This window comes from Priestia sp. JV24, assembly GCF_025910025.1.
Lineage (GTDB): Bacteria > Bacillota > Bacilli > Bacillales > Bacillaceae_H > Priestia > Priestia megaterium.
Genome location: NZ_JAPCIN010000022.1, coordinates 227,160 through 284,830, shown reverse-complemented (window position 1 = coordinate 284,830; position 57,671 = coordinate 227,160). Strand labels below are relative to the sequence as shown.

57 protein-coding genes, 1 tRNA gene, 1 riboswitch and 1 other annotated feature are annotated in these 57,671 nt (G+C 39.3%); of the genes, 40 read left to right on the top strand and 18 right to left on the bottom strand.

Features of this window, described 5'->3' with window-relative positions:
* Positions 1-83: 83 nt before the first annotated feature.
* The 3 genes from OK414_RS20710 (at position 84) to OK414_RS20700 (ending at position 2,336) form a co-directional block, all read left to right on the top strand.
* Positions 84-746, top strand: a complete 663-nt coding sequence (locus OK414_RS20710; RefSeq protein ID WP_034649473.1) for an MgtC/SapB family protein — start codon at positions 84-86, stop codon at positions 744-746.
* A 386-nt stretch (positions 747-1,132) separates the two neighbouring features.
* Complete coding sequence (locus OK414_RS20705) at positions 1,133-1,774, top strand: NAD(P)-dependent oxidoreductase (protein ID WP_034649475.1); 642 nt, start codon at positions 1,133-1,135, stop codon at positions 1,772-1,774.
* Between the two features lie 67 nt (positions 1,775-1,841).
* Positions 1,842-2,336: a GNAT family N-acetyltransferase gene (locus tag OK414_RS20700; protein ID WP_263045008.1), complete on the top strand. Its 495-nt coding sequence runs from the start codon at positions 1,842-1,844 to the stop codon at positions 2,334-2,336.
* Positions 2,337-2,357: 21 nt separating this feature from the next.
* Here the strand turns inward: OK414_RS20700 and OK414_RS20695 are convergent, their stop codons facing one another.
* A complete protein-coding gene (locus OK414_RS20695) occupies positions 2,358-3,107 on the bottom strand; it encodes a sulfite exporter TauE/SafE family protein (protein ID WP_025750141.1) in 750 nt (249 codons plus the stop codon).
* 161 nt (positions 3,108-3,268) lie between these two features.
* On the opposite strand from OK414_RS20695, the gene OK414_RS20690 reads away from it, so the two are divergent.
* The 3 genes from OK414_RS20690 (at position 3,269) to OK414_RS20680 (ending at position 5,489) form a co-directional block, all read left to right on the top strand.
* A complete protein-coding gene (locus OK414_RS20690) occupies positions 3,269-4,168 on the top strand; it encodes a LysR family transcriptional regulator (protein WP_013084614.1) in 900 nt (299 codons plus the stop codon).
* Positions 4,165-4,803, top strand: coding sequence for a hypothetical protein (locus OK414_RS20685; RefSeq protein ID WP_263045007.1), 639 nt, complete (start codon positions 4,165-4,167; stop codon positions 4,801-4,803). Before OK414_RS20690 ends, OK414_RS20685 begins: the two co-directional genes overlap by 4 nt.
* A 119-nt stretch (positions 4,804-4,922) precedes the next feature.
* The gene (locus tag OK414_RS20680; protein WP_034649481.1) at positions 4,923-5,489 is read left to right on the top strand and encodes a TetR/AcrR family transcriptional regulator; all 567 of its coding nucleotides are present in this window, start codon (positions 4,923-4,925) and stop codon (positions 5,487-5,489) included.
* A gap of 42 nt (positions 5,490-5,531) precedes the next feature.
* Here OK414_RS20680 and OK414_RS20675 read toward each other — a convergent pair whose 3' ends face one another.
* Complete coding sequence (locus OK414_RS20675) at positions 5,532-5,699, bottom strand: hypothetical protein (protein ID WP_162837667.1); 168 nt, start codon at positions 5,697-5,699, stop codon at positions 5,532-5,534.
* A gap of 223 nt (positions 5,700-5,922) precedes the next feature.
* Between OK414_RS20675 and OK414_RS20670 the strand changes: the two genes are divergently transcribed.
* The gene (locus tag OK414_RS20670; protein WP_034649482.1) at positions 5,923-7,149 is read left to right on the top strand and encodes a DUF819 domain-containing protein; all 1,227 of its coding nucleotides are present in this window, start codon (positions 5,923-5,925) and stop codon (positions 7,147-7,149) included.
* A 42-nt stretch (positions 7,150-7,191) separates the two neighbouring features.
* Here the strand turns inward: OK414_RS20670 and OK414_RS20665 are convergent, their stop codons facing one another.
* A complete protein-coding gene (locus OK414_RS20665) occupies positions 7,192-8,562 on the bottom strand; it encodes an amino acid permease (protein WP_013084610.1) in 1,371 nt (456 codons plus the stop codon).
* Positions 8,563-8,629: 67 nt separating this feature from the next.
* Positions 8,630-8,861, bottom strand: a binding site (T-box leader).
* A gap of 228 nt (positions 8,862-9,089) precedes the next feature.
* Between OK414_RS20665 and OK414_RS20660 the strand changes: the two genes are divergently transcribed.
* The 7 genes from OK414_RS20660 (at position 9,090) to OK414_RS20630 (ending at position 16,440) form a co-directional block, all read left to right on the top strand.
* On the top strand, positions 9,090-9,983 hold the full coding sequence (locus OK414_RS20660) for a DUF4405 domain-containing protein (RefSeq protein WP_263045006.1): 894 nt from the start codon (positions 9,090-9,092) through the stop codon (positions 9,981-9,983).
* 108 nt (positions 9,984-10,091) lie between these two features.
* Positions 10,092-10,277, top strand: a complete 186-nt coding sequence (locus tag OK414_RS20655) for a Fur-regulated basic protein FbpA (RefSeq protein WP_034649488.1) — start codon at positions 10,092-10,094, stop codon at positions 10,275-10,277.
* 195 nt (positions 10,278-10,472) lie between these two features.
* Positions 10,473-11,600: an NADH-dependent flavin oxidoreductase gene (locus OK414_RS20650; RefSeq protein ID WP_034649493.1), complete on the top strand. Its 1,128-nt coding sequence runs from the start codon at positions 10,473-10,475 to the stop codon at positions 11,598-11,600.
* Positions 11,601-11,751: 151 nt separating this feature from the next.
* Positions 11,752-12,624 carry a DMT family transporter gene (locus OK414_RS20645; RefSeq protein ID WP_034649495.1) on the top strand — a complete coding sequence of 291 codons (873 nt, stop codon included), beginning with the start codon at positions 11,752-11,754 and terminating at the stop codon, positions 12,622-12,624.
* 77 nt (positions 12,625-12,701) lie between these two features.
* Positions 12,702-13,055, top strand: coding sequence for a cupin domain-containing protein (locus tag OK414_RS20640; protein ID WP_034649497.1), 354 nt, complete (start codon positions 12,702-12,704; stop codon positions 13,053-13,055).
* 406 nt (positions 13,056-13,461) lie between these two features.
* Positions 13,462-15,384 (top strand): LTA synthase family protein, encoded by a 1,923-nt coding sequence (locus OK414_RS20635; RefSeq protein WP_128819916.1) that lies wholly within the window; start codon positions 13,462-13,464, stop codon positions 15,382-15,384.
* 75 nt (positions 15,385-15,459) lie between these two features.
* Positions 15,460-16,440 (top strand): LCP family protein, encoded by a 981-nt coding sequence (locus OK414_RS20630; protein WP_404932048.1) that lies wholly within the window; start codon positions 15,460-15,462, stop codon positions 16,438-16,440.
* Positions 16,441-16,477: 37 nt separating this feature from the next.
* Here the strand turns inward: OK414_RS20630 and OK414_RS20625 are convergent, their stop codons facing one another.
* On the bottom strand, positions 16,478-17,059 hold the full coding sequence (locus OK414_RS20625) for a YitT family protein (RefSeq protein WP_013058630.1): 582 nt from the start codon (positions 17,057-17,059) through the stop codon (positions 16,478-16,480).
* Positions 17,060-17,259: 200 nt separating this feature from the next.
* Between OK414_RS20625 and OK414_RS20620 the strand changes: the two genes are divergently transcribed.
* A complete protein-coding gene (locus OK414_RS20620) occupies positions 17,260-17,757 on the top strand; it encodes a GNAT family N-acetyltransferase (RefSeq protein ID WP_047930689.1) in 498 nt (165 codons plus the stop codon).
* A 27-nt stretch (positions 17,758-17,784) separates the two neighbouring features.
* On the opposite strand, the gene OK414_RS20615 is transcribed toward OK414_RS20620, so the two are convergent.
* Together OK414_RS20615 and OK414_RS20610 are read right to left on the bottom strand one after the other, a co-directional pair.
* Complete coding sequence (locus tag OK414_RS20615; RefSeq protein ID WP_013058628.1) at positions 17,785-18,498, bottom strand: YoaK family protein; 714 nt, start codon at positions 18,496-18,498, stop codon at positions 17,785-17,787.
* A gap of 123 nt (positions 18,499-18,621) precedes the next feature.
* Complete coding sequence (locus OK414_RS20610; RefSeq protein ID WP_047930687.1) at positions 18,622-20,664, bottom strand: catalase; 2,043 nt, start codon at positions 20,662-20,664, stop codon at positions 18,622-18,624.
* Positions 20,665-20,836: 172 nt separating this feature from the next.
* On the opposite strand from OK414_RS20610, the gene OK414_RS20605 reads away from it, so the two are divergent.
* Both OK414_RS20605 and OK414_RS20600 read left to right on the top strand, forming a co-directional pair.
* Complete coding sequence (locus tag OK414_RS20605; protein WP_263045004.1) at positions 20,837-21,808, top strand: NAD(P)H-dependent flavin oxidoreductase; 972 nt, start codon at positions 20,837-20,839, stop codon at positions 21,806-21,808.
* Positions 21,809-21,878: 70 nt separating this feature from the next.
* Positions 21,879-22,274: a hypothetical protein gene (locus OK414_RS20600; RefSeq protein WP_263045003.1), complete on the top strand. Its 396-nt coding sequence runs from the start codon at positions 21,879-21,881 to the stop codon at positions 22,272-22,274.
* Between the two features lie 27 nt (positions 22,275-22,301).
* On the opposite strand, the gene OK414_RS20595 is transcribed toward OK414_RS20600, so the two are convergent.
* Both OK414_RS20595 and OK414_RS20590 read right to left on the bottom strand, forming a co-directional pair.
* Positions 22,302-23,654 (bottom strand): cation:dicarboxylate symporter family transporter, encoded by a 1,353-nt coding sequence (locus OK414_RS20595; RefSeq protein ID WP_263045002.1) that lies wholly within the window; start codon positions 23,652-23,654, stop codon positions 22,302-22,304.
* 232 nt (positions 23,655-23,886) lie between these two features.
* Positions 23,887-24,651 carry a sulfite exporter TauE/SafE family protein gene (locus tag OK414_RS20590; protein ID WP_025750122.1) on the bottom strand — a complete coding sequence of 255 codons (765 nt, stop codon included), beginning with the start codon at positions 24,649-24,651 and terminating at the stop codon, positions 23,887-23,889.
* Between the two features lie 271 nt (positions 24,652-24,922).
* Between OK414_RS20590 and OK414_RS20585 the strand changes: the two genes are divergently transcribed.
* The 7 genes from OK414_RS20585 to OK414_RS20555 all read left to right on the top strand — a co-directional run bounded on the left by OK414_RS20585 (position 24,923) and on the right by OK414_RS20555 (position 32,901).
* Positions 24,923-26,197 carry an ATP-binding protein gene (locus OK414_RS20585; protein ID WP_263045001.1) on the top strand — a complete coding sequence of 425 codons (1,275 nt, stop codon included), beginning with the start codon at positions 24,923-24,925 and terminating at the stop codon, positions 26,195-26,197.
* A gap of 147 nt (positions 26,198-26,344) precedes the next feature.
* Complete coding sequence (locus OK414_RS20580) at positions 26,345-27,361, top strand: LacI family DNA-binding transcriptional regulator (protein ID WP_034649513.1); 1,017 nt, start codon at positions 26,345-26,347, stop codon at positions 27,359-27,361.
* An 87-nt stretch (positions 27,362-27,448) separates the two neighbouring features.
* Entirely contained in the window at positions 27,449-29,569 is a 2,121-nt protein-coding gene (locus OK414_RS20575) for an amylo-alpha-1,6-glucosidase (RefSeq protein ID WP_263045000.1), read from the top strand.
* Positions 29,570-29,635: 66 nt separating this feature from the next.
* Positions 29,636-30,877 (top strand): ABC transporter substrate-binding protein, encoded by a 1,242-nt coding sequence (locus OK414_RS20570; protein WP_263044999.1) that lies wholly within the window; start codon positions 29,636-29,638, stop codon positions 30,875-30,877.
* A 23-nt stretch (positions 30,878-30,900) separates the two neighbouring features.
* Entirely contained in the window at positions 30,901-31,803 is a 903-nt protein-coding gene (locus tag OK414_RS20565) for a carbohydrate ABC transporter permease (protein ID WP_034649519.1), read from the top strand.
* A 15-nt stretch (positions 31,804-31,818) separates the two neighbouring features.
* On the top strand, positions 31,819-32,640 hold the full coding sequence (locus OK414_RS20560) for a carbohydrate ABC transporter permease (protein WP_013058617.1): 822 nt from the start codon (positions 31,819-31,821) through the stop codon (positions 32,638-32,640).
* Between the two features lie 126 nt (positions 32,641-32,766).
* Complete coding sequence (locus tag OK414_RS20555) at positions 32,767-32,901, top strand: hypothetical protein (RefSeq protein ID WP_263045157.1); 135 nt, start codon at positions 32,767-32,769, stop codon at positions 32,899-32,901.
* A 79-nt stretch (positions 32,902-32,980) separates the two neighbouring features.
* On the opposite strand, the gene OK414_RS20550 is transcribed toward OK414_RS20555, so the two are convergent.
* Positions 32,981-33,883, bottom strand: coding sequence for a TetR/AcrR family transcriptional regulator (locus OK414_RS20550; protein ID WP_034649522.1), 903 nt, complete (start codon positions 33,881-33,883; stop codon positions 32,981-32,983).
* A 263-nt stretch (positions 33,884-34,146) separates the two neighbouring features.
* Here OK414_RS20550 and OK414_RS20545 point away from each other — a divergent pair, with 263 nt between their 5' ends.
* Positions 34,147-35,670, top strand: a complete 1,524-nt coding sequence (locus OK414_RS20545) for a DHA2 family efflux MFS transporter permease subunit (RefSeq protein ID WP_263044998.1) — start codon at positions 34,147-34,149, stop codon at positions 35,668-35,670.
* 34 nt (positions 35,671-35,704) lie between these two features.
* Here OK414_RS20545 and OK414_RS20540 read toward each other — a convergent pair whose 3' ends face one another.
* Positions 35,705-36,757, bottom strand: a complete 1,053-nt coding sequence (locus tag OK414_RS20540; RefSeq protein WP_034649526.1) for an aromatic ring-hydroxylating oxygenase subunit alpha — start codon at positions 36,755-36,757, stop codon at positions 35,705-35,707.
* Between the two features lie 210 nt (positions 36,758-36,967).
* On the opposite strand from OK414_RS20540, the gene OK414_RS20535 reads away from it, so the two are divergent.
* The 6 genes from OK414_RS20535 (at position 36,968) to OK414_RS20510 (ending at position 41,503) form a co-directional block, all read left to right on the top strand.
* A tRNA-Thr gene (locus OK414_RS20535) sits at positions 36,968-37,040 on the top strand.
* 253 nt (positions 37,041-37,293) lie between these two features.
* On the top strand, positions 37,294-38,244 hold the full coding sequence (locus tag OK414_RS20530; protein WP_013084593.1) for an ABC transporter ATP-binding protein: 951 nt from the start codon (positions 37,294-37,296) through the stop codon (positions 38,242-38,244).
* On the top strand, positions 38,244-39,767 hold the full coding sequence (locus tag OK414_RS20525; protein ID WP_016765218.1) for an ABC transporter permease/substrate-binding protein: 1,524 nt from the start codon (positions 38,244-38,246) through the stop codon (positions 39,765-39,767). Before OK414_RS20530 ends, OK414_RS20525 begins: the two co-directional genes overlap by 1 nt.
* 142 nt (positions 39,768-39,909) lie before the next feature.
* Positions 39,910-40,080, top strand: a complete 171-nt coding sequence (locus OK414_RS20520) for a hypothetical protein (protein ID WP_263044997.1) — start codon at positions 39,910-39,912, stop codon at positions 40,078-40,080.
* Between the two features lie 18 nt (positions 40,081-40,098).
* Positions 40,099-40,845 (top strand): TIGR02206 family membrane protein, encoded by a 747-nt coding sequence (locus tag OK414_RS20515; RefSeq protein WP_263044996.1) that lies wholly within the window; start codon positions 40,099-40,101, stop codon positions 40,843-40,845.
* Positions 40,846-40,984: 139 nt separating this feature from the next.
* Positions 40,985-41,503, top strand: a complete 519-nt coding sequence (locus OK414_RS20510) for an NAD(P)H-dependent oxidoreductase (RefSeq protein WP_013084589.1) — start codon at positions 40,985-40,987, stop codon at positions 41,501-41,503.
* 28 nt (positions 41,504-41,531) lie between these two features.
* Here OK414_RS20510 and OK414_RS20505 read toward each other — a convergent pair whose 3' ends face one another.
* Positions 41,532-41,897 (bottom strand): hypothetical protein, encoded by a 366-nt coding sequence (locus OK414_RS20505; protein ID WP_014458652.1) that lies wholly within the window; start codon positions 41,895-41,897, stop codon positions 41,532-41,534.
* A gap of 214 nt (positions 41,898-42,111) precedes the next feature.
* On the bottom strand, positions 42,112-42,843 hold the full coding sequence (locus OK414_RS20500) for an LCP family protein (RefSeq protein ID WP_404932053.1): 732 nt from the start codon (positions 42,841-42,843) through the stop codon (positions 42,112-42,114).
* A gap of 537 nt (positions 42,844-43,380) precedes the next feature.
* Between OK414_RS20500 and OK414_RS20495 the strand changes: the two genes are divergently transcribed.
* From OK414_RS20495 to OK414_RS20485, 3 genes are all read left to right on the top strand, one after another.
* Complete coding sequence (locus OK414_RS20495) at positions 43,381-44,055, top strand: hypothetical protein (RefSeq protein ID WP_263044994.1); 675 nt, start codon at positions 43,381-43,383, stop codon at positions 44,053-44,055.
* A 75-nt stretch (positions 44,056-44,130) separates the two neighbouring features.
* Complete coding sequence (locus OK414_RS20490; RefSeq protein ID WP_263044993.1) at positions 44,131-45,231, top strand: M24 family metallopeptidase; 1,101 nt, start codon at positions 44,131-44,133, stop codon at positions 45,229-45,231.
* A 223-nt stretch (positions 45,232-45,454) separates the two neighbouring features.
* The gene (locus OK414_RS20485) at positions 45,455-46,033 is read left to right on the top strand and encodes a suppressor of fused domain protein (protein WP_013084584.1); all 579 of its coding nucleotides are present in this window, start codon (positions 45,455-45,457) and stop codon (positions 46,031-46,033) included.
* 41 nt (positions 46,034-46,074) lie between these two features.
* Here the strand turns inward: OK414_RS20485 and OK414_RS20480 are convergent, their stop codons facing one another.
* The 3 genes from OK414_RS20480 to OK414_RS20470 all read right to left on the bottom strand — a co-directional run bounded on the left by OK414_RS20480 (position 46,075) and on the right by OK414_RS20470 (position 48,287).
* A complete protein-coding gene (locus tag OK414_RS20480) occupies positions 46,075-47,016 on the bottom strand; it encodes a multidrug resistance efflux transporter family protein (protein WP_013084583.1) in 942 nt (313 codons plus the stop codon).
* On the bottom strand, positions 47,013-47,693 hold the full coding sequence (locus OK414_RS20475; RefSeq protein WP_034649538.1) for a GntR family transcriptional regulator: 681 nt from the start codon (positions 47,691-47,693) through the stop codon (positions 47,013-47,015). The genes OK414_RS20480 and OK414_RS20475 overlap by 4 nt, the downstream gene beginning before the upstream one ends.
* Before the next feature lie 75 nt (positions 47,694-47,768).
* On the bottom strand, positions 47,769-48,287 hold the full coding sequence (locus tag OK414_RS20470; RefSeq protein WP_034649541.1) for an acyl-CoA thioesterase: 519 nt from the start codon (positions 48,285-48,287) through the stop codon (positions 47,769-47,771).
* A 150-nt stretch (positions 48,288-48,437) separates the two neighbouring features.
* On the opposite strand from OK414_RS20470, the gene OK414_RS20465 reads away from it, so the two are divergent.
* Positions 48,438-49,430: a D-cysteine desulfhydrase gene (locus OK414_RS20465; RefSeq protein ID WP_013084580.1), complete on the top strand. Its 993-nt coding sequence runs from the start codon at positions 48,438-48,440 to the stop codon at positions 49,428-49,430.
* 35 nt (positions 49,431-49,465) lie between these two features.
* On the opposite strand, the gene OK414_RS20460 is transcribed toward OK414_RS20465, so the two are convergent.
* Both OK414_RS20460 and OK414_RS20455 read right to left on the bottom strand, forming a co-directional pair.
* A complete protein-coding gene (locus OK414_RS20460) occupies positions 49,466-50,815 on the bottom strand; it encodes a sensor histidine kinase (protein ID WP_263044992.1) in 1,350 nt (449 codons plus the stop codon).
* Positions 50,812-51,483: a response regulator transcription factor gene (locus tag OK414_RS20455; protein ID WP_013084578.1), complete on the bottom strand. Its 672-nt coding sequence runs from the start codon at positions 51,481-51,483 to the stop codon at positions 50,812-50,814. The genes OK414_RS20460 and OK414_RS20455 overlap by 4 nt, the downstream gene beginning before the upstream one ends.
* 221 nt (positions 51,484-51,704) lie before the next feature.
* On the opposite strand from OK414_RS20455, the gene OK414_RS20450 reads away from it, so the two are divergent.
* Positions 51,705-52,979 (top strand): S1C family serine protease, encoded by a 1,275-nt coding sequence (locus OK414_RS20450; RefSeq protein WP_263044991.1) that lies wholly within the window; start codon positions 51,705-51,707, stop codon positions 52,977-52,979.
* Positions 52,976-53,878 (top strand): peptidyl-prolyl cis-trans isomerase, encoded by a 903-nt coding sequence (locus OK414_RS20445; protein WP_095378645.1) that lies wholly within the window; start codon positions 52,976-52,978, stop codon positions 53,876-53,878. The genes OK414_RS20450 and OK414_RS20445 overlap by 4 nt, the downstream gene beginning before the upstream one ends.
* 279 nt (positions 53,879-54,157) lie before the next feature.
* Here the strand turns inward: OK414_RS20445 and OK414_RS20440 are convergent, their stop codons facing one another.
* Positions 54,158-54,613: an Lrp/AsnC family transcriptional regulator gene (locus OK414_RS20440; RefSeq protein WP_013058593.1), complete on the bottom strand. Its 456-nt coding sequence runs from the start codon at positions 54,611-54,613 to the stop codon at positions 54,158-54,160.
* 120 nt (positions 54,614-54,733) lie between these two features.
* Here OK414_RS20440 and OK414_RS20435 point away from each other — a divergent pair, with 120 nt between their 5' ends.
* From OK414_RS20435 to OK414_RS20425, 3 genes are all read left to right on the top strand, one after another.
* Positions 54,734-55,192, top strand: a complete 459-nt coding sequence (locus tag OK414_RS20435) for a carboxymuconolactone decarboxylase family protein (protein ID WP_205661830.1) — start codon at positions 54,734-54,736, stop codon at positions 55,190-55,192.
* A 115-nt stretch (positions 55,193-55,307) separates the two neighbouring features.
* Positions 55,308-55,452: riboswitch (cyclic di-AMP (ydaO/yuaA leader) on the top strand.
* A 124-nt stretch (positions 55,453-55,576) separates the two neighbouring features.
* Complete coding sequence (locus tag OK414_RS20430; RefSeq protein ID WP_013058591.1) at positions 55,577-56,236, top strand: potassium channel family protein; 660 nt, start codon at positions 55,577-55,579, stop codon at positions 56,234-56,236.
* 3 nt (positions 56,237-56,239) lie between these two features.
* On the top strand, positions 56,240-57,559 hold the full coding sequence (locus OK414_RS20425; RefSeq protein ID WP_034649551.1) for a TrkH family potassium uptake protein: 1,320 nt from the start codon (positions 56,240-56,242) through the stop codon (positions 57,557-57,559).
* Positions 57,560-57,671 lie beyond the last annotated feature (112 nt).

Sequence of the window (57,671 nt, the reverse complement as noted above, 5' to 3'; positions counted from 1 at the left end):
TTATAGTAAATTATAACAAAAATAGAAATAGTTAATAGGTGCGTTTATGAAAAAATGAAGAGGAAGGGAAAGGAGGAGGAAAAATGACCGCAGCTTTTATTAGTCGTCTAGCTCTATCAGGTCTGTTAGGAGCTTTGGTTGGATTAGAAAGAGAATTTAGAGCAAAAGAAGCGGGCTTTCGCACTCATTTTTTAGTTGCTGTCGGTAGCACGCTAATTATGCTAATTTCGAAATATGGCTTTTCAGATGTGCTTCATCAAGATCATATGGCCCTTGATCCGAGCCGGGTTGCAGCACAAGTAGTAAGCGGTATTGGTTTTTTAGGAGCAGGTATGATTATTATCCAAAAGCAGCATATTAGAGGGCTCACAACAGCCGCAGGCGTATGGGCAACGTCGGGAATTGGTTTAACCATTGGGGCGGGTATGTATACAGTCGGCATTAGTGCAACTATATTGGTGCTGATTGGCTTAGAAATATTGAACGTGATGTTTACATCACTTTCTACTCATTCCATTTTAATTAAGTTTCGTGCAGCGAATCAAGAGGCTATTTATGAGCTCCTTGATAAGATTGAAAGGGAAAATATTATGATTTCATCCTATGAAATTCACCAGGATCATCATCAAGGTGAACTGCTCTATTTTGTTGAAATAAAAGGAAAAGCAAAAAAGAAAGGGAATAAAGTAGAATTGATTAAATCAATTCATTCTATGGCTCACGTGTTATTTATTGAAATTGAATAAGCACTTATTTATTTTTTGTCAAAGAGATTAAGGCATAACTAAATTAATCTAAAGTCGAACAAATGGATAAAGAGGCCAGTATGGATCGTTTAGTACACCCTAGTTGATTTCCGTGCAAGACTTCGCTTTCCGCGGACGGCAGGTGAGCCTCCTTGTGGGGTCTCACCTGTTCCGCTTTTCCCGCAGGAGTCTTCGCCTTACCCTCCAATCAACCGCTGGAAGTACCTACATATATAAAACCTACGTTCGGATCTTTCTTCAACTAAAAAACTTTCGCTTCAGCCTCTTTATTCGTTCTCTATCTTGCTTAAACCGTTTCGCAGTGTTTTAGCATAGCAAAAAAAGGCTATTACCTAAATATAGAGAATTTTACTGGAGGTTATAAAATGAAAATTGGAGTCGTAGGTGCTACAGGAAAAGCAGGAAGTTTTATCGTGAAAGAAGCTTTAAATCGCGGGCATGATGTAACGGCAATCGTACGTAATGCGAGCAAAGTAGAAGAAAAGGATGTTCGTACAATGGAAAAAGACATCTTTGATATTACGGCAAACGATATTGAAGGTTTCGATGCGGTAGTGAATGCGTTTGGAGCTCCCGAAGGAAAAGAACATCTGCATGTAGAAGCGGGACAATCATTAATCCATGTATTTAAACAAGCTCCGGACGTTCGTCTTCTTGTTGTAGGAGGAGCAGGCAGTTTGTTTGTCGATGAAGAGAAAACGACGCGTCTAGCAGATACGCCTGATTTTCCAAAAGAGTATAAGGCGACAGCTGACAACCAAGCTCAAAATTTAAAAGACTTAGAAAGTACAAGTGATATTAATTGGACGTTTATTAGCCCAGCAGCATTTTTTAATCCTTCAGGAAAACGAACGGATGCTTATAAAACAGGGAAAGATCATGTTATTTTAAATTCAGAAGGGAACAGCCATGTCAGCTATGCTGATTACGCCATTGCAGTTATTGATGAAATTGAGCGAGGAGAGCATATAAACGAACGCTTTACCGTTGTATCCGACGCTAGATAAAAGAAAAGCCGCTTTATGCGGCTTTTTTTGTGCATGTTATACTATGGAAAAAGGAGTAAGGTATAGAATGGATAATACAGTAAATGTAGCGCTAACGTTTTATAGTGAAGCCTACGAGTCATCTATACATAGCTATACGCTGCCTGAAGAGCAGCTCATTTATACGGCACTTCCAACTGAAGCTATAGCTAAGTGCAAGCAGGAAAGAGATAGAACGCCCGTTTTGATTTTGGCAGTAAACAAACTAGCCGGCTTTTTCGTGCTCGACACAGGGGAAGCCGTTAAAGAATATACCGAGAGCTCCGGCGCGCTTTTAATAAGGTCTTATTCCATTCATCCTGATTATCAAGGAAAGGGAGTTGGTAAAAAGTCATTGAAACTTCTTCCTTTTTTTATCAACCGTCACTTTCCGACTATAAATAAAGTGGTGCTAGGCGTGAACTATAAAAACACGGCTGCACAGCATCTGTATAAACGAAGCGGCTTTGTTGATACAAACCGGCATATTTTTGGAAGCCAAGGAAAGCAGTTTGTTTATCAGATGGACATAAAAAAAGCTTGAACAAGAGTTCAAGCTTTTTTCTTATATGACAAGTAGGAAGCTAGAGAAAATAGGCAGCGCTACAAGGGACGTTTTTAATACAGGAGCAGGTACACGATTTGTAAACTTTGCTCCAATATAGGAACCGACCATTGTGCCGACGACAACTTGAATCAACAGCGGAATATCTAAAAAGCCCTGCTGATAATAGCCCATTCCCCCGCCAATGGCAATCGGAATAATAACGAGCATTGTCGTTCCGGCCGACTGGCGAATCGACAAGCCTAACACCATCATAAGGCCAAGCTGGATAAATGGAGTTGATCCAATTCCAAACATTCCGGACAGAGCACCGGTAATTAAGCCAATGAGTAAAGAGTAGACGACAAATTTAGCTCCTGTTGGAACAGTACGTTCTTTTTGCTGACGGGAAAATAAAAACATTCGCAGCCAAAGTAAAACACCAGATAATAAAAGCATACCGGCTGTTAGCCACTTTAGCTCGCCTTCTGGGATAAAGGATGAAAGGTTAGACCCAATCCAAGCGCCTAATGCACCGAGGATACCAACAGAGATACCGGATTTTAAAGAGACATTACCTTCACGGTAATGACTGACAGCGCCAGATAAGGAAGAAAAAATCATTGCGGTAAGAGCCGTTGCAAGAGCAACATGTACAGATACGCCGTACAGCAGCGTTAAAATTGAAATAATAAAACCTGATCCGCCCGCCCCGACAAATCCTAAGATCAGTCCGACGGCTAGCATCGTTAAAACTATTGAAACATCCATAAACTAATTCCTTCTTTCAACACTTATTCTATGCAGACACATAACATTTTTATTTTTAGCAAGTGCTACGTTCTTCATTTAAACATGAATTTTTTATGACGTCCAATGTATAATTTATATGAAATTAATAGTATTATGTAATAAGTAAAGGATGTGAAAAAATGGAATGGCAGCAGCTCGAATATTTTAATGTTGTAGCTCAAACGGAACATTTCACAAAGGCCGCAGAAAAATTATCAATTGCACAGCCTACGCTCAGCCGCTCAATTTCTAAATTAGAATCAGAGCTTGGCGTGCCGCTATTTGAACGAAAAGGAAGGCAAGTCATTTTAAATCGATACGGACGGCTTTTTTACGAACGAACGGCTAAAGTATTAAACGAAATGGAAGAAGCTAAACGTGAGCTTTCAGATTTGATTCATCCTCACCGCGGCAGTATTTCGTTTGCTTTTTTAAAATCATTAGGCGCTTCGTCCGTCCCAAAACTAGTTCATGCTTTTTTACAAGAGTATCCGAACGTTCAGTTTCAAATTTTTGAGAACGCCACGAACATCATGCTCGATCAGCTTCAAACGGGGGAAATTGATTTTTGTATGTCTTCTGTAACGGAATCTAGGGCAGGAATTCAGTGGGAATATTTATGGAAAGACGAGCTGTACGCGTATGTCCCTGATACGCATTCTTTTGCCTCAAAACAAGTGCTTTCGATTTCAGAGTTGGCTCATGAATCGTTTATCGCGTTAAAAAAAGGATATGGAAGCCGAACAATTTTTGATCAGCTGTTTGAAGAGGCCGAGATTGTTCCAAATATTACGTTTGAAGGAGAAGAATTTTTAACGGTGATTGGTTTTGTAGCGGCTCATTTAGGGGTTGCCTTGCTTCCTGAAATAAAGGGAGTAGACTTGCGAGGTATTAAAAAAATAAAGCTCAAAGAAGACACAGCTTCAAGGGTAATTGGGGTTGCGTGGAACAAGGATAAATATTTAACTCCTGTTGCGAAAAAGTTCCAGGAATTTTTAATTCAGTATTTCAAAGACCATCATACGGGAGGAAAACGATGAAGAAAATTGCTTGCCTGCACGCTCATCATTCGAACATCTCTTATATAGAAAAAGCGCTGCCGTTTGCGAACTGTATGCATTTCGTAGACCCTGGCCTTGTACATCGGGTAACAGCCGACCCTAAGTTTGCAGCGGAGTCAGCAGCTGCAAAAGTAGAGAAGCAGTTAAAGTGGATGGAAGAATGTTCAGCGGATGCCATTTTACTTACGTGTACGAACTACATTGCTCTTTTACCAGAAGCATTTACAAGCGATATTCCAATTATTAAAATCGATGAGCCTTATTTTCACCGAATATGTGAAATAGAAGAACCGCAGCTTATCGTGTTTACAAATCCGGAGACCGTAGAAGGAACAATGAAGCGCCTAGACGAATTTGCATTTCATCAAAATGTAAAGATAAAGGTTCGTTCTGTTGTGATAGAAGGTGCTTTTGAACTAGTAATGACTGGAAACCTAAAAAAGTATAAACAGAAGGTAAAACATGTCTTACATGAGCTAGTAAAAGAGCATAACAGTGTTGTTTCAGTGGCGCAGCTCTCGATGGTAGAAGCGGCAGCGGAGGTAAGCGACCGTATTATTACGCCTCTTCAACCGTTAGCAGAAGAAGTAAGAAAAACAATTATTAGGTCATAAGAAATAAAAAAAGAAAAATAAATGGTAAAATATTCACTTTTTTTTGACAAAAATTTCATTTGCTTATATGATAAGTAGTGTTATAGAAACCACTTATTATATAGGGGAGGCATCGTTTTGTGAAGAAAGCAAATGCACGCGATAAGATTTTAGAAACAGCATCGCGGCTTTTTCAGCTGCAAGGCTATCATGCAACAGGGTTAAATCAAATTATTAAAGAGAGCGGGTCGCCAAAAGGGTCTCTTTATTATTATTTTCCAAAAGGGAAAGAAGAACTGGCGATTCACGCTGTTCACTATACGAATAAATACGTCCAAGTTCAAATTAAAGAAAGTCTAAATAAATCTTCTGACGCAGCGCAGGCTATTCAGTATTTTATTGAAGAATTGTCCAAGCAGTTTGAACAAGAAGAAAGCATTGCTGGTATGCCTGTTGGACTGCTGGCTGGAGAAACAGCGCTTATTAATGAACCGCTGCGCGAAGTCTGCTACGCAGCGTTTCAAGATTGGGAAAAACTTTTTAGAGAAAAAATGATAGAGAGCGGATTTGAAGAAAAGCAGGCAGGAGAGCTTGGAGTTGTGATTAACTGTATGATTGAAGGAGGAATCTTGCGTTCGTTAACAGAGAAAACAAGCGCTCCTTTGCAGCAGATTAAGCAGCAGATTCCAGTTCTTGTTCGTAAATAAAAAGTGAGGCTGGGACATCACAAAATGAATCTAATCTAAAGACTAACAATCGGGATACATGAGCTGGACTGCTTGTGACACTGCTGTTGATTTCCGTGCAAGGCTTCGCTTTCCGCGGGAGGCCGCTGAGCCTCCTCGCTGCTTGTGCTCTTGCGGCGTCTCACCTGTACCGTTTTTCCCGCAGGAGTCTGCGCCTTGTCCTCCAATCAACAGCTAGAAGTAGCTACCTACATAAAACCTAAGTTCACCATAATCATAAAAAAACACGAACTATTCATCCTTTGTGATAGATAGTTCGTGTTTCACTTTAACTAGACTACTTTGTTCTCGACTCTTTTTTATAGATTGACGGAATTTGGCATATATTGATAAAATCTAAAGTATATTTTCTGAAAATTCTATTTCTTGAAAAAGAGAAAGAAAGGAGTAGCTTGTGATTTTTACTATTATTCAAGCTGATGATACGTGGGCACTATGGGGAATTCTAGCGATTTGGGCTTCTGTTAGTATTTTTCTCGAACAAAAGTATAAGTGGGCTTCTTTTCTGTCAGGAGCTATTATTGCGCTAGCAGGAGCGCTTATCCTATCAAATTTAAAAATCATTCCAACAGAGTCTCCGGTTTATGATGCGGTTTGGGCGTATCTAGTACCGCTTGCCATTCCATTATTGTTATTTCAAGTCAATATGAAAGAATTATTTCAAGAAAGCCGGAAGCTGCTTTTTATTTTCTTAATCTGTGCAGTAGGAACGGTTATAGGGAGTACGGCAGGCTTCTTGTTATTAAAAGATTATATTCCTGAACTAGCAAAAATTGCAGCTGCTATCGGCGCTTCTTATGTAGGCGGAGGGGTTAACTTTGCTACCGTTACGGCTAAATTTGAACCATCAAGTCAAATGGTTTCCGCGACGGTGGTTGCTGATAATATGGTCATGGCTTTGCTGTTTGCCATGTATATGTTTGTTCCTTCTATGAAGTTTTTTAGAAAACATTTTAAGACGCCCCATATTCAAGAAGTAGAGGCTGGGCAATATGGAGAAAATGATCGCCATACGCTTGCAGAAAAATATTGGGCAAAAAAAGAAATTTCGCTAAAAGACGTGGCGGCTTCAATTGGTACATCATTTTTTCTAGTGGTTGCATCGTTTAAATTAGCCGAATGGTTTGGAACAATCATTCCAACCGGTCCAAATGTTTCGGTAGTTCAAACATTATTACATACTATTTTGAGCGAAAAATACTTATTGCTTTCCACACTTACGTTTCTTGTCATTTATCTGTTTCCTTCTTATTTTAAAAACATTAGCGGAAGCCAAGAAATCGGCACATACTTCATTTATATTTTCTTTGTTGTCATTGGAGTGCCGGCGTCCATTCCATTAATTGTTGAAAAGGCACCTCTTTTGATTCTATTTGTGCTCATTGTGGGAATGAGTAATTTAATAGTGGGACTGCTTTTAGGAAGAGTATTTAAAATTGATTTAGAACATATTTTACTGGCGAGCAATGCAACGGTAGGAGGACCTACGACAGCAAGCGCAATGGCGATTGCTAAAGGATGGGGAAGTTTGGTTGGTCCTATCTTAGTAGTAGGAACGCTTGGCTATATTATTGGTAACTATATCGGTTTTGCACTTGGTTATTGGTACTTAACATTTTAAATAAAAAAACGCCTCCTCTGATGACTCAAAGGAGACGTTTTTTTATTTAGCGTGCTTGACTGCTGATGATCGATAAAAGCGGCCTTTAAAGATATACGTAGCTGTAATAAATAAATAGATAGCTAGTGTAATAGTCGTAATAACAACGGAGGTTGTGCAGATAACACCAATTAAAATAGCGCTTAGTGCAATTAGGGCAGCCCACGTCGTATAAGGAAACCATTTAACAGAGTAGCTACTCGATGCTTCTGGCTGAACTTTGCGGGACTTTAAGTGTGCGATTGCAATAATCAACCAAATAAACAACACGGTATATCCTAAGGATCCCATCAAATAATCAAATGTTTTACTTCCTGCAAATAAGGAAATCAACACGCCCACATAAAGGGATGATGTACACATTAAGATTGCATAGACAGGAACTTTGTTAACAGAAAGTTTCGAAAATATCTTTGGCACTCGACCGTCTACTGCTTGCGTATATAAAATACGCGAGGAACCGTAAAGCCCTGAGTTCATTGAAGAAATAACGGCTAACAAGATCACGGCATTCATAATATGGTCTGCTCCAGGAATTCCAATCATTTTAAATACCATCACAAAAGGGCTTTGAGAAACGCCATTCACTTCATTCCAAGGAATTAAGCTCACGATGATAAAAAACGGGAACAGATAAAAAGCAATGATGCGCGTTAATGTGCTGCGCACGGCTTTTGGTACTACTTTTTCAGGATTTTTTGTTTCAGCTAGCGTCACTCCGATGATTTCAGTTCCACCGTAAGAGTAGATGACCACTAGCATCGCCGTAATTAACCCAGTTGGTCCTTTAGGGAAGAAACCGCCGTGATCGCTCAAGTTTGAAAAGCCGGCTGCGGTATGGTGACCAAATGATACAAATAGTAACAGAAGTCCAGCGATGATAAAGATCACAATGACCGTAATTTTAATTAAGGCTAACCAGTATTCCGTTTCAGCAAATGCTTTAACCGAAAGCAAGTTAATAACTGTGACAATAACGGATACGCCTAAAGCAAGCATCCAAATTGGATAATCAGGAAGCCAGTACTGAATAAAAATAGCTGCTACAACGGCTTCAGCTGCAATGTTTAACACCCACATTTTCCAGTAAATCCAGTCTAAAAAATAAGCGGGGTAGCTTCCTAAAATCGACTGAACTAAATCACGAAACGTTCGTGCGTCACTGTTTCGAACGGCCATTTCAGCAAGACCTTGCATAATGAATAGTAAAATAATTCCGCCAATTAAATAAGCAATGATAACTGATGGTCCTGCCATATCAATAGCTGAGCTGCTTCCTTTAAATAAACCAGCGCCAATTGCTCCACCTAGCGCCATCATCATAATATGACGTGAAGTCATTGTTCGCTGCAAACCTTGGTTGTCCTTCTTCATGACTTTTCCCTCCACTTTTTTATAAAATAAAAAAAGCTTATCGTCTCCTACCTCATTATCAAATGAGAGAAGAGACGATAAGCTTTAGCTAACCGCGGTACCACTCTTGTTGGCTCTTAAAGAACCCTGCTTAAAACCTGATAACGAAGGTTAGACGTTAAAACTTAGAGAATACTTCTGCATTCTTTCTGAATTACCACTCCTGGGCGAGTTCAAAGTATTATTGGACTACGTTACACCAACCCGTAGCTCTCTTGACCGAATAATAAGCTTCTACTACTCCCAATCGCTGTGTTTTCGATTAAAAACTGAAAGTTCTTGATGAATAACCATTACTATACGTGCTTCTTTTTTCTTTGTCAACAGCTATTTTCTAAAAAATAAAATGATGGAACTTTGGTTTTTATAGAGCTCAAGACTGGTTATTTTGGTAAAAAAATCAGTCGTTTCACCTAATTTTCACCAACTCTGCTTACATTAAGAAATATGAAAAAGAGGTTGTTTTGACAAATACATAGCTGAGGAGAATGAATAGAGTGAAAAAGATGATGTACGTCCGGTTTGGACTGGATCTTTTAATGGCCGTTACGTTTGTTTTGTTTTTTAACAAACAAGTATTGGGAGGGTTAACGTTTCATGAAATTGCGGGGTTGGCGATTGCCGTCGCCTTTTTTACCCACGTGCTGCTAAACTGGCAGTGGGTAAAGAAAGTTACGGTTAAATTATTTGACCGCAAGCTTCCGCGCAGAACAAAGTTTGGTTACTTTTTAAATATCATGCTGTTGATTACAATGTCATTTATTATGGTAAGCGGTATTTTTATTTCAAGAGTAGTATTTCCGAATATTAATGTTGGCAATGAACAATGGTTTAAGATTTCGCATATTTCGGTATCGTTTTTAGTGTTAATTTTAGTAGCCGCTCACATAGGTCTTCATTGGCAATGGGTTATAAATGTATGTAAAAATATGACGAAATTCAAAAAGTCAAAGAAAAGCTTGAGCATAGCAGCTAAGCTTGCAACCGTTGCACTGTTAGTCGTTGGCATATACGAAATAAATGAGACGGGTTTTCTTGGAAAGCTTGGAGGAATAACGAAAGTATTGAATTTAAGTTCCTCAGATATACCGCAAAATGGCGGTGGGAAGCTGGATTTTGATCACCATTCATTTAGCGAGAACAAATCTTCTGCGACGGCATCTGCTGGTCACGAACGTCCGAACTTTGATCACGATGGCCGAGGTATGGAAAGAGAGATGAATGGAAAAGAAAGCGGCTTTGAAAGTCCGAATCCTTTTGTTGTAATCGGTACTTATTTTGCTATTATGTCGGTTTTTATTAGTGTTATTTATTATATTGGGAAAATATTATCAGAAGTAAAAAGACGTAAAAAAATGGCGGGTCCGACTGCAGAAATTTAAATAAAAATGCTTTCTATTTCACTGTTTTTTCATCGTGCAGAAGTAAAATCATTTGTGTAAAAGCAAACGCTTTGCAAAATTAATATGAGATAAACTTAGGTGGTGGAAATGGTGAAACAACACACACAGCCTGAAACGGAACATAAGAGAAATTGGTTTATTAATGCGCTATTGAACTTTGGTATTTATAAAAAAGGAAATCGGCACCTATACGAACTGACACTTCAAGAGTTAGAAGCTCAATATGTAAAAGTGAAGGCATTCATGTATAATCAGGGACCTCTTTCGCAATGATAAAAAAGCACTCAGTATATGAGTGCTTTTTTATATGAGAAAGTCTTATTCTTTGACAGGAAAAATTGTACATATTAAAATTACAGTATATTTTAAAGTTACAGTTTTAAATGACACATATTATAGGAAGGAAAAACAGTTTCTACCTATAATATGCCAATATTTTTGACCGTATCATTTTTGGAGGGAAACAAAATGACAAATAAAAAGTATGAGCCGCTTTTACAGCCATTTACTTTTTCAAATGGCATCAAATTAGATAACCGCGTTATTCTTGCGCCTATGACAAATTTTTCATCAAATGAAGATGGAACAGTATCAAATGCAGAAGTAGACTACTATGTACGACGTTCAAACGGTGTTAGCATGGTCATTACAGCATGTACATACGGAACGCCAAACGGCAAAGGATTTCACGGAGAGTTTGCTGCAGACAGCGATGAAATGATTCCTAGCCTAAGCCGCTTAGCAACAGCAATTAAAGATCAAGGGGCAAAAGCAGTTCTTCAAATTTTCCACGGAGGCCGCATGTGTCCGCCTGAGCTTGTTCCAAATGGAGAGGTTGTTAGCGCAAGCGCTGTTGCCGCAGAACAAGAAGGAGCACCGGTGCCTAGAGAGTTAACCAATGAAGAAATCGAAGGCATTATCCACGATTTTGGTGAGATGACGCGCCGCGCCATTGAAGCAGGATTTGACGGAGTTGAAATTCACGGAGCAAATAACTATTTAATTCAGCAGTTCTTTTCTCCGCATTCTAATCGCCGCGAAGATAAATGGGGTGGTAGCGTAGAAAAACGTTTAACATTCCCACTAGCGATCGTAGACGAAGTAAAGCAAGCTGTTTCTAAACATGCAAAAGAACCATTTTTAGTAGGCTATCGCTTCTCGCCGGAAGAGCCTGAGACGCCTGGAATTACAATGGCTGATACGCTGAGATTAGTTGATGCACTAGCAGAAAAAGACCTTGATTACCTTCACGTATCGCTAATGGAATTCTGGTCAAAACCTCGCCGAGGCGTGGAAGATACTCGTTCACGTATTGAGATTATTCAAGAGCGCGTAGGAAGCCGCGTACCTGTGATGGGCGTAGGTTTTATTCATACAGCAGACGAAGCAGCAGCAGCTCTTGAAACCGGCATTCCACTGCTTGCGATTGGCCGTGAATTAATTATGGATCCAGACTGGGTTCAAAAAGTCAAAGAAGGCCGCGAAAATGAAATTGTGACAACATTAAGCAAAAAAGATCAGGAAAAGCTTGTGATTCCTGACCCGCTGTGGCAAGCCATTATTAACACACCAGGCTGGTTCCCGGTTGAAGATTAAAAGAAAGACAGAAAAGCGCAGAGACGATGGGACTGACCCCGTGTCTTTGCGCTTTTTGCTTTTTCATGGAACAGCGCTTATGAACCATTAATTTACAAATGAACTTCTTTATGTTTGAATAATAATAGTTTTCTGAAAGCGAGGTGGAAAAATGAAAGCAGGCCCAATGGTAAAAATGATGGTTTCAATGAGTATTTTTGGTTCGATTGGGTTTTTCTCCACACAAACTGGACTGCCTTCTTTTGATTTAGTATTTGTTCGCTGTATTTGTGCAACGCTTTTTCTCGGAATGTGCTGGTTTGTAACGGGTGAATATAAAAGAGAAAAATGGAATGCCAAAGAAATAAAGCAGATTTTACTGTGCGGCATATTCCTTGTGTTTAACTGGGTGTTTCTATTTAAAGCATTTGAAATGATGTCCGTTACGGTAGCTATTTCTATTTATCATCTTGCACCCGTCTTAGTATTGCTTCTGGGAAGCTTTATCTTTAGGGAGAAATTAACGGTTCTTGGCATTATGTCTATTTTCATTTGTTTTGTAGGAACACTTCTGATTATTGGAGTGAAGGAACTTACGATTGATGGCTTCATGTCGTCAGGAATACTGTGGGCGCTTTTAGCCGCTTTGTTTTATGCATGCACAACGCTGCTTGGCAAAGGAATCATTCATACGAGTGCTTACGCTGTTACATTTCTTCAGACTTTTTTAGGGATTTTTTTATTATTGCCGTTTGTTCATTTTAGTGATTTTCATTTCTTAACAGCGGCCAATTGGACAGCTATTTTGGTAACGGGCTTTGTACATACTGGTTTAGTGTATTATTTGTTTTTCGACAGCCTGCGCTATTTAAAAACTCAGGTGATTTCGGTTTTAGTGTTTTTAGATCCAGCCGTTGCTATTTTATTAGATACAGCATTCACGGGATTTCGCCCGACGCTTCTTCAGCTGGCAGGCATTGTTTTGATCTTTTTAGGAATGCTTTTTACTTTTAAGCCAAAACCTTCATCTAAAAAATATTTCTGATAGCAAGGTTAAAAAGATCACATAGAATTTCTATTTCATCTGCAGGTCTTTATTTATTAGAAAAAGGGGAGCTAGTCATGAAAGTCAGTAAGCAAAACGCAGAACACTACGTGTGGGGAGGAAAATGCGATGGGTGGCACCTAGTGAAAAATAAAGACGTAAGTATTATTCATGAGCGCATGCCCCCTCATACGAAAGAGGTAAGGCATAATCACACGAGAGCACAGCAATTTTTCTTTGTGCTAAAAGGAACAGCTGCTCTAGAAGTAGACGGAATTATTTATGATGTAAAAGCCCATGAAGGAATAGAAGTGCTTCCGTCCATTCCTCATCAAATGATGAATCGTTCGAGTGAAGAGATTGAGTTTCTTGTTATTTCACAGCCCTTTGCACAAGGAGACCGCATAGCTGTTGAGAAAGATAAAGACTAAGCATAGATCAGTCTATTTTTACTAGTCCTAACAGTAAGGGAAGAATACCTTCCAGTACAATAGTACCTTTTCATTCAGTAAGTGAAATATTATGCCTAATAATATAAAAATACTTTTATTGCAGAGCAGAAATGTGGTAAATTAATATGTATGCAATATAGGGAGAACAAAATTTACAAATTAACAATTGTGTAATATTAACATCACGATAAAAAATAAGAGATTACAAGTTAAAATGTAAATTTTGTAGATGACTAAAAAAAGAGATGAAGATGATATTGTTTGACAAATTGAATCATTTTCAGGTAATCTTTTGCAGGACGTAACCGTTACGATTTAATGTAGGGGATTTTCCTGAGGTTAGCTGAACATGAAATCTCTACTTTTTAGTGAAAGGAATTTGAAAATGAAAAAACTATTTTCAAAGCCGTTGTTTTACTTTTTTATAGCGGTTTTATTCATGTGGATCAAGTCTTACATGTCTTACAAAGTGGAGTTCAACTTAGATATAAGTGACTCAATGCAAAAAACGTTATTGTTTATTAATCCAATTAGTTCAACTTTGATCTTTTTAGGGTTAGCATTGTTTGCAAAAGGGAAAAGAGCCATCGTTTGGACGCTTATCCTTAGTACCATCATGACGGTCATTTTGTACAGCAATATTTTATATTATCGATTCTTCAATGACTTTGTGACATTGCCTACTTTAACGCAAACAAGCAATGTGGGTCATTTAGGAGGCAGTATCGCTGATTTAGTAAAAGCTCACGATATTTTTTACTTTGTAGATATTATTTTACTGATTGCGCTATTGTTTGTTAGAAAAATCGAATGGCCAAAAGCACGCCTTAAATTCCGCTATACGTTCATGGTACTAGCGGCAGGAGCTATCGCTTTTGCAATTAACTTGCACTATGCTGAAAAAGATCGCCCTGAATTATTAACAAGAACATTTGATCGCAACTACCTAGTGAAATATTTAGGAGCATACAACTACACGGTGTATGATGCAGTTCAAACGTTTAAAAACTCAAAGCAGCGAGCATTCGCAAGCAGTGATGACTTAACAACAGTGAAAAACTTCAGTACAAGTCACTATGCAGCTCCAAATATTGAGTATGCCGGTAAAGCAAAAGGAAAAAACATTATTAAAATTCATCTAGAATCATTTCAGTCATTCCTGATTAACTATAAGTTAAACGGGCAAGAAGTAACGCCGTTTTTAAACTCATTAGCAAATGGAAATGAATTTATGTATTTTGATAACTTCTTCCATCAAACAGGACAAGGTAAAACAGCTGATGCAGAGCTTATGATGGATACGTCATTATACGGCTTGCCTCAAGGATCGGCATTTAGCTTAAAAGGCCGCAACACATACCAAGCAGCACCAGCGATCTTAGATCAAGAGGGCGGCTATACAAGTGCCGTTTTACACGGAGACTATAAAACGTTCTGGAACCGTAATGAAATTTATAAGCAGTTCGGTGTGGATAAATTCTTTGACGCAAGTTATTACAATATGACTGGTGATAACAAAGTAAACTATGGATTAAAAGATAAGCCATTCTTCAAAGAATCTATGCCAATGCTACAGTCATTGAAGCAGCCGTTCTATGCGCATATGATTACATTAACAAACCACTTCCCATTTGTCCTTGATAAAGGCGATGCTAGCATTGAGCCGGCAAACACAGGCGATGGAACGGTAGACCGTTATTTCCAAACGGCTCGTTATTTGGATGAATCACTGCAAGAATTCTTTACAGAGCTAAAAGCTTCAGGCTTATATGACAACTCAGTTATTATGATTTACGGCGACCACTACGGTATTTCTGAAAATCATAACAAAGCAATGGAAAAAGTTCTTGGCGAGAAAATTACGCCATATAAAAACGCTCAGCTTCAGCGCGTACCGTTCTTCCTTCACGTACCAGGTGTAAAAGGTGGAGTGAACCACACGTACGGCGGTGAAATTGACGTAGTGCCTACGCTTCTTCACTTAGTGGGAATTGATAGTAAAGAGTATGTTCAGTTCGGTACAGATTTATTATCAAAAGACCACGATCAGGTAGTAGCATTTAGAAACGGTGATTATGTTTCTCCGAAATACACGTCAATTGACGGCAAGTATTACGATACAAACACAGGAGAAAGAATCACAGCAACAGACGAAGCGAAAGCTTATAAAAAGAAAGTTGGAAGAGAGCTAGAACTTTCTGATAAAGTGTTATACGGTGATTTATTACGATTTAATAAATTAGATGACTTTAAAGCGGTCGATCCATCAAAATATATGTATGGAAAAGATCAAGAAACAGAAAAGTAATGTAAGCTTTCACACCATACAATCCAAACAAGCAAGTAGAGGAGCTTTTTAAAAGCTTAGCTACTTGCTTGTTTTATGAGAACTTCATTGAAAAAGAAAGCTGGTGACAGAAACGTGGAGCGAACAAGACGCAAAAGAAGAAGAAGAGTTCGATGGGGCAGAGTGTTCTTTGCCTTGTTGTTTCTTTTTATGATCGTTGGAGGCATATACAGCTATTTCCAATATAAGCAAGGGCTATCGATGGCAAGCGATGGTAAATTTGCGGATGACGGCACGACATTTGAACAGTTTCAAGGCAGTCTCCCAAATAACGGAGAAGTAAATATGCTGCTGTTAGGAAGTGACTCGCGCGGGGAAAAGCATTCTCGTACAGACTCTATTTTAATTGCTCACTACGATTCTAAAAGCAAACACCCGAAAATTGTTTCGCTTATGAGGGATATGTACGTGGATATTCCAGGACACGGCAAGCAAAAGCTGAATGCTGCTTACGCGTTCGGAGGTCCTGAGCTGCTGCGTAAAACGATCAAACAAAATTTTGATATCGATATTAACTATTATGCAGTTGTGGACTTCGAAGGGTTTTCAAAAATTGTAGATACGATTGCACCTGATGGCATTGAAGTAACCGTGCCTCACGACATGTCTTCGGGAATTGGTATGACGCTTCACAAAGGTACTCAAGTTTTACACGGTGAACAACTGCTTGGCTACGTACGTTTTCGTCATGATAACATGAGTGATTTTGGACGCGTTCAGCGCCAGCAAGAAGTCGTTTTAAAGCTTAAAGATGAAGTAGCAAGCCTAAACAGCGTGTTTAAAATACCGAAGCTTCTCGGCGTAATGGATCCTTACATCGATACAAATTTAGATACAAAAAGCATGATGCTTCTGGCTAAAGATGTGGTAACAGGAAACATGAAAGATGTTCAAATCCTGCGACTGCCGTTAGACGGATCGTTTGAAAACAAAACGTATAGCGGTGTTGGTATGGTGCTTGATATTGATTTAGATAAAAATAAAGAAGCGTTGCAAGAATTCTTAAATGACAAATAAAGAAAAGCCTCGAGACGCATGTCTCGAGGCTTTTTCCTTATACATAGACGATGATGCGTTTGAATGACGTAATTAAACTGGTCACTATACCAGAGCATACAACAATGAATAATGAATAAATAGCTGTATCGTTTTGAAGCAGTAAAATACCTGAAATAATAATAGATGCGTCAATCACTAAAATGATGATGCCGGGGTTTAAAGATAACCATTTCGCAAGTATCAGAGAAAATAAGTCGACCCCGCCTTGACTTGCGTGCTGCCGGAGCATGATGCCGGTTCCGATTCCGTTAAAAACACCTCCAAGGCAAGCGCTTAAGATAATGGGAAGGTGAAAAATCCCGTGAAGCGGAAACAGCAAATCAATCATAACGGCTGAGAGAACCATGCCATAGATAGCATTTAAAAAATAAGAGCGGTTAAAACCCAAGGCGAGAAGGTAAATCGGCAAGTTTAAGCAAAAAATCATCACACCTACTTTATAGCCAAGTAAATAATTAATGATTAAGCTAATTCCGGTAATGCCTCCTGTTACAAGCTGAAGCGGAAGAATAAAAACGTTAATCCCAATACTAACAAACACACTGCCAATTCCAATTGCAATCAATTTTTTATACATGCTGTCTCATCCTTGTCTATGAATCTCTTTATATGTATATGAAGACAAGCAGAGTTTCAGCACAAAGACCGCTTTAGAAACCATAATGAACGGATTAAATATATGCAAAGGAAGCTGTTTTAAGATGCAAATGTGTTGCATAAACATGGTTCACCATAGACAATAAGAATTAACGAAGAAGGTAAATGGAGGAGAAAAAATTGATCGTTCGAAAAGCTAGAGAAGAAGAAACATCATCTATTGAAACAGTGACGCTTGCTGCTTATGAGCAATATGCAGCTGTAAAATCAGAAGCACACTGGAAAAGATATCGAAAGGGAATTTTACATACCCTGAGTGAAGAAAAGAAATTTGAGTGCATTGTAGCTGAAATCGATGGAGAAATGGCAGGAAGCGTTTTGTTTTATCCCCCAAATACGGATGTATACGGAGGATTGTTAAAGCCATTTCCATGGGCTGAAATTCGTCTGCTGGCAGTTGCTCCGTCGCATCGCCGAAAAGGAGTCGCCAACGCGCTTCTTGAAGCGTGTGAAAAAGAATCTCGGGAGCTAGGGTGTTCTTATTTAGGTTTACATACAGATCATTCAATGGAACATGCCATTAAGCTGTACACTAAAAGAGGTTACGTTCGCTTTCCTGATAACGATTTTTATCCGGTAAAAGATTTGCACGTTATGGCATTTAGAAAATCAGTTTAATAAAAAAAGCCTTTGAAATCAATGATTTCAAAGGCTTTTTTGAGATTCTGAATTTAAAATGACAAAAGCGAGAAAAAGAATAGCAGAAGCTAACCAAACTGCTTTTGTCCCCAGGGTGAAAGTAGAAATAGAACCTAACAATGCCCCGCTCAAAAAAGAGAGGATAATGGCGGTAAAACGAAGGCACTGATAAGCAGCATTTTCATCGCGTTTGAATATAGCATAGTATGCTGCTTGAGAAGCAGTACGAAGGTTTCCGGTTGTCATGGTTGTATTATATGACCATTTTATCAAAGTTCTAAATGAAGAAACTTGAAGAGCAGCAACAAATGAAATTGTTACTGTAACCAACATATTAGGAACACTAGACGGTAAAAAACCAACGATAATGAGTACGACAATTTCTAAAAGCAATACGATACGAGAAGTATCAGGGAGTACAGATACAAATCGCGGCTGCTTAAATGTTTCGGTTACAGCAACGCCTAGGATAAAGGCTACAATAGGTGGAATATGAAGAAAAGCTTCTGTCCATTGACCTTGCGCTGCCTTTACACCTAATAAGACGATATTTCCACTTTGTGCATTTGCGAATACTCCGTTTCTGCTTATATACGTATAAGCATCAAGAAAACCTCCCACAATAGCTAACAAAATTCCAAGGATAACTGAATTTGCCGTTGCAGCTTTTTTGAATCGTTTCGTTAATTGTAAAAAGTAAGATGATTTGTTTGTGAGCATGTCTTCTTTCTGCCTCCTGAAAATCTAAGGTGCATTATCTAGTATAAGCAAAAGAGAAGCTTTTCTTCAATTACTGTGATTTCATATAAAAAAGATAGGGTAGGTCCCTATCTTTTTTGTAATTTATATAACGTGACGATTCCAGTGGCGGTGAGCTGAAATAGCTTCAATAAATTCATCTGTAAAGCGTGTAGTTTCTCCAGTTACGACACCGGGACTACTATCTAAACCAGCAGCTTTTAGCCACTTAACACCTTCATCCGTCGCGCCAATTGGTTTAAAATGCTCGAATGCTTCTTGAGCAAATGTCAGTGCTTCTTTACGAAACTTCTCATCAGCCGACGCGCTTCCGACAACATAGACCGCATCGAATAAAACAGAATCACTTGTTAAGAACGTGTGCTGTACTTCAAGTTCTGATCCGTCTGTTCCTTTCACGTTTTGGAGGGTTGTGCTTACAATTTCAGGCTGAATGCCCTGTTGTTTTAAACTATTTAACACTTGTGGTAGGTCACCGCTAAAGTCATTAGCTACAATGACAGCTACTTTACGCGTATTCGGCTTTTTAATCGTCTGTTCCTGACTAAGAGCCGGAGATGACTTGGTCACTGGCGCGTCTTCTCCTGATGGAGGCGTTGCACCAATCGCTTGTGCTACTTGTTTAGCTAGCACTGTACTGACGTTGGCAAACATATCAACGACCTGCTGCTGAACAGACTTGCTTTTCACTTTTCCAAGCTCAAAGCTGAAAGCACTGATAATATGCTCTTTTTCAGTGTCGCTCATGCTATTCCAAAATAGCGTTGCCTGTGAAAAGTGGTCTTTAAAACTTTCGCTTCGGCTTCGAACTTTTCTTCCTTCCACTTTTTCTTGATAGTGAGCATAACCGCCCCCTGACTCTGGTACAGGAGCCGGGGTATTGGCTGCAAGAGAGTTTCTGTGATAGCTGACAGGCCCTTTGTTAATCGTTTGACGTCCGTAACCGTCTCGTTGATTGTTATGAAACGGGCATACTGGACGGTTGATTGGAAGTTCGTGAAAATTCGGACCGCCAAGACGAATAAGCTGGGTATCCGTGTATGAAAACAATCTTCCTTGTAAGAGAGGATCATTGGAAAAATCAATTCCCGGTACCACATGTCCCGGATGGAATGCGACTTGTTCCGTTTCGGCAAATACGTTGTCTACATTTCGATTTAAGGTCATTTTTCCAACCAATTTGACGGGAATGTCTTCTTCAGGCCAAAGCTTAGTTGGGTCGAGAATGTCAAAGTCGAATTTAAATTCATCTTCCTCATCTATGATTTGAATACCTAGCTCATATTCAGGATAGTCTCCGTTTTCAATCGATTCCCATAAATCGCGGCGATGAAAATCTGGGTCTTTCCCAGAAATTGTTTGAGCCTCGTCCCAAACAAGGGAATGCGTTCCGAGCACAGGCTTCCAGTGAAATTTGACAAAATGAGCTTTTCCTTCTGCATTAACTAAGCGGAAAGTATGTACGCCGAAGCCTTCCATCATACGCAAACTGCGTGGAATTGCACGGTCTGACATTGACCACATGACCATGTGAGCAGACTCTTGGTTATTAGCGACAAAATCCCAAAACGTATCGTGTGCTGAAGCTGCCTGCGGCATTTCGTTGTGTGGCTCAGGCTTAACAGCGTGAATTAAGTCCGGAAATTTAATCGCATCTTGGATAAAGAACACGGGAATGTTATTTCCAACTAAGTCATAGTTTCCTTCTTCTGTATAAAATTTTGTTGCAAAACCACGGGCGTCGCGCACCGTTTCAGCTGAACCTTTAGAACCTGCTACAGTAGAAAAACGGACAAATACAGGTGTTTTTACAGACGGATTCTGTAAAAATTTAGCTTTTGTATATTCACTTAGAGAGTCATACAGTTCAAATTCTCCGTGAGCAGCGAAGCCTCGTGCATGAACGATGCGTTCAGGAATGCGCTCGTGGTCAAAATGCGTCATTTTTTCACGGAAATGAAAGTCTTCCATAAGGGTTGGACCACGTTCACCTGCTTTTAAAGAAAATTCATCTTCGGAAAGCTTTAACCCTTGATTGGTTGTGAGCGCTTGGTTTCGATCATCTGTTTTAAACTGCTCGAGCTGTTCTTGCTTGCTTTTTTCATTTACAGGGTGCTTTTTTGTCATACATGTTTTCCTCCTTGATCTTTAGTTAATAATCATTACAAAATGTGTACCCTATCAAAAGTTGAAGCAAACAGAAATGTTGGAATTTTTTCGTAGGAAATCCGTTATTTTCTTGTTATGATTATGAATAAGTATTCATAAATAAGAAAATAAAAGGAGAGGGGATATATAGATGAAAACACGGGTAACAGATTTATTAGGAATTCAATATCCAATTGTACAAGGAGGTCTGGCTTATTTAGCGTACGCAGAACTTGCTGCTGCTGTCTCAAATGCAGGCGGGCTTGGACAAATCACAGCTATGACGCTCCGAACACCTGAGAAACTTCGAGCTGAAATTAAGAAAGTACGTTCTTTAACTGAGCGTCCTTTTGGCGTTAATTTTGCTGTTGGAGGTCAAACAGAAGGTTCTTATAAAGACCTTCTCGACGTAGCTGTAGAAGAAGGCGTGCCGGTTGTTTCCATAACAGGAGCAAATCCCGCACCTATTTTCGAGAGATTAAAAGGAACGGGAATTAAAACGCTCGTGCTTGTAGCCAACGTGCGTCAAGCTCAAAAAGCTGAGAAGCTAGGAGCAGATGCTGTCATGGCAGTGGGGCAAGAAGCAGGAGGACATATCGGACGTGAGGATCTGGGCACAATGGTATTAATTCCTCGAGTAGCTGCGGCTGTGTCAATTCCGGTTTTGGCAAGCGGAGGGATTGGAAACGGACAAGGATTATTGGCGGCGTTATCATTAGGCGCTGAAGGGATAGAAATGGGAACACGTTTTATCGCGACAAAAGAATGTGTAGATGCCCACGATGCGTATAAACAAGCTATTGTAGAAGCAAAAGAAACCGATACTGTAGTTATTAAACGTTCGTTCGGGGCACCTGGACGCGTATTGAAGTCTCACTATACCCTTGACATTATTGAGCGTGAGCAGCAAGGAGAGAGGTACGAAGAGTTAAAAGACGTCATTAGCGGAGGGGCAAACTGCCGGTATATTTATGAAAATAAAATCGATGAAGGCTATGGCTGGGCAGGTCAAGTCGTTGGACTGATTGATAGTATTCCAACGGTGCAAGAGTTTTTTGACAGTATGATAGAAGAAGCAGAAGCTGGTTCTAAACGACTGCTGAGTATCGTAGAAAAGAAGTAGAGATACAAGCCGTCATACTGCAGCAATTATTCGCATATTTATAATCTATATCTCTAAATGAGGTGAGAGAATGAAAAGGATGCGAGCATTTGCTATTATGACGTTTTTAGTAGTAGGTTCAGGGTATGCAGTTTTTACTAAAAAAGAAGAAGTTTCCAAGACTCAGCAAGCACAAGTGTACGAAGAAGCAAAGCCTGTTATTAAACAAATGGACAAACTGGATATTTGGCATAAAATCAGCAGCGGTTTAACTGAAGCGGGCTATGAATCAAGGGGCGTGAATTCTTCCCTTTACTCAAAAGACAGAGTAGAACTGGATGTGTATATGAAGCCTTCCGTTTCATCAGATGCCAAAACGCAAGAAACGATTAAACAAATGGTATATAAAATACTTGAAGAAAATAAGTTTCAGCAAAAGGCCTTTCATGTAACAATTAAATTCCTGCCCGAAAAACAAGCAAAATAGACTTGTCTCGGACAGGAAATTTTTTTATTAAAATGCTTTTTCATTGGCGGCTGGAATACTCTCTGGGAGAGAAATTGCAGCATTTTTGGGCTGATACGCAATTTTTCCGTCCAGCACATCATTTGCTTTTTGTAGATCTAGTAAATTTTCCCATCGTGCGATAATAAAAGCAGCTACCGCATAACCAATAATATTAACTGTAGTCCGGTAATTCCCCATAAAGCGATCAGGAGCGAGCATCAGAGCAACGGCTGCTACCGGAATGGAGCCGGTTGCTGCTGCGGTAGCAGAGAGAGCAACAAAAGCTGATCCTGGAATACCAGCCATTCCTTTAGACGTAAGAAGAAGAACACCAAGCATTAAAAGCTGATCAGTGAGGCTCAAATCCACGCCTGTTGCTTGTGCTAAAAAGACGAGGGCAAGAGACAAGTAGATGGAAGCACCGTCTAGATTAAATGAATAGCCTGTAGGTACAACAAGGCCAACGACTGCTTTGTTGCATCCTGCTTGTTCGAATTTATCCATGAGCTGCGGCATAACGGCTTCAGTGGAACCCGTAGCAAATGCCAGCATAATTTCTTCTCGTATATATAGAATGACTTTCCACAAACTTAATTTTAAATAGATTCGTAAAATAACAGCTAAAACAAGAACAAATGCTAGACAAGCAATTGTCATAGCGATAAATAGCTTTCCGAATGCAGCAAGTGTTCCAAGACCGTACTGACTAACTGCAAATGCCATGGCACTAAACGTGGCAAGAGCCGTTAATTTCATAATGTATCCCATAATTTTAAACAATACATCATTTACTTTCTCCAATACATTTAAAAGGGTCTCTGCTGTTTTTCCGCCTATATGGACAAGCGCGATGCCAAACAAACAAGAAATTAAAAGCACTTGAAGCATGGAGTTACTTGAAAAAGCACCAACTGCACTATCTGGAATCATATTAAGAAAAAAATCACCTTCACTCGGAAGTTCGGAGCCGTTTGTCTTGGCGTCCACTTCGCTTGTGTTTAAGCTTGAAGGATCAACATTCATACCGGTGCCCGGGTTCATTACGTTTGCTACTAATAGACCGATCGATAGAGCGAATGTTGTGACAATTTCGAAGTAAAGAATGGTTTTTCCGCCGATACGCCCAACTGTTTTAATGTTTCCAACTTTGGCAATTCCAACAACGACTACTCCAAAAATAAGAGGAGCAATCAGCATTTTGATAAGCTTAATAAAACCGTCTCCAATCGGTTTCACAGCATTTCCAAAGCTTGGCCATAGATATCCTACGGCTATGCCAAGTACAATTGCCATCATAATTTGAAAGAAAAGACCTTTATAAAAAGGTTTTTGCTTACTTTTTGCCGCTGTTTGTGTCATGTGTTCTCCCTTCGTCGTACAATTTTTTGGATATCACAACAGATGTTATGTTTTTTTACATTTTAACGTAAGGTTGTTTGAGGTGTCATTGGTCTCTTTGACTAAAATTCAATAAAAATATTAGTTGAAGTGTATAAGAAGGGAAGTGAGTGGTTTAAAACATTATTATTTTTAATACAAATCTTTAAAAAAACTAATAAAAAGCACATGCAAAGGCATGTGCTTTTATTTGTTAAATTAATTTAATTCCGCTAATTAGAATGATGGTTGCCATAATGGCTTGAAGCGGTCTTGAAGGCACTTTCGTTGATAAACGGCTTCCGATTAACACACCTGGAATAGATCCAGTTAATAGGTTAGCAGTCAACATGTAATCCACGCTTCCAAAGCTTGCATTTAAAATACCAGCCACCGTAACGAGAAGAAACGCATGTGCAATATCCGTTCCAACCAGCTCAGATGTTTTTAGCTTAAATAAGTACAGCATCGCAATCGCAAATAATGAGCCCGAACCAATCGATGTTAGTCCGACAATGAATCCAAAGACTACGCCAATTCCGATTGTTAATCCTTTTTTCTGATTTAAGTCCATTTCCTGAAACCGATTTGGGCGAATTAATTTATCAAAAAAGACGCGAAAGATAATTGAAATGGCAACCAGCGTCATGACATATCCAAGAGCGTGCTTAATAATCGTTTCTTGATGCTCGTGAAAAGATGGAAATGCATGAAGTGTGACAATAGCCAGCACAGCGCTCGGAATACTTCCAAAGGCTAAATATTTTGCTAATTTAAAGTTAATGGTTCGCTGTTTGTAGTGCTGAGCGACTCCGAATAATTTTGTGATAGAATTGTAGACAAGATCTGTTCCTACAGCAATGGAAGGGTTGATGCCGAGTACAATCAGTAAAGGTGTTAATAAAGCGGCACCTCCAACCCCCGTTAAGCCTACAAGGGTTCCAACGAATAATCCCATTAGGGTAATTGATAGTTCCATATTTCGTCCTCCTACTCTCAAAACCAAGTACATTGATCTGATTATAGAGCATTGTAGCTCATATGTAAATAAAATTCTGAATATTTTTAGTAAAGTTGAAAAGGTTTTCTTAGCCTTCACTATTTTAGGGAACGGACGATAAAGTCATAGGAAGTTATAAAAAAGTAAATAGAATACGTTTATTTATCTATGATTACGCTCTAATTTGTGTTACAAATGTAAATGCAATAAAAGAGTTTATTTTTATCTCATTTGAAAGACCGGTGAATGCATGAGTTTTGTCACGAAAGATTTGTTAATTAATTTTTTATTTATTTTATTGGCGCTGTTTTTAGTGCAGATGTTTTATTTAATCAAGTATGCTAAAAAAATTCATTGGTGGAAAGATCGTTATATCGCGGTATTTCCGATTTTAGCCATTACCTTTTGCCTTTTGTTTCCCGTTAACGGAGCTTATGTCCCGGATGACTATCGAATGGATCTACGAAGAATTCCTTATATTTTAGGAACGTTATATGGGGGCTGGCCGCTTGGAAGCTTGCTTTTTGTCTTTATTTTACTGCTGCGCTTGCTAATTGGCGGGTACGATGTAGGGTTTTTATCAACATTAATCGCTCTTCCGATTTTATCCATTCCTTTATTTTTCATAACAAAATACTTCTTAAATTTCTCATTAAAAAATAGAATTATCGTAAGCACCTGTCTTAGTATAATCGGTTCTTTATTAGCTATGCTTGTATCTATTTTTGTCTTGCACGTAACGAGCATTCCTATTAGCGTGTGGGTTCAATTCGCGATTTTAGATGTAGCAGGCATGTTTGTAATTACCATACTGTGGGAAGCGATACGGGCAAATTTACTAGTGCTGCAACGCCTGATGAAAGCAGAGAAACTAGAAATTGTCAGTCATTTAGCTGCCAGCATCTCTCATGAGGTGCGAAATCCTCTAACGGCAAGCAGAGGATTTATGCAAATGCTGCAAGAAGATGAAAAAGAACCTGCTAAAAAACGCTACATTTCAATTGCGATTAACGAACTAGACCGCGCAAAAGAAATCATTGATGATTACTTGCTGTTTGCCAATTCTGCACCAGAACGAAATGAAAAAATGAATATTTCAGAAGAGATTCATCACGTCACCCATATTATGACTCCTCTTGCAAATATGAATGGAGTCGCGATTGATTTTACATTTGATGAAGAAGTGAAGTGCTTCGTTATGGGAGAAAGAAGAAAGCTTCAGCAGTGTTTAATCAATTTATTTAAAAATAGTATTGAAGCGATGCAAAACAGAGGCACGTTAACTATTAAAGTAGGAAAAGAAGGCGGAGCTGTTATCGTGGATATTATTGATACGGGCTGCGGCATGACGCAAGAACAAATCAACCGGCTAGGCGAACCGTATTTTACAACAAAAGAAAAAGGTACCGGGCTTGGAACGATGGTATCTTTTAGCATTATTCATTATATGAAGGGCAAAGTGAGTGTGTCTAGCGTAAAAGGAAAAGAAACGTGTTTTTCACTTGAATTTCCACTTTGTGAATAAAGAGCAGCCTTAGGGCTGCTTTTTTTATACGCAAAAGTTTTAGAGATAGATAAGAGTAAACTGATTATTAAAAAAAGTATTGAATTCAATAAATGAAAGCGTTATAATCTATTTAAAGTTATCCGAAACGTTTTGGAGGAATTTTAGGTGACAACGATTAAAGATATAGCGCGAGTTGCTGGCGTATCTGTAACAACGGTGTCTCGGGCTTTAAATGGTTATTCAGATGTAAATGAAAAAACACGGCAAAAGATTGCAGCCGTAGCAAAAGAGCTGAACTACAGCCCTAATACGTTAGCTCGAGGACTGGTTATGCAAAAGTCAAAGACTATTGGACTATTGGTTTCAGGCATCAGTAGAGAAAGCGTAAAAGATAATTTTACATTTGAAGTGCTGTGCGGTGTAAATGAGCGAGCATCTACTTTAGGGTATGATTTGATTTTATTCAATACAAACACGATGATGCAACGAGAAAAAACATATACCCAGCTTTGTCGAGAGCGAAGGGTAGACGGGGCAATTATTCAAGGTATTAAGAAAGAAGATCCTTATTTAAAAGAAGTAGTAGAAAGCGATATCCCTTGTGTTTTAGTTGATATTCCCGTTCATTCTAATTCAGTGGGCTATGTCACGACTGATAATGCCTTGGGAGCTAAAAAAGCAGTTGAACACTTAGCGAGTCTTGGTCATCAGCATATCGGGATGATTAACGGACATGAAGACGCATTTGTCAGCCAAGAACGTCTCAACGGATACAGAGAAGCGCTCAAAGAATGCGGTTTGTCGTTTCATTCTGAGTGGGTTGTAAGCGGGAATTTTGAAGAAAAGAAAGCAGAGAAAGCTGCCCGGGAGCTTATAAATCGGCATAAAGAGGTCACTGCTATTTTTTGTGCAAGTGATTTAATGGCACTTGGAGCACTAAAAGCATGCAAAGAACTTGGCCTTCAAGTACCGAAAGATATTTCGATTGTCGGATACGATAATATTGTCCTTGCCTCTTACTCGTCTCCAAATTTGACGACTGTAGGACAGGAAGTATATCAAATTGGCTATCAAGCTGCAGATTTACTAATTGAGATGTTAGAAGGAAAAGAAACAAATATGAAGCGTTATCTTGATACAAAGCTGATCATTCGAGAATCAACAGCTAAAAACCACAACTAGTGGTTTTTATATAATGTAAAAACCGAAACGTTTCGGTATTGTGCGACGTTTTTCCAAAACGTTTCGGTAAAACTTAGGGGGATGAAAATGGATTACCGTGTTATTAAAGAAAATGACTTATTTTTACTGACTGATTCAGCAGGAAATATCAACGAAAACCATCAGTATGGTTTAGGATTATATATGAAAGATACGCGTTTTTTGAGCAAGTTTCATTTGAAAATTAATGATGCAGATCCTGTATTATTGACCTCAAGTGCAGAGGAGAATCTATTAGCCACAATTCTTCTTACTAATCCGCATATGGAAAAAGAAGGAGAGCTTGTACTATGGCGAGAGTCTTTAGAAATAGAAAGAAAACGCTTTATATATGGAGGGGTTTTCTACGAAAAAATAAAGTTAAAAAGCTATTTTCCTAAAAGAATTGCTTTTACATTAAGTATGCAAGCAGATGTCGATTTTAACGATATGTTCATCGTAAGAGGTTTTCAAACTGGAAATGTCGGAAAACGAACGGGGCAAATAAAAGGAGAAAGCAGCCTAACATATACATACAAAGGAGAAGATGATATCAAGCGGGCTACACGGATTCTTTGGGATAAAAAAGCTTCATATGTGGATGAGCAAGGAGAGATTACATTTTCTGTTGAACTCAATCATCAAGAAGAAGAAGAAATTACATTAATGGTTCAGCCGCAAATGGGCGAAGACACCAATGAGGATATTTTATCAGCCGGTGAAGCATTTAGTTTACTACGCCAGTCATATAAAAAATGGGAAAAATCTTCTACAAAAGTAACAACCGATCATCCGACAATGCAGCGTCTTATTACAAGAGGACTTAACGACCTGCGCGTACTGCTAACGGACGTAGGATTCGGTGTCTTTCCAGTAGCAGGGTTGCCTTGGTTTGGCGTGCCATTTGGAAGGGATAGTCTAATTGCAGCGCTTCAAATGCTGGCTTTTAATCCCGAAGTAGCAAAAGGAACGCTGCGTACGATGGCAGCGTATCAAGGAACGGCAAATGATCCATGGCGTGATGAACAGCCGGGTAAAATTATGCATGAAATACGTTACGGGGAACTTGCTAACACAAACCAAATCCCTTTTACGCCGTATTATGGAACAATTGACGCGACGCCATTGTTTTTAATTTTATTAACGGAATATGTAAAGTGGACGGGAGACTTGGAGTTTGTACAAGAAATGCAAATGACTATTGATGGAGCTTTGACATGGATCAACGAATATGGGGATCGAGACGGCGATTTATTTCTTGAATATCATCAAGAGTCAAGTAAAGGAATTGCTAACCAAGGTTGGAAAGACTCAGGAGATTCTGTTGTCCATCGCAGCGGTGAATATGCAAAAACTCCCATTGCTTTAGTGGAAGTACAAGGCTATGTATATCAAGCAAAAATGGGTATTGCTTCTTTATATGATCAGTTAAACAAAACAACTGAAGCAAATAATTTACGTGAAGAAGCAAAGCAGCTGCGTAAAAAATTTAATGAAGCCTTTTGGATGGATGACGTATCATTCTACGCAATTGCACTCGATGAACATAAACATCAAGTAGGAACAGTTACGTCAAATCCAGGTCATGTACTTTTAGCCGAGATGATGGATGAGGAGAAGCTGAACAAAGTAGCAGAAAGGCTAGTATCAGAATCTATGTTTTCGGGATACGGTATCCGCACAATGGCAGAAGGGGAAGCAGGCTATAATCCAATGAGTTATCATGACGGGAGCATTTGGCCGCATGATAATAGTTTAATTGTTCTTGGTTTGAGTAAAGCGAACAAGCAAACAGAAGCCAATAAAATTATAAAAGGGCTGGTTGATGCAGCTGGGCATTTTGAATACGACCGCCTTCCAGAATTATTCTGCGGCTATTCAAGTAAACTTGATAAGCCTGTTAAATATCCCGTTGCTTGTTCACCTCAGGCTTGGGCAGCCGGCACGCCTTTAGCTTTCGTACAGGCGATGCTGAGACTGTTTCCTGATAGTACAGCAGGTACGATACAGATAAATCCTGTGCTCATAGACGATATGAATGAACTCTCTGTAGAAAACCTTGTGATTGGCAGTGGAAAACTATCATTAACGGTTAAAAAAGAAGGAAGCGAAACTATTATTTACGTGAAGGAAAATACGACAAAATACGAGCTTCTATCTCAATGTAAAGTAAGAGCTCATGTAGGTTAATTCGACTGCGGCTTATTAGGCGTCACTTAATAAGCCGCAGGTCAATGAAATGAAAGGAGACAACCGATGAAGAAGTGGATACTTGCTTTATGTCTGCTGCTGGCAGTGACCGGAGCAGTTTTAACTGGATGTTCAAACGTACAAGAAGTTTCTGGGGAAAATGATCGGGTCGAAATTGTGTTGGCCGGCTGGGGAGGCAACCCAACAGAAACAAAGTTGCTTAATCAAACTATTCAAGACTTTGAAAATCTTCATCCTTCCATTCATGTGAAGCATGAAGTAATCACTGATCAATACATGGATATTTTAAAAACACGTTTAATCGGTGGAAACGGTCCAGATGTTTTTTATCTGGATGCACTTGAAGCGCCTGGTCTTATTAATACAGGCGTTTTAGAACCTTTGAATTCTTATGTAAAGTCTGATTTTGATGTTCAAGATTTTGAGAAACCATTATTGAAAGCGTTTCAAAAAAATGGAGAGACATATGGTTTTCCAAAAGATTACTCCACATTAGGCTTATTTTACAACAAAAAGCTATTTAAAGAAGCAGGAGTAGAAGTACCAAAAACATGGGATGAGTTTGAAGAAGTTTCAAAAGTATTTAAAAAGAAAGGGATTCAAGCGTTTGGTATCACCCCGGAATTAGCACGTGTCTTTTATATGGCGCAGGCAAACGGAGGAGACGTGGTAAAGAACAATAAGGCAAATTTTGCTACGAAAGAAGTCGTTGACGCTCTTCAGCCGCTCATTGATCAGCATTTAAAAGATAAAACGTCTGTACAACCCTCTGATGTAGGCGCAAACTCAGGCACGGACATGTTTGCACAACAAAAAGTGGCTATGGTAATTGAAGGGAATTGGATGATTCCGTTTCTACAAGAGTCCTTCCCAAAACTTGATTACGGTACAGCAGAAGTTCCGACAATAAACGGTCATAAAAATACGATGGCATTTACGGTGGCGTATGTAATGAATGCTGACTCGAAGAAGAAAAAAGCGTCTTGGGAGCTCATTCAGTACTTAACTGGTAAAGAAGGAATGGAAACTTGGACAAGTAAGGGGTACGCATTGCCAACAAGAAAATCCGTAGCGGATAAACTTGGTTTTGCTGAAGACAAAAAACGAGGTCCATTAGTAAAAGGAGCTGCTTATGCTACTGTCTGGCAAGACGGTCCGTATTTACCTATTATCATGAATAACTTTAATAACCAGTTTTTAAGCGCCTTTTTGGGACAAAGTGATTTAGAAACAGCTTTGAAAAAAGCACAAAAGCAGGCAAACCAAGAGATTAGTATTTATGAATAAGACTAGGCGGGGGAGTGGAGGAAATGAAAAACAGAAAAATACGAACATACAAACCTCGTGATGTTGGGCAAGGATATGCTTTTATGTCACCTACACTGTTTGTGCTTTTGTTATTTGTTATTGCACCTATTTTTTACGCCATCTTTTTATCTTTACATAAAGTTCAATTACTGGGTGGGACTGAGTTCCATTTTCGAGGGCTTGAGAACTACATGAAGGTTCTGGAAGATGACAAGGCTAAAATTGCTCTTTGGAATACGGTGAAGTATGTAGTAATTGTTGTGCCGGTACAAACCGCATTGGCACTTATACTGGCTGCCACATTAAATGCAGGGCTAAAAGCAGAAAAAGTTTTTCGTATTATTTATTTTTTACCAACGCTTACATCATCGGCCGTATTAACGCTTATTTTTATGTGGATGTACAATCAAAATGGGATTGTGAATGAGTTTTTAAAGTTTATCGGTCTCCCAACTTACAATTGGCTTGGAGATCCGCAGGTCGCTTTGATTGCCATTATGATTATGAACATTTGGGCAACAGCTCCATTTTTTATGGTTATTTATTTGGCAGCTTTGCAGGACGTACCCGATTCGCTGTATGAAGCAGCTCAGTTAGACGGTGCTAATGTGTTTCAACGATTTTGGCATATTACAGTTCCGAATCTGCGTCCGGTTACATCTTTCGTGGTGATCATGGGACTAATTGGCACGTTTCAGCTGTTTGATCAATCGTTTATTTTTTCAGGAGGTTCAGGGGGACCTAATAACTCGACTCTAACTGTTGTTCTTCTTATTTATCAATATGCATTTAAAAATTTAGGAACCATGGGATATGCTGCAGCACTAGCCTTTATGTTGGCGCTCGTGATTTTGGTGGCAACGGTTATTCAGCGAAAGTTTTCAAAAGAAGAAAGTATGTACTAAGGGGGGAAGAAAAAGATGAAGAAAAAAACGGGGGTCCTCATTTTATATGCTATTTTAAGCATATACGCACTGATTACGCTAATTCCATTTATTTGGGCGCTGTCAGCTTCTTTTAAAACGCTTGAAGAAATTGTGTCAGGTACGGTGAACTTTATTCCAAAACACTTTACGCTAGACAACTATAAACAAATTTTTGTGGAACAAAAGCTGTTCCCGCGCTGGATGTTTAATAGCTTATTTATTGCTGTAGTAGGAACAGCACTGAATTTGCTATTTAACTCAATGGCTGGTTATGCCCTTGCACGCCTCAGTTTCCCGGGAAAGAAAAGTTTGTTTATTATTATTTTAGCTGTGCTTATGATTCCTGGACAAGTAACCATGATCCCTAATTTTTTAATTTTGAAAGAGTTAGGCTGGTTAAATACCTATCAGGGAATGATTGTACCCGGAATGGTAAATGCGACTTTTATATTTATGATGCGTCAATTTTTTATTAATTTCCCAAAAGAGCTTGAAGAAGCAGCGGAGTTGGATGGGTTATCGAAGTTTGGAACATTCTTCAAAATAGTCCTTCCACTTGCAAAACCTGCCTTAGCAGCACAAACGATTTTTGTATTTATGGGATTTTGGAATGATTTTATGAAGCCTTTAATTGTGATGTCTGATGAAAATATGTTTACATTAACTTTAGGGCTTAACACATTTAAAGGTCAGTATATCAGTTATTGGAACTATATTATGGCAGCTTCCATGGTTTTTACACTTCCCATTTTACTCATTTATGCGTTTTTTAATAAATATTTTATTAAAGGAATCTCGTTTACTGGAGGAAAATAAAAAAGAGGCTGGGATAAAAATATTTTAGTTAGAATTATAAACGAACGATTAATTAAAAAATATTAATCGTTCGTTTTTTGTTATTATGATGAACGTGAATTTCATATGTTTAGTCGCTTTTAGCAGTTGATGAAAGGGCAAGGCGAAGACTCCTGCGGGAAAAGCGGAACAGGTAAGGCCCCGCAGAAGCGTACGCGACGAGGAGGCTCACCGGCCGCCCGCAGAAAGCCAAGTCTTGTACGGAAATCAACAGCGGTGTAACAAGTAATCTTATACTAACTCCTTTATTCAATTTATTCGTCTTTAAATTGGATGGATTTAGTTACGTCTTAATCTCTTTTTAATGACGTTCACTCACATACTGATCAATCATCGTTTGCAGTTCCTCTAGGGTCGTTTTACTGTTGTTAACAGACAGCTGCTTTAACGAATGAAGAGCACTATCCACAACAAACTTGCGGGGATTTGGCTGTTTAAACAGCTCTTCTTCAATAAAACTAATAAGCTCTGTGCATTTTTGACGTTCGAATTCATCCGTAAATTGTTTGTGCAACTGTTTTTTTAAATCGATAAGTGCTGCAGAAATGTCCTGTTCTATTTGATGTTTAGTATTCGGGCAAGATGGAAGCCATTCTTTAATCGTTTGCGGATCGAGCAAAATGTCTCCTGAATTTGCTACTTCCTCTACAAGAGGAAGCAGGCGCTTGACACTGTAGCTTATGATCTCATGGGGGTCAGTATTTGTGCCGTTAACCATAAAATTATAGTGAAAGTTGCGATGAAGCATGCCAAGAAACATAATTGCACAATCTAGCAGGTACGGTTTCTTTTCTTGTCCAAATAAATCAATGAACCGTTTGTAAACCCAGTTTACTTCAATAAACTGGGTGTTTTTTATGTATGCTTTTAAATCGGGATCATTGGAAACAAATACTTCTTCAAGTAATGTAAAAAATTTATGTTTATGATGGTTTTTCATCTGTGCATCAATCTGTTTAACAAACACATCTACATCGGTCAGGCTTTTACCAACCAGCAGCTGATTTCGCTCTTGTTCAATTGTTGTATGAAGCCAGGTAAAAACAGCGATTAATAATTCATTTTTTGAAGAAAAATAGTTGTAGAATGTTCCTTTTGAAATGCCGCTATAATCAATGATGTCTTGAATAGATGTAGCTTGAAATCCTTTTTCAACGAAGAGATGGTGTGCATTTTTTACAACTTGCTGTTTTCGGTTGTTCATTATTATCACCTAAATATAAAATTAGACTCATGGTCCAACTTTATGATACATGATTTAAAGCGTTTACACAAATGTTCTTTTCAAAAAAAAGGCGATATCACGACAATGTATTGAGATAAAAGGATTAAAGGACTAAAAAAGTCGATAAAATAAAGGACATGAACGCAAGATTTTTCGCTTGCATAAATTGAACTCACAGTATAATATACTCTATGTAGAACGTGTGTCTAAAAAATGAACTTAAAGTATAAGGAGGTACAATAATGAGTCAATCGATAAATCAAATGGAAAAGCCGCCTTATGGCATAATTGCTATTTTGTTAATTGGCGCTTTTATCTCATTGTTGAATGAAACGTTATTAAACGTGGCGCTGCCGTCTATTATGAAAGACTTAGATGTGACAACGTCAACTGTCCAGTGGCTTTCTACTGGTTATATGTTAGTAAATGGTATTATGATTCCAACTACCGCTTTTTTAATTCAGCGTTATTCTGTCAGAGGCTTATTTTTAACGGCTATGACTTTATTTACAGCAGGAACAATACTTGCCGGTGCTTCGTCCGTATTTTCGGTCTTGTTAACCGCTCGTATTATTCAAGCATCAGGCGCAGCCATTATGATGCCGCTTTTAATGAACGTATTGCTCACAAGTTTCCCATTAGAAAAACGCGGAGCTGCGATGGGGATCTTCGGTTTAGTTATGATTTTTGCTCCGGCAATTGGTCCTACCTTATCAGGGTGGCTGATTGAACACTATGAGTGGAGAATGCTGTTCCACCTTGTTACGCCAATCGCGGCAATTGTATTAATAGGTGCTTTCTTCCTATTAAAAGACAAAAAAGAAAAAGTGGAAATCAATTTGGATTTTTTATCTCTTTTGTTATCTACAATTGGATTTGGAGGACTTCTATACGGATTTAGCTCAGCAGGAGATAAAGGCTGGGATTCTGTGGAAGTATACGGCACCATTATCGTAGGAGCTGTGGCGCTGATTTTATTTATTACGCGTCAGTTCAAGCTAAAAACACCTATGCTTGAATTCCGTATTTTTAAATATCCAATGTTTGCTTTATCGTCAACGATTTCAATGGTAATCACAATGGCGTTATTCTCAGCCATGCTGTTAATGCCAATTTATGTTCAAACGGTACGAGGCATTTCTCCGCTTCACTCAGGATTACTAATGCTTCCGGGTGCGCTGCTAATGGGTGTGATGTCTCCGATTACCGGAAAATTATTTGATAAATTCGGAGCGCGTGCACTGGCTGTAACGGGTCTAACGATTACAGCCGTCACGACGTATTTCTTCAGTAACTTAGAGCTTGATACGACATATACAACGCTCATTACGCTTTACACGCTTCGCATGTTCGGAATGTCTATGGTGATGATGCCAGTTATGACAAACGGATTAAATCAGCTGCCGCAGCGCTTTAATCCGCATGGTACTGCGATGAATAACACGCTTCAACAAGTATCGGGAGCTATTGGTTCGGCTCTTTTAGTAACGGTGATGTCAAATCGTACAGCTACGCACGCAAAAGAGCTTGCTCAAGATGCAATGAGCGGAGCAGGAGCAGCGAATGCAACGGCAGCCGGGGCAGCTCAAATGAAAGAACAAATTGGGATGCAGGCAATGGTACAAGGAATTAACGATGCGTTTGCCGTCTCAGTAGTACTAGTGGTGGTTGCCTTAATTCTTTCAGTGTTTATGAAACGCGCCACGCCGGCAAGTGAAGATGAAGTGATAAAGGAAAAAGCAGGACGCGAGCAGTTTGCTAAATAAAAAAGAAATCCCCGCTGAGACAGCGGGGATTTCTTTAGCTTGTATATCTAAAGCTTAAGCCCATTTTCTTTAATAATTTCCGGTAGCCGATGGACGTTTGATCAGCCATAATATGCGCTTCCATCTGCAGGTCTAAAGGCAAGTCTTCAGGCTTTTGGTTTTCAACCATTTCACGGTCTTCGTCAAAGACGCGAAGGTTAAAGTCATACACACCTTCAACGGGAGAATCTTTGTCAAAGTTTCGAGCGATTGGTGCGAATAAACGTGTTTCGCGGGCTGAAATAGGAGAGACTGCATTCATAATCCACAGCTCTGCGCCTTCTGGGAAGTATACTTTTAGCGTAGCTGTAAACGGCGGATAAACATCAAAGACGCGAAGCCATTTAAAATCAGGTGGATTTAAATGCTGCTGTTCTTTGGAATAATTGCTCACGGTGCTCGTATATTCTACATGAAGCCCATAATCTGTATCGCTTACTTTATATTTAGGCACAAAGGCGTTGTTTCGATCACCAAATGTGTCCGTGTGCACCCAAGCAAAATGAGCTACGTCTAAAAAGCCTTCCATTTGACGACCAGCCGAACCCATGATATCAAAGCTGGGACAAACAATTTGCTGAAAATCAGGGGCCTCCCACGCATCGAAGTAAGGCAGGTTATCTTGTTCACCTGTCAGGGAAGTCCACACTAATCCAAATCGTTCAATAACTGGATAGACAGCCATACACAGGCGGGGAGAAATGTTGGCATCAGGGTGAGCTGGAATCGACGTGCATGCGCCGTCCGTTGCATAGCGGAAGCCGTGGTAAGGACAGACAATTTCATCATCTTCCACCCAGCCCATACTAAGGGGGGTGCCTCGGTGAACGCATAAATCACGAGCCGCTACTACTTTGTGTGTGGTACGGTATAGAACTAGATTTACATCTAGCAGTTTTACGGACGTTGGTTTCTCTGTTACATCACTGCAGCGTGCGACGGGGTACCAATACTTAGCGAGCGTCGTCCAATCTTCCAGGCTGAACGTGCAGTCTCTTGGGTAGGGAGTTGCCGTTTTTGATTTGGTCATGGTTGGTTGTTGTTCCATCTATTTTCTTCCCTTCTTTTGTAAGCTCTTTTACTAAGGGTAATATAAAAAAAGAAAATTCACACAATTTATGTAAGGAGTTCTAACATAAAATATGGAACTTTGTAGAAAGTGCGAATTTCAGAAGAAGCAAATTAGAGAATATACCAATAAAAAAATTTAAAAAAGCGCTTCCTAAATGAATTTAAACGTGATATAATTTTCCAAGACGCTGGTGTAGCTCAGTAGGTAGAGCACTTGCATGGTAAGCAAGAGGTCGCAGGTTCGATCCCTGTCGCTAGCATACTAAAAAACCTTCTTTTTTGTTGAAAGAAGGTTTTTTTATTTGTGTCGGCTTTAAAATTATTCTTTCCCGCCTTGTGAAAACTTTAACAGTTTGATAGCCTTATTAGGAGGTTATGAGAAAATATGTGTATCTTTTTCCCTATGTCTTATGAATCATATTTAGAAATATTCTTAAAAGAATGTTTATTGCCTCTGAATATTGGGTACACGAAACTCGGGGTTAAATTTCAACAGGGAGGGTGAACGATAATTTGATTACGTTTAAGAATGTGTCAAAGCAATATCCAGACGGTACGACCGCCGTGAAAAATATTAATCTAGAAATTAAAGAAGGAGAGTTTTTCGTTTTAATTGGTCCGAGTGGGTGTGGGAAAACAACCACCTTAAAAATGATTAACCGTCTTCATGATATTACCGAAGGAGAACTATACATAAAAGATAAGCTCGTATCGGACCACAACATACATAAGCTACGCTGGAACATTGGTTATGTCCTGCAGCAGATTGCTCTTTTTCCCCATATGACCATTGCTGAAAATATAGCCATTGTACCCGAGATGAAGCATTGGAAGAAAAATAAAATCAAAACGCGCATTGATGAACTGCTTACTTTGGTAGGACTAGACCCAAAGCAGTATCGAAACCGAAAGCCGTCTGAGCTCTCAGGTGGCCAGCAGCAACGTGTAGGTGTAGCACGTGCCCTCGCAGCTGATCCCCCCGTTATTTTAATGGACGAACCCTTTAGTGCCCTCGATCCGTTAAGCCGCGAACAGCTTCAGCAAGATGTTATTAGTTTAAAAGAAAAAATCAAAAAAACATTTGTGTTTGTTACGCACGATATGAGCGAAGCGATGACGCTTGGAGATCGTATCTGCCTGATGAAAGATGGGGAAATTGTTCAAGTTGGAACCCCGGAGGAATTCATTCAAAAGCCTAAAAATGAATTTGTAAAAACATTTATTGGAAATCAAGGCAATGCTTTATTTGAGACATTGGATATGTTTGTCAAAGAAAGTGAACAGCCGGACGTAGAACCTACTGAAGAGTTAGCTTCAACTGCCACTGTTCAGCAGGCAATGGACGCCCTTTACGATCATGAAGCAATAGCCGTGAAAAAAGGGAGCAAACGTATTGGCGTTGTAACGCGCAAAACTCTATTAGCGTTTCTTTCTGATAAAACGAAAGAAGGAGGCACGCTGTAATGAATGCACTAAGCACATTATTAGATCAACGAGGAGATGCACTGTTTCAAGCTCTTCTTGAACACATTCAAATTTCAGTACTAGCTCTTGTTATCGCCGTATTAATTTCAGTGCCGCTCGGACTGTACTTAACGAGGCATGACCGCATTGCTGAACCAATCATTGGCGTAACAGCCGTACTGCAAACCATTCCTTCACTCGCTTTATTAGGGTTACTGATTCCTCTTGTCGGAATTGGAACCTTTCCCGCGGTTATTGCACTGTTTTTATATTCGCTTCTTCCTATTGTACGAAATACATATACCGGAATTAAAGAAGTGGACCCATCTTTAATTGAAGCATCCAAAGCCATGGGGATGAACTCGTGGAGACGATTAATTAAAGTAGAACTTCCTCTAGCACTTCCTGTCATTATGGCCGGAATTCGCACAGCGATGGTACTCATTATTGGCACAGCGACAATCGTGGCTCTTATCGGAGCGGGCGGACTCGGAAGCTTAATTTTGCTTGGTATTGACCGAAGCGATAATAGTTTGATTTTATTAGGAGCCATTCCAGCAGCATTATTAGCGCTTATTTTTGATGGAATTCTGCGAACGATTGAACACTCAGCTAAAGAAGGGTCCAAAAAACGCTCGTTTATTATGATCATCGTATTAATACTCATTCTTGTTTCTCCGTTTGCAGCGATGAGCGCAACAAAACCAGACCTTGTTATCGGAGGGAAAATTGGTGCAGAACAAGACATTTTAATTAATATGTACAAAGAATTAATTGAAGATCAAACCGATATGAAAGTAAATCTTCGTTCGTCGCTTGGGAAAACGGTATTTGTATTTGAGGCTCTGCGTAACAAGGAAATTGATTTGTACCCTGAATATACAGGTACAGCCATTGTGACGCATCTAAAGGAACAGCCGGACAGCAAAGATGAAACAGAGGTGTACAAGCAGGCAAAAGAAGAGTTTCAAAAGAAATTCGGTCTTGTCTATTTAGATCCAATGAAGTTTAATAATACGTACACATTGACCGTGACAAAAGAATTTGCCAAAGAAAATAATCTAACAACTATTTCAGATTTGGCAAATGCAACAGATAAAGTAAAAGCAGGATTTACGCTTGAGTTTAAAGATCGTGAAGACGGCTATGTAGGCATCCAAAAAGAATATGGCCTTACCTTCCCGAATATTAAAACCATGGAGCCGAAGCTTCGCTATCGCGCTGTAGAAAAAGGCGATATTAACATGCTTGATGCTTACGCAACGGACCCTGAAATTAAACAGTTTGGTTTGAAAGTCTTAAAAGACGATCAGCAGCTCTTCCCGCCGTATCAAGGAGCGCCTGTGCTTCGTGAAGATACGCTAAAAGAGCACCCTGAACTGAAAAAAATCTTAAATCAACTGGGCGGTAAAATCAGTGATGAGGAAATGCGTGAAATGAACTATCAAGTAAATGCGAAAGGAAAAACGGCTGAAGAAGTTGCTCATCAATTCTTAGTGAAAAAAGGATTAATTAGAGAGTAAAAACGAAGAAAAAAGCTAGGATAACAGTATGTTAGTTGAAAGAAGATCCGAATGATGAATCGTTCGGATCTTTTTATTTTAGTTGGTTCTAGCAGTTGATTGGAGGGCAACGCGAAGACTCCCGCGGAAAGCGAAGCCTTGCATGGAAATCAACTGCGGTGCAAGAAGTGATCCATACTCGATTATTTACACCATTCGTCCGTCTTTAGATTGGCGTGATTTCGTTATGTCTCAATCTCCTTTTAATGCGAGAGAAGCATTAATGAAAATGAGGTCTTATGAACAAGCTAAAGGTACCGAACTTGTTTTCTGATGGAAGGGAGGCGCTTTTATGAATTCATTTTTTACGTGTCATCCTGTACAACATTCCTTTCAGCTTTTTTCAGTTGAACATCTTGTAACTTTAGCTATTATCGTGATTATAGGAGCATTTATTTTTTTGTGTCGAAAGCAGCTGCGAAAAAAGAGGTTTGTGTTCATTTTGCTTTCACTCATTCTAATTGCTTCAGAAACAGCCTACCAAGCTTGGGAAATCAGCTGCCATCAGTGGTCTGCTGAAACTTCCTTGCCTCTTCAGCTCAGTGATATAGTCGTGCTGCTGGCTGCTGTTATGCTGATAACCAAAAGCAGGTTTCTTTTTTATTTTGTGTACTTCGCAGGAATCAGCAGCTCTGTTCAAGCGATGATTACCCCAGACCTTGGCGGCTATGCGTATGCCCAGTTTCGCTATGTGCAGTTTTATGTATCGCATGGCGGTGTGGTACTTGCTTGCTGTATGCTAATTGCTGTTTGCAGATATGAGCCGACGTTTCGTTCTTTGTGGGTAAGCGTAGTATTTGTTAATCTGTACGGAGGTTTTATCTATGTCATGAATTGTTTACTCGGGGCGAATTATTTATACATGATGAAAAAGCCAGAACACGCTTCCTTGCTGGATGTTCTTGGACCTCATCCTTGGTATTTAGTATGGATTGAAGGAATGATAATTCTTAGCTTTCTTGTCCTTTATCTGCCGTTTTGGATACATAAAAAAAGTAAAGGTGATAAAAGCAAAGTCAATTTTATTGAAGCAGAATGATAATACTGGTAGTTTATAAGTGTAAACTAACTTGGATTTGCTGAAGGAAAAGGAAAGAATGACTGAGCAAGCCGTGAGAGGCAAGCGTAAAAAATAGAAAAAACAAAGCAAGCACAGACATTAGAAGGAGAGTAGCAAAATGAAAACACTTGTTATTTTAGCGCATCCAAACTTAGCATCTTCTCGCATTAATAAAGCGTGGGCAGAGCGAGTAAAAAAAGAAGAGAATGTGTACGTTCATGATTTATACGCAAACTATCCCGATTTCAAAATTGATGTAGAAAAAGAGCAGGAGTTAGCTGTTCAATTCGATCGTATTGTTTTTCAATTTCCATTTTACTGGTACAGCTCACCGGCACTCTTAAAAGAGTGGCAAGATGTTGTCTTAACATACGGATGGGCTTATGGAAGCAAAGGTACTAAACTTCAGGGAAAAGAGTTTGTCGTAGCTACTTCGACAGGAGGCCCTGCGGAAGCTTATCAAGAAGGGGGATACAACCGTTACCCAATGAATCATCTGCTTCTTCCGTTTCAAGCTACGGCAAATTTAACAGGTATGAAGTTCCAAACGCCATTTTTATTTCAAGGAGCAGGCGGTGACCTGAGTGACAAAGTTATTCAAGATAGTGCCGAAAGCTACGCTCGATTACTAAGATAATAAAAAAAAGCCGCGTTAACGCGGCTTTTTAATTTACATTTGTTCGTGAAAAAGAAGTAAGCAGCTTTTGAGGAGCGATATCTAATCCTTCAATGAGTAATCCTGTCATAGCCGTTAGACTCCCGACTTCAAATGATTCTCCCGCTCTCCAAAATGCGGATTCACCTTGTTTGATATAAATTTTCAGGCCGTTATCCCCAGCTACCCAGCCTTCCCCGTGAACGACTAATAGAAGCTGTGGAATCGTAGCTTCTTGACGAGGGGTATAATCATTTTCTTGAAAAGATAGAAAGCTAATTTTGACATCTCCAGTATGAGAAAGCAATGGGTTTACTTTATAAGTAGAATGAAGAAAGGAACGCTCTTCTTCAGATTGAAAACCATATAATTTCATACGTTCATCTCCTTGAATCAAAAATATAAAAAAGAAGTCCTTCTCTTTTCATATACGCATGTAACAGGAAAAATAGAACTTCAAAGAAATAGCTGTTTCCTGGAAAATGGCTTCATTTTTTGTCGAAGCTCAAATTTTTTTGAAGGATAGGGAGGAAAAACAGAAGTTTTTTTGAATAGTATAAAAAAAGGTGTCCGCCAATGGACACCTTTTCCTAATTTAAAAATGACTGTAACGCTTGTTTGTTTTCTTCAAGGTCGATGCTTAAAACAGCACCAATACCGGATATTCGTTCATTTGAATAGGAACCTTCAACCGGTAAACGAAGAGATTTTAAATCTGGCTGATTTCCAACTAAAAAATCTTTTCCTATCACAATAAATGTTTTTGGCGGAATATTTGTATCCACATATGGATCAATGACGCCCCATAGCTTAGGAGCTTTCGCCAGCGTCTTTACTTGAAGAGCTTCATCCATTAATTTACCGATCACTTCTTGTTGACGCTTCACGCGCCCGAAATCACTTTGGCTATCATGTCGGAATCGCACGTATCCTAGTAATTTATCTCCGTGAAGAGTTTGTTTTCCAGGTTTTAGCGTCATGCCAATTCCTGATGACATTTCGTGCGGCACGGTAACCGTAATTCCCTCAGGGGCAATCGTATCGGCAACTTTAGAAAAGCCTTTAAAATCAACAACGGCATAATAGTTTACATCTACGCCGAAATTTTCTTTAATTGTCTTACGCATTAATTCGGGCCCGCCAAATGCATAGGCTGAATTTAATTTGTTTTTGCCATGTCCAGGAATATCCACATATGAATCACGCATCAAAGAAACAAGTTTAGGCTGATTGCTGTCTTTGTCATAATGAGCAATCATGATTGTATCGGCACGCGAATGTTCTTCACCTCGAGAGTCAATTCCAAGAAGCAGCACATTCATGCTATCTAAATTGGCACTTGCACCATTAAAATCAAATTGTCCATCTTTCCCAAAAGCTCCGTCTGCTTCTGCTAACCCTTGTTGGTATTGATAATACACATACGCACCAGCGGCGATTACAAGAATGAGAAAGAAAAGAAGTAGCTTTCTAAAGCGTTTCTTTTTTCTTTGCTTTTTTCTTTTATGTTGTTTACGTTCTGTACGTTCTTCCAAATGTCTCACCATCGCATTCAAAAATATTAATACTTTTTTGTTTGAAACCAATTATGCAAAAAATTATAAAACGACATAATAAAATTAACACTAAGGAATTAGATTAGCAAGTACGTTCACTAGTAAATCTGCGAAGACAGCTAAAATAAGAGAAGTTTACAAATAGAAGAAAGAGGAAATAAAGGTTATTTTTTTCAAGAATCTTTGTTATAATCTATCATAGTTAGGGGAAAAGTTCTGTCTTTTAAGAATGGAATAAGAGGAAAGTCTCCATTTTGGGAGAATCAAATATAGGTCTAAATATAGAAAAAAGGAGTGAAGCGAATGAGTATATATGTGTCATCTTCGAACCTTGTGCTGATTCCAGAAGCGGCGTTAAGTCATTGGAAACCTTATGGCGCGGGGGAATTGACCGGAGCTATTATTTCAGGTAAAGATAGTGCTGAAATAATTAAAGAGCTTAATCAATCGTCTATTCTGCCTTTTACAAGTTTTTTCTATCGAAAGCATTTTGTTATTCTGTTTGATAAAGAACAAGTGAAAAATCATTTTGAACAGCTGCTTTTATTATATAAATCTCAGGGATATATTTTTTATTCTTCTACTTTATACGATGATCACTGGTCCCAGGTCCTTGAAGGAACGAAGCAGCTGCTAACGGTAAATGGACAAGTGGTGCCAGTGCTCGAGCTTGAACAAAACGGTGAATTCGATGTTGTGCGTGATGAATACGGTCTGCACATAGTGATAGATGATGACGAAGACGAAGAGAAGCAGCTAGAAAAAAAAGTTCATGAGCTTCCGCTTGAAGAAGGTACCTATTTTATTGGCGATCCGGGATTTGTTGAAAACCGGGACATGCTGGTAAAAGAATATTTTCCTAAAGGTACGTACGAATTTATTTATAGATACGGAGAAAATGGCTGGCTGATGAAAGTAAGTATTCAGCGAAAAGCGATTAAAGAGCAGCTTACTACTCTTCACGCGGCTTTGTCTTAACCTCTATTCATTGTACAATATTGCTAAATAACTATGTTATAATAGTAATATTGCACAATGAAAGGGGTTTTTTTAATGGAAGCACGTTTACAAAAAGTTGTATCGTGGCTAAAAGAAAAGAATGTAGAAACGGCCTTTATTTCGTCAACCGAAAACGTATTTTATTTAACTGGATTTCACACGGATCCGCATGAGCGTTTACTTGGCTTATTTGTGTTTAACGAAGCGGAGCCGATGCTTGTTTGTCCATCAATGGAAGTAGGACAAGCAAAAGAAGCGGGCTGGAAGTTTGATGTGATTGGATATGAAGATCATCAAAATCCTTGGGAACTTATTAAAGAAGCTTTACATAAACGAAACGTAATAGATGTGAAAAAGGTTGCTGTAGAGAAAGAGCAGCTGCTGTATGCGAGAGCCGAAGAACTGCTTAGCCTATATCCAAACGCTGAGCTAGTCGGAGCAGAAGAGAAGTTAAATCAGCTGCGTTTAATTAAAGATGAGCGTGAAGTTGAGATTCTGCAAAAGGCAGCTGCCTTAGCTGATTTAGGTGTAGAAATAGGCGTAGCTGCTTTGAAAGAAGGCATTACGGAAATGGATGTTCTCGCTAAAATTGAATACGAGCTAAAGCGAAAAGGAATTCGTGAGATGTCGTTTTCAACGATGGTTTTATTTGGTGAAAAAACGGGAGAAGCGCATGGGAACCCAGGTCTTCGCACGTTAAAGCCAGGAGATATGGTTCTGTTCGATTTAGGTGTAGTGCTAGACGGATACTGTTCAGATATTACACGTACAGTTGCTTACAAGTCTATTAATGATAAGCAAAAAGAAATCTATGAAACGGTACAGCGCGCTGAGCAGGCAGCACTTGAAGCTTCCAAGCCCGGCACTCGAATTGGCGACTTGGACATGGTAGCACGCAATATTATTACAGAAGCAGGATATGGAGAGTATTTCTTGCATCGTCTTGGTCATGGTCTTGGTATTAGCGTGCATGAGTTTCCTTCAATGAGCCGTAACAATGATGATGTGCTTCAAGAAGGCATGGTATATACAATTGAACCGGGTATCTATATTCCAGGACTTGGAGGCGTGCGTATCGAAGATGATGTAATCATTACAAAAGATGGATACGAAACGTTAACGAAGTACCCAAAAGAATTACAAATTATTTCATAATAATGTCATAAAAAATAGAGGCTGCCATGGTGCAGGCTCTATTTTTTATGGGAAAAGAAAAAATTGGTTAAGGTTTCTCGTTTGCTTCTTGATACAATATCATAGTATGTTACGAAACGATAACATTTCTATCACATTTTCTAAAAACTATATCGTAAGCGAGTGCAGTAGTATATGCTGTACAGTAGGGAGCTTTTTAAGGTCGCAAGCAAGGAGGTTTTTTATGAGTAATTTTACAAAAGATGAAGAATTAATTATACATAAAGCAATAGATGTATTTGGTCAAAAGGATCGAATTGAAGATTATTCAGATGAAAGAAAAAAGCATGGTATTCACGTTGTGGCGTGTGAAAACCATCCGCGTCAAGACGTAACCGCGTATGCAACGCTCGGGGGACATCAATGTCCGACAGGCTATACAGTTGGAGGGATCCCGCTTCGAATTGAAATCGTTGGGGCTTGTCATGAGGAATTCGGTATTTATTCTGCTATTTTAGCAAACTGTATTTTCCATATGATGAAATCTCATGTGTCCATCTTCCCAGGAGCTATTTATAAAGATGTTATTGCAGTTCTTGATGACAGCTTTCATATGCAGCACATTTTGCTGATTCCGCCGTTTTTATGGGATAATTTTTCAACGATTGAACTATCTGATAAAAAAGTAACGTTCCTGCAGGCCGTTCCGATTTCAGAAAATGAACGTGCTTTTGCACTTGAGTATGGAGTAGATTCGTTGCTAAGCCGCTTTGATGCTGAGCAGGTGAATGTCTTCAATTTAGAAAGAAGGTCTGTTGTATAAACAAAAAGAGCGCCGACTAAGACGCTCTTTTTTGTTATTAATTAGTAGGTCAATTCTTTTTGCGGTATAGCTTTTTTATGACTTGTTTGGTAGCTGTGAAGGACCATGCCTGCTATGATAACTCCCATTCCAACCCAAGAAAGAATCGATGGCAAAGGACTTGATAGAAGGAAGACCTCTCCTAGCAGGGCAAATAAAACTTCCATCGATTGTGTAGCTTCAACTGCACCTAGCTTTTGAGAATCTTTTTTAACAAGGTCGGTTGCTGCAAAAAATAAAACTGTTGCACATACTCCTGAAAGTAAGGCAACTAAACTGCTTTGATAAATCTGAGTGGTTTTTGGCAGTCCATCGGTCACGCAGGCATAGACAGAAAGAATAATCCAAAACGGCAGGCTTGAAAGCGTCATTCCAAGCACGCGCTGAAACGTATTAAGTGACGACACTTCCATCATTTTACGGTTGCCAAGCGGGTACGCAAAAGAGGCAATTAAAATGGGAATGGTACAAAGCAAGGCAGTAGCGGCCGACAGTTCAGTCGCGTGCTCAAGCTGCATGAGCACAACTCCTATTAAAATAATAAACGAAAAACCTAGCTGCTTGAAGGGAATGCCTCCTCGCTTCTTTCCTTCCTTGTAAAACAAAGGAGCTAGGAGAGACCCCGATAAAATTGTGATTTGCCAAGTTCCTGCAATAAGCCAGCCGGGACCGTAGGCTGAAGCAAAACAAAGAGGAGCGTAAAATAACCCAAATCCAACCGTGCTCCAAAGCAGCCATTTTTGAGGCTGAGCTTTTATTTCTGCCACCACAGGTTTAATACCACCCCAAAAATAAACGAGCACAAGCAAAAGAGGTACCATAAAAAAATAGCGCAGCGACGCGCTCCACGCCCAGCTGCCTCCGGATAAATCCATCGCTCGATTTAAAACGAATGTAAAAGCAAAAAAGAATGATGCAGCAATGCCTAATAAAAGAGGCTTCACTTGGATTCCTCCTCACTTGTCAGCGCTTCACCTAGCGTCAGCCAGTTCGTTTCCACAAGCTGCGATGTCAGTGCGGCATCTTTTTGACCGCAAGCATTTATGATTTCTTTGTGCTGATCAACCGAAGCAAGACTAGCAAGAGACGAAAAACGAGCGATTTCCAGACGCTGAATTTTGGCGCTTGTTTGTTTTACAACACGTTCTAGCTCTATATTGTTCGCCCGTTTTAAAAAGATGGAATGAAATGTTTCATCCGCTTCGATCGCTTTAAGGACATTTCTTGTTTTGATTGCATGTTCTAGAGATTGATTGTGTTTGATTAGTTCGCCCATATCTTTTTCTTGTAACGAAGTACAAGCCAGCTTAGCAGCAAGTGCATGAAGAGCTGCGACGACAATAAAAGATTGTTTTGCCTCCTCAAGGTTTAATGGAGCCACTTTTGTAGAAGAACCAGGTGTCGTTTGGACAAGGCCTTCATCTTCAAGCCTTTTTAATGCTTCTCGAACAGGAGTGCGGCTAACTCCAAACTGCTCAGCCAGTTCTTTATCCTGAAGCTTTTGTTCCGGATGAAATTCAAGCATGACAATATTGTGTTTAAGTGTTTGATAGACTTCTTCCCTTAAAGAAAGTCGTTTGAGAGGTTGAATGTTATTTTTCATAAAACCAATATATCGCATATTACATTAAATAACAATGTGAAAACTAAAAAAACTTCGTCTAAAAAGCAGACAGCTGCTTTTTAGATGAAGAGCTTAATTACTGCTGCGCAAAGATTTAGATAAAATGCTCGCAATCGCTTTGCTGTGCTCAACCTGCGTTTTTTTGGACTCTTTTCGTTCAAGAGCTACTTTTTGAAGACTTTTTTCTTCTTCAGTTTGAGCAATAACTTGAGGAACGGAGGCAGGTTTCCCGTTTTCTAACGCAACAAAGGTGAGAAAAGAAGTAGCTGCAATACGCTTAATGCCCGTTAACAAATTTTCGGCAATCACTTTAACAAAAATAATCATGGAGCTTTTTCCTGTAACAACAACGAATGCTTCATATGAAATAAAATCTTCTTCGGTGACGGGTTCGATAAAATCAACGTGATCAATGGAAGCCGTAACACACGTCTTTCGGGAATGTTTAGCTGCTGAAAGAGAAGCCGTCATGTCCATGTCAGCGACAATTTTCCCCCCAAAAAGGGTGTGATGATTGTTTAGGTCATTTGGAAAAATGTGCTGTGATTTGACTACTCGTGAGACGCTGCAAAGTACTGCTTTTTCACTCATTGAAAACACTCCTTCAAACTGTTTATATGGTTTAATGTATGTTGACTACTTGTTCTTATGTATACAAGTTATAGAAAGCCCTTCCGTAAAAAGCTCTTCAAAAGCTTCTATATGGTAAAATAGAACAAATATGAAAGAGAGGATGAGAGCATGAACTTAACTCAATTTTCTAGAAGAAAATATACGGATTCCCCTACACCTTTAGAAAAGCTATCGGTTTTATCTCAGCAGTTAAATGGACCTTCAATTTATATGAAGCGAGATGATATGCTTGGACTGACAGGGGGCGGAAATAAGACGCGCAAGCTTGAATATTTAGTAGCTGATGCAAAAGCGCAAGGAGCAGACGTGCTTGTAACGTGCGGTGCGATACAATCCAATCACTGTCGTTTGACGCTCGCTGCGGCTGTAAAAGAACAAATGAAATGCGTGCTCGTATTAGAAGAAGGCGAAAATAAAGCAAGCGATCAGCCCACAGGAAACTATTTTCTTTATCATTTATTAGGCGCTCATGACATGCGGTTTGTCGCTGAAGGTTCTGATTTGACAGCCGAAATGAAAACAGTAGAGCGAGAGCTAATTGAAAAAGGTCATAAACCGTATTTAATTCCAGTAGGAGGTTCGAATGTTATCGGTGCAACCGGATACGCTGCCTGTGCACAAGAGCTGCTTATGCAAAGCTATGAGCAGCAAATAAAGCTTAACCACGTAGTTTGTACAAGCGGTAGCGGAGGCATGCATGCAGGATTAGTGGCAGGCTTTCAAGGTCTTCAAAGTGACGTATCTGTTATTGGAATGAATGTCAGTCGTGCTAAAGAAGAGCAAGAAGTAAAAGTTGCCAAGCTGACGAGTGAACTTTATGATCATTTACATAGTAAAACGCCTTTTAAAAAAGAAGAGATTGTATGTATGGATGAATACGTAGGTCCAGGGTATGCTGTTCCGACAGAAGAGATGGTGGAAGCAGTCAAACTTGTGGCCAGTACGGAAGGGATTTTATTGGATCCTGTGTATACGGGAAAAGCGATGGCTGGTCTAATTGATTTAATTCGAAAAGGTTATTTTAATAAGGATGAAAATGTGGTGTTTGTCCACTCAGGCGGTTCACCGGCTCTTTATGCCTATACATCAATTTTTTCATAAAAAAGCAAGGGATTCGAATCCCTTGCTTTTTTAGTTTATATAGGAATAGTAAGTGAAAACGTTACTCCGGTGTCTGTGTTTTCAGCCGTAATGGCTGCATCGTGCATCGTAACAATACGCTTTACGATACTTAAGCCGATACCGAATTCACCGTTTGCTCCTTTTTTAAACGGTTCAAACAAGTGTTGAAGCACGCTTTGATCAATCGGCGGACCATCGTTGCTGATTGTACATTGAACGTTCGTTTGGTGTTTAGCAAGTGAAAGTGAAACCTTCGTCTCGGCATAGCGCAGCTGATTGTCGAGTACATTTTCAAGAACTTTTGTCCACAGTTCTTTATCTCCTTTAATCGTTGCGTTTTCGTCGTCAAATTCCCACTGTATTTCAGGGCGCCTCCACCGCAAGCGATCCACTACTTCATGAAGAAGTGCAGTAAAATCAAAGTCATCTTGTGCAAGCTGATGAGTGGACATATAGTCAAGCTTGGTTAAGTAAAGCAAATCGCGGATTTTTTTCTCAAGATTTTTGGATTCATCTTCAATAACTTTTACCGTTTGAGATAAATCACCTTTTGGATAAATGCCGTCTTGAATCGACTGAGCGTAGCTTTGAATCACCATAACCGGTGTTTTTAAATCGTGTGAAATATTTTGAAGCAGCGTTTGCTGTGCTTCATCTTTAGATACGAGCCTTTTGCGCATTTGCTCGATGGAGGCGCCTAGCTTGCCAATTTCATCGGAACGGTTGACTGCAACGGGCTCATGCCAATTTTGTTCGGCAATTTTTTTCACATCTTTTTCAAGCGATACAAGCGGCTTGCTTAAATATCTTGATAGCCAAATAGATGGAAGCCAGCTGAATAGAAATACAATTGAAATTACAAGAAGCAGCTGTTTAAACAGAGTAGAAGTGAGCGCGTTGCGATACGTATCCCACGAAAATGAAAGCAAAAAAGCAGGCTGTCCGTTTACGCTTACTTTTCGAATTACATAAAAAAGCGTCCGGTTGCCAAGATCTTTTTCATAGCGAGCGACGATTTTTCGCTGGCTGATTGCATCTTCCTGTGCTTTTCTCAAAAAGTGTTGAGGCAACACCCGTGATGAAAAATAAGAGATATCCGCATGTTCAGGCAATAAAATATGATCCACGGTTCGATTTCCAAGTGTTGGTTCACTGTCTTCATTGCTAAAGTAGTATTCACCTGAGCGGCTGGGCAGTCCGTATTCTTTTAAAATATGCTGTTCATTTTCAATAGTAGTATAAATTTCATTCGTGAAGAACTGCCTGAGCGTCGTTGGGAATAAAATAGCGAGCAAAATTGAAATAAGCAGTAAAATACCGGAGATGACGAGCCAAATTTGAAATGCAAGCGACTTGTTTTTCATGCTTTCATCATCCGGTATCCGTATCCGTAAATCGTTTCAATTCGTGCTTGCGGCATTTTTTTACGCACGCGCCTTACTAAATCATCCACCACTCGGTCTGTGCCGAAATAATCTTCTCCCCAAATGAGATTCAGCAGCTGCTCCCGTGAAAAAGCCTGTCCAAGGTCTTTTGAGATAGTGACGAGAAAATCAAATTCTTTAGACGTTAAATCAATCGGCTTTCCATTTTCACTGACTGTACGGGTATGTAAATCGATTTCATAAGGAGTCAGCGTAATGGTATCGGTTTTCTTTTGATTGGAACCATATACGCGGTTTAGCAGTTTGTTTGCTCGAATAACTAGTTCACGAGGCAAAAAAGGCTTTGATAAATAGTCGTCGCTGCCCATTTCAAGCCCAAGAACCCGGTCAATATCGGCATCGCGGGCTGAGATGAAAATAACAGGCACATGTGGCGTTTGCTGCTTGATTTCGCGAATGAGCTGATACCCGTCAATATCAGGCAGCATAATATCTAAAATCCACAGATGCGGAGGGGTTGTAATCATTTCTTTGGCGTCCGTGCCGTTAAAAAATGAGCGAACATCCCAGCCTTCTTTTTGAAGGTAAAGGGTTAAAACTTCGTTTAAATTTTGTTCATCCTCTACTAAATATAGTGTAAAGCTCAAATTTGACACCTTCCTCTGAATATATGAAAATTAAGGTAAATAAAGCATATTACGCCATATGTGTGCGTTTCTCTAAAGGTCTATGTACCCGCTATTATACTACGTGTTTGCTGTTATAAAGAAATTTTTCACAATTTCACACATTGTTTTGATACTTATCCCAAACTTTTATTTTATAGTATAGATAACATAAAATTTGCTACGTTAAAAGGAGTGTTTTTATGGATCCACGTGATTATGAAAGAGAGCAAGAACGAAAAGAAGAATATGAAAACCGCCAGCAGCGCTACGATCAGTATCAGCCTGCGTCATCATCACAGCCTCCAAGAAGACGCTTATTTCCAGTGATTGCATCTTCTATCGCCGGAGCAGTGCTAGGTGGAGGAATTGTGCTATACGGTGCTCCGCAGCTGGGGTTAATGGATTCAGCTGATACGCAAACAGCGAATCAAACAACGCAGACTCAAACCGCAACAACAACGAGCACAACGCCTCGAACAGTAAGCACAACCGTGAATCAGTCAGATCTTGTTTCAGTTGTAAATAAAGTATCAGCTGCTGTTGTAGGCGTGAACAATATTCAACAGCAAACAAATCCATTTTCTGGAGATACCCAAACGCAAGAAGCAGGAACGGGTTCCGGTGTTATTTTCAAAAAAGAAAATGGAAAAGCATACGTTGTGACCAATAACCACGTTATTGACGGCGCAAGCGAAGTAGAAGTGTCACTTTCCAACGGACAAAAAGAAAAAGCTAAGATTGTCGGAGCTGATGCGCTAACGGATTTAGCGGTGCTTGAGATGTCTGACAAAAATGTTGAACAAGTGGCGAAGTTCGGGAAATCATCGGATTTAGTAGCAGGTGAAACGGTGCTTGCAATCGGAAATCCTCTTGGTGAACAATTTTCTCGTACGGTCACACAAGGTATCGTGAGCGCAGCAAAACGCTCTGTCCCTATTTCAGAAAATTGGAACGTAGATGCAATTCAAACGGATGCGGCGATTAATCCAGGAAACAGCGGCGGTGCCTTAATCAATTCTTCCGGTGAAGTAGTCGGTATCAACAGTATGAAAATTTCAGAAGACAATGTAGAAGGCATCGGCTTTGCTCTTCCAAGTGATGAAGTGCAGCCGACGATTGAACAGCTGATGAAAAACGGAAAAATAACGCGTCCATATATGGGGGTAGGTCTTCAAGATGTAGGTCAGCTTTCAGCTGCAACAAAACAAAACCAGCTAGGCCTAACCAGCGATACGTCTGAAGGAGTTGTCGTAACGACGGTTGAACCATTCTCTTCTGCTTCTGATGCAGGTTTACAATCAAAAGACCTGATTGTTGCCATCGATGGAAATGAAGTCAAAACATCCAGTGATTTACGTCAATATCTATACACAAAACGTAAAGTAGGAGACACGGTAAAATTAGACGTGTATCGAAATGGAAAAAAACAAACTATTTCTCTGAAGCTTTCAGAGCAGCAGGATAACAATGGATGAGTTCAACACCGTTAAAGCTGCTACTAGCAGTATTAACAGCCTTCGGATTTTTAACCGGCTGCGGAGGGAAGCATTCAAACACGATGTTTCCTTCTGTAGAAATTAGTCAGCTATCTTCTACCAAAGAACTGGCAGCGTATGAGGGAGGCAAGGTGACAGGAGCTGAATTCAACCGTTTTTTAGCCGTTGAAGGGTTCTTAAATCCAGATGCTCCGCTAAATGATACAAGCTACCGCAAAGAGTTATTGCGGCAGCTTGTTATGCAAAAAATCTTAATTTCACATCTAAAGACAAGCGATAAAGTACAAAAACAAGTCGAGGATATGTGGAAGCAAATTAAACGCTCATATAACGAGGATACAAGAAAACAAGGTTATGAAGTGTTAAATATTCGTTCTAGTGATGTAACCAACCAGCTAACGAATCAGTTTAAATTAGAAGAATATTTCCGCAAACAAATTACGTCTGATGAACTAACTGCTTACTATAAACGTATTGAAAACGATCTAACGCGCGTATCTTTTACGCAGCTGGCTTTTTCTACTTTACATGATGCCGCTGCCGCTGCGGCTGAACTGCAAAAAGGAACATCTCTTCAGGACGTTCAAAAAAAATATGCTGATGTCCAGACAGGCAGCAAAATAGAGAATGCTGATAATCTAAAGCTTTCAAGTCTATCTCCCTCTTTTATAGATGTTTTAAAAAAACAGCACATCGGAGAGAGTAGTAAGCCCATTAAAATGGGTAAAGTCTATTATATTCTTATTTTAAAACAAAAAGATAAAAAAACGGAATCAGAAGTCAAAGAAGAAATGATGAAAGAACTTGTTTTGAATCATATCAACCGGTATATCCAGGATGAACTGCCAAGGTTTCACGTGACTTTCAGCCTTAGGTAGTTCCCTTTTATATAGATTGATTGTTTCTCCAAAACAAGCAAGTAAAAGAGCTCTCTAGTACTAGAGAGCTCTTTTACATTTTTAAGTAGACAGAAATGTCGTCACCTGATAAAATGAAGTTGTAAAACTTTCATTATTCGGAAAATTTATACCCTCCAGCTTTGGAGGGTTATTTTTTATGCTGTTGGACGAATAAAAGAGGCTGGGACAAAAGTAGTTTAGTGGAAAGAAAATCCGAACGATCAATCCAATCGTTCGGATTTTTTCGTTACGTTTCAATCACTTTTCATCTTTTAAATGACTCAATAATGCAGGAGCCATCTCCACGTGAGAAAGGGCGATGTGTGAAATCGTTTTGGCATAAGGTGTAATTTCGTTAATAAATTGTTCGAGTACGTGCAGGTGAGGAAGCTGAAGCTTTGTAATAAAGCAGGCTTGCCCGGCGATGCGTTCACAGAATAAAGCGTAGGGATACTGAGAAATAAATCGTTTAAAACGCTCGTGCTCTCCGTTTTTCATCGTTACTTCAATAAAACACGACACGGGCAAATGCAGCTTTTCATAATCAATATCAATCGTATACCCTTTTATAACGCCAAAGCTCTCTAGCTGTCGTACTCGCTCTGCCACCGAAGGAGGAGACAAGTTAATTTGTTTTCCTAGCTCTCGTAAGGAAAGGCGGCTGTTTTGCTGCAGCGCCTGCAAAATCGATAAATCAATTTCATCAATTTTCAATTGAAAACCTTCTTTCTCATTAACGTTTCATTTGATTAGTAATAGTAGCTAAGATGTTTTATCTGTAATCTGAAATTTCCATTTTTCTTACTATAATAATTAAAAAGGAGTGAGTGAAAAATGGCAAGAGTTTTGTTAGCAAACGAAGAGGGAACAAATTTTGAAAAAGCATTGAATTTAATTCCGCATGTAAAAAGATTGTATGATGAGCTTTACGACACGCTTTGGAACAGCGATATAGTAGAAAAAGAGACTAAGGAAAAAATAAGGCTTTATCTAGCAGGTGTTAACGGCTGTGAGACGTGTATGAGCATGTCATATGTAGGCGATGAGACGATTAATCAAAAAGTGTTAAGAGAAAAAGAGCTGGAAGAAAAAGATCGACTGCTGTTTCGATTTATTGATGTATACCGGGTGCGTCCAAGGGAGTTGACGGATGCTGATATGAATCAATTAAAGAAATTTTACAGTGATACGCAGCTGTTAGAGCTTTTAGCTGTTATTAATTTATTTGATCAATTTCACAAAATGATTGTCAGTTTAGATTTATATGATTTTTGCAGCTTGCAGGGCAAGTGAGGTCTTCGCTAAAAATATCTTGACAGACAAAATCCACAGGAGTAAGATAGCTTTCGTAAAGTGAAACGTATCATGAATCGAATCGATTATTCTAAAAAATAGATCATAGATATTTGAATAAAAATCGCTTAATCCATTACGGAGCGGAGGACCCATTATGTACGCACATATTGTGCTCCGGGGTGAATCCTTAAAAAGGTAGGGTTACTCTTAAAACCCGAACCCGACAGCTAACTTCGCAAGCGTTTTGAGGGGGAAGAGTGTGGAAAAACACAGGAGCCTTCCTGTGTTTTTTTGCGCTTTTTTTAAGAAAAAGATGTAATTTTTTAGAAAAAGTATAAGCTAAGAGAACACACAGCAGTTGAAGAAAGGAATAAATACATTATGAAAAAACAGTTTGCTGTATTGGGATTAGGTCGTTTTGGAGGCAGTTTGGTTGAAGAGTTTGCTAATCTGGATGTGGATGTGCTCGCTATTGACCGCAATCAGGAGGTAGTAAATAAATTTAGCAACTCAGCTACATATGTTGTGCAAGCAAACGCGATTGATGAAGCTAGCTTAAAGGGGCTAGGTATTCGCAATGTTGATCATGCTCTTATTTCGTTTGGAGATGATATCGAAGCAAGCGTGCTGGCAACGATGCTTTTAAAAGATATGGGCGTTAAGCAAGTATGGGTAAAAGCAGTGAATATGTATCATCAAAAAGTGCTCGAAAAAATAGGAGCGGATAAAGTCATTCACCCTGAGCGCGATATTGCTAAGCGTATTGCTCATCACGTGGTGTCAGAAAAAATCATTGATTATATTGAATTGTCAAAGGATTATAGTATCGTCGAAATTGTCGCCTCTAAGAAACTTCATAATAAAACGCTGTTTGATTTAAACATTCGTGCCAAGTATGGCTGCAATATTATCGGCTTTCAGCGAAAAGACGGGGAAATGGTGATCTCGCCTACCGCGCATGAAATAATTGAACAAGGAGATATGCTGATTGTCATCGGACATAACCGCGATTTGAACCGTTTTGAAGAAGAAGGAGTTTAACTTATGAAAAAACAAATCATTAAACTCACTCCTCCGCAGCTGCTTGTCTCCATTTTTGGCGGAGGAATTATTATGGGTGCTCTTCTATTGATGATGCCTGTTTCTACTACTGAGCCAATCCGGTGGGTAGATGCCCTTTTTACGTCTACTTCCGCTATGACAGTAACCGGCTTAGCCGTCGTAGATACAGGTACCCGTTTTACCGTCATCGGTCAAATCATTATTATGCTGTTAATTCAAATAGGCGGTCTTGGCATTATGTCATTTGCCGTGTTGATTTTTATGATGCTAGGTAAAAAAATTGGATTTAAAGAGCGTATGCTCGTTCAGCAGGCACTAAATCAAACGAGCGTCGGCGGAGTTGTCCTGCTAGTTAAAAGGCTGTTTATCTTTTCATTTTTAATTGAGTTTGTTGCACTTATCTTTCTAGCGATACGCTGGGTTCCGGAGTTCGGATGGTCTAAGGGGCTGTTCTTTAGCTTGTTTCATTCAATTTCGGCTTTTAATAACGCAGGGTTTGGACTACTTTCTGATAACTTAGTGCAGTATGTTGGAGATCCTATTATTAACATAACGATTTCTTTTTTGTTCATCATTGGTGGGTTAGGGTTTACCGTTCTTGCTGATATGTGGGTGAAAAAATCGTATAGAAAACTAACGTTGCATTCAAAAATTATGATTATCAGCACGTTTGCGATTAATGTGACTGCCATGCTTTTTATTTTTTTCTTAGAGTACAGCAATTCGCATACGCTCGGAAATTTATCGTTAGGAGACAAAGTATGGGCTTCTTATTTTCAAGCGGTAACGACAAGAACCGCGGGATTTAATACAATTGATTTAGCTCACCTGCATGACGCAACGGTCTTTTTAATGGTCTTATTAATGTTTATTGGTGCAGGAAGTGCGTCAACAGGAGGCGGTATTAAACTAACAACGTTTGTGGTGATTGTTTTTTCTGTATGGGCATTTTTACGAAGCCGGGAAGATATTGTGCTATTAAAGAGACGACTTCTTCCTCTTCACGTGTTTAAGGCACTAGCCATCACGATGATTTCAATTATGTTTGTATTTGGAGCCATTTTCCTGTTAAATATTTCGGAAAACCTACCGTTTGTAAAAATTATGTTTGAAGTTGTTTCTGCGTTTGGAACAGTAGGTTTATCGATGGGAGCAACTCCTGAACTTTCGTACTTTGGACGCGTGATTATTATCTTTATCATGTTTTTAGGAAAAGTGGGGCCATTAACGCTTGCGTTTTCATTATCTAAGCAAAAGCGTGAAGCCGTTCGTTATCCAAATGAAGATATAATGCTAGGGTAGAAAAATCGCCTTCGATGAGGCGTTTTTTTTATATTATTTATACGTTCAAGACATATAAGAGGTTACGCACAAAACTGTTGCGATGAATAAAAAGAAGGCAAAGACAAGAACA

Coding starts and splice junctions, on each gene's coding strand:
- OK414_RS20695 (WP_025750141.1), bottom strand. CDS start 3,107: ATGGATGTTTCAATAGTTTTAACGATGCTAGCCGTCGGACTGATCTTA.
- OK414_RS20615 (WP_013058628.1), bottom strand. CDS start 18,498: ATGCTCACAAACAAATCATCTTACTTTTTACAATTAACGAAACGATTC.
- OK414_RS20600 (WP_263045003.1), top strand. CDS start 21,879: ATGAAAAGGATGCGAGCATTTGCTATTATGACGTTTTTAGTAGTAGGT.
- OK414_RS20700 (WP_263045008.1), top strand. CDS start 1,842: ATGGATAATACAGTAAATGTAGCGCTAACGTTTTATAGTGAAGCCTAC.
- OK414_RS20470 (WP_034649541.1), bottom strand. CDS start 48,287: ATGAGTGAAAAAGCAGTACTTTGCAGCGTCTCACGAGTAGTCAAATCA.
- OK414_RS20660 (WP_263045006.1), top strand. CDS start 9,090: ATGAATAGAGTGAAAAAGATGATGTACGTCCGGTTTGGACTGGATCTT.
- OK414_RS20510 (WP_013084589.1), top strand. CDS start 40,985: ATGAAAACACTTGTTATTTTAGCGCATCCAAACTTAGCATCTTCTCGC.
- OK414_RS20490 (WP_263044993.1), top strand. CDS start 44,131: ATGGAAGCACGTTTACAAAAAGTTGTATCGTGGCTAAAAGAAAAGAAT.
- OK414_RS20435 (WP_205661830.1), top strand. CDS start 54,734: ATGGCAAGAGTTTTGTTAGCAAACGAAGAGGGAACAAATTTTGAAAAA.
- OK414_RS20610 (WP_047930687.1), bottom strand. CDS start 20,664: ATGACAAAAAAGCACCCTGTAAATGAAAAAAGCAAGCAAGAACAGCTC.
- OK414_RS20560 (WP_013058617.1), top strand. CDS start 31,819: ATGAAGAAAAAAACGGGGGTCCTCATTTTATATGCTATTTTAAGCATA.
- OK414_RS20665 (WP_013084610.1), bottom strand. CDS start 8,562: ATGAAGAAGGACAACCAAGGTTTGCAGCGAACAATGACTTCACGTCAT.
- OK414_RS20460 (WP_263044992.1), bottom strand. CDS start 50,815: ATGAAAAACAAGTCGCTTGCATTTCAAATTTGGCTCGTCATCTCCGGT.
- OK414_RS20520 (WP_263044997.1), top strand. CDS start 39,910: ATGGAAATCAACTGCGGTGCAAGAAGTGATCCATACTCGATTATTTAC.
- OK414_RS20475 (WP_034649538.1), bottom strand. CDS start 47,693: ATGCGATATATTGGTTTTATGAAAAATAACATTCAACCTCTCAAACGA.
- OK414_RS20565 (WP_034649519.1), top strand. CDS start 30,901: ATGAAAAACAGAAAAATACGAACATACAAACCTCGTGATGTTGGGCAA.
- OK414_RS20590 (WP_025750122.1), bottom strand. CDS start 24,651: ATGGAACTATCAATTACCCTAATGGGATTATTCGTTGGAACCCTTGTA.
- OK414_RS20545 (WP_263044998.1), top strand. CDS start 34,147: ATGAGTCAATCGATAAATCAAATGGAAAAGCCGCCTTATGGCATAATT.
- OK414_RS20505 (WP_014458652.1), bottom strand. CDS start 41,897: ATGAAATTATATGGTTTTCAATCTGAAGAAGAGCGTTCCTTTCTTCAT.
- OK414_RS20685 (WP_263045007.1), top strand. CDS start 4,165: ATGAAGAAAATTGCTTGCCTGCACGCTCATCATTCGAACATCTCTTAT.
- OK414_RS20575 (WP_263045000.1), top strand. CDS start 27,449: ATGGATTACCGTGTTATTAAAGAAAATGACTTATTTTTACTGACTGAT.
- OK414_RS20430 (WP_013058591.1), top strand. CDS start 55,577: ATGAAAAAACAGTTTGCTGTATTGGGATTAGGTCGTTTTGGAGGCAGT.
- OK414_RS20650 (WP_034649493.1), top strand. CDS start 10,473: ATGACAAATAAAAAGTATGAGCCGCTTTTACAGCCATTTACTTTTTCA.
- OK414_RS20450 (WP_263044991.1), top strand. CDS start 51,705: ATGGATCCACGTGATTATGAAAGAGAGCAAGAACGAAAAGAAGAATAT.
- OK414_RS20425 (WP_034649551.1), top strand. CDS start 56,240: ATGAAAAAACAAATCATTAAACTCACTCCTCCGCAGCTGCTTGTCTCC.
- OK414_RS20705 (WP_034649475.1), top strand. CDS start 1,133: ATGAAAATTGGAGTCGTAGGTGCTACAGGAAAAGCAGGAAGTTTTATC.
- OK414_RS20595 (WP_263045002.1), bottom strand. CDS start 23,654: ATGACACAAACAGCGGCAAAAAGTAAGCAAAAACCTTTTTATAAAGGT.
- OK414_RS20625 (WP_013058630.1), bottom strand. CDS start 17,059: ATGTATAAAAAATTGATTGCAATTGGAATTGGCAGTGTGTTTGTTAGT.
- OK414_RS20585 (WP_263045001.1), top strand. CDS start 24,923: ATGAGTTTTGTCACGAAAGATTTGTTAATTAATTTTTTATTTATTTTA.
- OK414_RS20640 (WP_034649497.1), top strand. CDS start 12,702: ATGAAAGTCAGTAAGCAAAACGCAGAACACTACGTGTGGGGAGGAAAA.
- OK414_RS20570 (WP_263044999.1), top strand. CDS start 29,636: ATGAAGAAGTGGATACTTGCTTTATGTCTGCTGCTGGCAGTGACCGGA.
- OK414_RS20550 (WP_034649522.1), bottom strand. CDS start 33,883: ATGAACAACCGAAAACAGCAAGTTGTAAAAAATGCACACCATCTCTTC.
- OK414_RS20515 (WP_263044996.1), top strand. CDS start 40,099: ATGAATTCATTTTTTACGTGTCATCCTGTACAACATTCCTTTCAGCTT.
- OK414_RS20635 (WP_128819916.1), top strand. CDS start 13,462: ATGAAAAAACTATTTTCAAAGCCGTTGTTTTACTTTTTTATAGCGGTT.
- OK414_RS20485 (WP_013084584.1), top strand. CDS start 45,455: ATGAGTAATTTTACAAAAGATGAAGAATTAATTATACATAAAGCAATA.
- OK414_RS20445 (WP_095378645.1), top strand. CDS start 52,976: ATGAGTTCAACACCGTTAAAGCTGCTACTAGCAGTATTAACAGCCTTC.
- OK414_RS20690 (WP_013084614.1), top strand. CDS start 3,269: ATGGAATGGCAGCAGCTCGAATATTTTAATGTTGTAGCTCAAACGGAA.
- OK414_RS20500 (WP_404932053.1), bottom strand. CDS start 42,843: ATGAATGTGCTGCTTCTTGGAATTGACTCTCGAGGTGAAGAACATTCG.
- OK414_RS20525 (WP_016765218.1), top strand. CDS start 38,244: ATGAATGCACTAAGCACATTATTAGATCAACGAGGAGATGCACTGTTT.
- OK414_RS20605 (WP_263045004.1), top strand. CDS start 20,837: ATGAAAACACGGGTAACAGATTTATTAGGAATTCAATATCCAATTGTA.
- OK414_RS20655 (WP_034649488.1), top strand. CDS start 10,092: ATGGTGAAACAACACACACAGCCTGAAACGGAACATAAGAGAAATTGG.
- OK414_RS20465 (WP_013084580.1), top strand. CDS start 48,438: ATGAACTTAACTCAATTTTCTAGAAGAAAATATACGGATTCCCCTACA.
- OK414_RS20710 (WP_034649473.1), top strand. CDS start 84: ATGACCGCAGCTTTTATTAGTCGTCTAGCTCTATCAGGTCTGTTAGGA.
- OK414_RS20630 (WP_404932048.1), top strand. CDS start 15,460: ATGAGAACTTCATTGAAAAAGAAAGCTGGTGACAGAAACGTGGAGCGA.
- OK414_RS20540 (WP_034649526.1), bottom strand. CDS start 36,757: ATGGAACAACAACCAACCATGACCAAATCAAAAACGGCAACTCCCTAC.
- OK414_RS20495 (WP_263044994.1), top strand. CDS start 43,381: ATGAGTATATATGTGTCATCTTCGAACCTTGTGCTGATTCCAGAAGCG.
- OK414_RS20645 (WP_034649495.1), top strand. CDS start 11,752: ATGAAAGCAGGCCCAATGGTAAAAATGATGGTTTCAATGAGTATTTTT.